This is a genomic window from Mesorhizobium sp. B4-1-3, from assembly GCF_006439355.1.
In the GTDB taxonomy this organism is placed as follows: domain Bacteria; phylum Pseudomonadota; class Alphaproteobacteria; order Rhizobiales; family Rhizobiaceae; genus Mesorhizobium.
Map to the genome: position 1 here is coordinate 55225 of NZ_VFTG01000011.1, position 54382 is coordinate 109606.

Sequence of the window (54382 nt, forward strand, 5' to 3'; positions counted from 1 at the left end):
AAGACGCTACCTAGCGGTTGGGCGGATCGTGACGATTCATCTGCGGAGAAGCACAATGACATTGCGAAAGACACTCCTGGCGTCCCTCGCCATTCTGGCTTTGGCGTCGGCCCCGGCGCTCGCGGGCGCTGGCGGCAATGGTGGCGGCCACGGCCATGGCGGCGGCAATGGTAATGGCGGCAACGGCGGTAACGGAAACGGCAGCGCCGGCGGTAACGGCAACGGCAACAGCGGTGCTTCGCACGGTAAGTCGGCTTCCGCGCCGGGCCATAACAAGGGCACCGACAGCGCCTCGGACGACAGCGCGTCTGACGACAGCTTGACCGACAACACGACCACGGCCGCCACGCCCAAGGAAACGAACATCCACGCCAAGCTCGGCCGGCTGAACTCACTGAAGCGCAATCTGAGCGCCTACGAGCATTCCAAGAGCAAGAAATTCGCCGGTGTCCAAGCTTACGTGACGCAGGCCGCGGCAGCCAAGAACGCTCAGGCCAAGCTCGACGCGGCAAACGCCCAACTGGCCGCCGACCAGAGCAAGCTCACCGGCCTCACTCAGCAACTCGCCGACCTCAACGCGACCGTCACGACCGGCTTCACGGCCGAACAACAAGCGGCTCTCGATGCGCAGATCGCCGATGTTCAGGCGCAAATCGACGCCCAGAACACGGCAATCACCGCCGATAACCAGTCGGTCACCGATGCCCAGGCCGCAGTTGGCAACGCACCGCCTCCCACCGATGCATCCTTGGACGCCGCCCTTTCCGGCATGGCCAACAAGTCGGTCGACGCGGACGTGACGGCTGCGGCGAAGGCTATGTTGGCGAGCAAGATCGACGCGCAGGCCGCCGCCACGGCGGCGACAACGACCACGACCCCATAAGGCCGGGCGAACCGGACCAGAGGGCGAACGAAAGCCGCCGGGTCTTGCCCGGCGGCTTTTGATATGCCGGCGGTTGCGCATTGGCGATCTCAGAAAGAAAAATGGCTCGCCTCTTTCGAGGCGAGCCAAAGCGGGAGCCGCATTGTTGGGTGTCGGTTCCCGCTACAGGTTGCCACCTGTTTTGACGAATGGCCGGTGCTTTCTTGAACGATGAATACGCCGGCTTGGCGGCGCAAATTCGGGTGTCGCTGACGTCTTTCCGAAAAAATATCGTATTCCGACATACTTATCGTTGGCGTGACAGGCCGGCAACAGCTTTTGATGTTCGAGCCGGCAACCAGCGCGATTGCCTCAAGCCGTCTCGGGGCGTCCTGACCCTCGACGGGTCGGTGCCGGCCTAATGCGTTGGCGCGTCGGATCTCAGTCACCTTGTACTCGGTGAAGCACAACGCCAGTGTACCCGTGCGCTCCCTGTTCTTGCCCACCATGGTGCATGGCTTAGACTCCGCCGCCCCCCGGCGAGCCGAGCCCAGAGATGGGGAGCTGAGAAGACGACAGTCGATTCCTCGGGGATGTAGCTGTGCCGTCATCGAGCCCGCCACTGGTTCAGGCACCAGTAGGCGGGCCTTTGATGATCGGCCTAATCGGCGTGATCGAGGAGGCGGGTGGCGTCGGTGCGGCCCGCGTTGTGCTTGGCCCCGGCGTGATCGATGCCTTCGACGGTGATGGCGAACGTTCCGTTCTCGGTTCTGCCGATGAAGCCCTTCGCCTTGAGGTACCACAAATGGAATTCGAGGTGCTCGCGAGGGCAGCCCGACAGGCGCTCGAGCTCTTCGTCACCGATGCCCGGATTGTTAACGTCTCGCCGGCGCCTCACATAGAGAAGCGACAGCAGATTGGCCTGGATGACGCTGTCCCTCTCCATGCCGCCGCCATCGCGCGCTCCTTCCGCGAGTTCGTGGCGAAGGCCCAGATGCTCGCGATAAAGGATATCGTACTGTGCCCGTTTGGCCGGATCGCGAAGCGTATTGTGGGCTTCCACGATCTCGCTGAAACGCGATTCATTGCCGGTTTCCCGATTATCGGGATGGTAGCGCATGGCAAAGTAGCGGAAGATCCGCTCGATGGTCTCGGAATTGGCGTTCGGGCTTATTTCTAGAAGTTCGTAGTAGTCGATGAACATGTAATCGTGCTTCCGAAATTACGGAAACCACTCCCCAATTCCAAACATTGCTCAAATGCCGCGCGCTTGCAAGGCGCCGCCGGGCCGGTCCCGAACCGCTGCGGCCGACGCAAATGCCCGCCGCAATTGCTCTGACTTTCAAGCCGGATTCGGGATGTTGAAGGGCATGCGTTCACCCGCCTGCCGGAAGGGAAGGAGACGACTTGGTCGGCGCGCTGGTTCGCGGGCGTCCGATCGGCGAAACGCTCGCTCTCTACGCGCGGAATTGGAGAGCCTGCCGGACCGATCCGCGATCGCGGTGGAATAAATCCCGCACTCTGCTACGTTAGCCATGTTTGAAATTCAGGTGGCAACCTGGATGGGAGCCGACCTCAAGCCCGGCTCCCTTTTGGCTCGCCTCGAAAGAGGCGAGCCTTTTTGGCGGAACCCGGCGATCCACCTCAGCTTCGCCCGAAAGCGGCACCGACTTAGGTGCGCCATGGCTAATATGGCTTGCAAGGTGTAGACTTCGCAGAGTCGGGTTTTACAGAGGCATTGGGAGGACAGCAAATGCCACGGGTTTCGGAGCTCTTCTTCAAGACGGCCATCGTTTTTCTCATCCTGGGCATCGCCGCTGGGTTGCAGATGGCGATTTCGGGCGATCACGGCGCCTTCCCGGCGCATGCTCACATCAACCTTCTTGGCTGGGTCACCAGCGCCATCTTCGGCGGCTATTATGCGCTCAACCCGGCCAAGGCGGAACGTCGCATCGCCCTGATCCATTACGGCCTCTATACGGTCGGCCTCGTCGTCATGCTGCCTGCACTTTACTGGATGCTGGCGGCAGGCCATCCGGAGATCGAACCGGTCGTGGCGATAGGCTCGCTGATCGTTGCCGCTGCAGTGCTGGTCTTTGGCTTCGTCGTCTTTTCGTCGCCGGAGACGGTGCGCTCGGCCTCACCGGCCACCGCGCGCTAGGACAATTCCAGGAAAGTGTGAGCGGTTTCCGTCCGGATTGCGTAAAAACAATGGGATAGGGCATTTCGCCGTTTCCGTGAAACGGTGGAATGCGCTGGCTTGGCGAGCCGAGCAGGGCTCGGCTCCGATCAAGGAAGCCCTGCAAGCCGGCGTTGATCGCGCCGCAGTGAAGGCGCCCCGCCGGCGACGTTGCAAATGGATGGCGCCCGGAGCCCTGACGCCGAGGCGCAGCCCGCCTCCCGCGTTCAAGCAGAGAATGCGGCGTGCCAGGCTTGTTGCAGCGCGGCCGCCTCTCTCGCCTGCGAAATGCCACGCAAAGCGATCAGGGAAGCAATTTAGGGAACAGCCGCAAGATGAGGGCGTGGACGATGCCGTCGCGTTCGAACGGGCCGGGCATCTTCGCAGGCGCCGGGCTTGCATCCGCCTTGCCTTCGTCGGTCACGCGGGTCTCGCCGTGCACGAGCCAGACCACGGCCACGAAATAGCCGGCCTGCAGAACGACGGCCGCCAGAAACGTCCAGCCGATCGCCATCCAGGCGGATCCCGTGGACATGAAGGTCCAGCCGAGGATGACCAGAAGCGTCGCCACCATTCCCACAAGAAACTGCGGAAAATACATTTGCCCAACCGAGCGCCGCGACCACGTTCGGCCATCGACGATCTCGCCCATGTCTCTACCCATCTCGACCCATGCACCTTTTCCAGGTGGACCGCAAGCTTGAACGACTTGCCGGCTGGCCCATCGCCCTTTCGTCCGGTCCTGATAGGGACGACGGACGCAGGACTTCCGTTGCGACAACCGGGAATCGCGCCGGATCGTTCCCTGGGCACCAGCATTTAATGTGCATGTGCAGGCGGATACCGGCGTGTTCGGATGTCTTCCCTCACGCAAAAAGGCCCGCCAGCCGGGCGGGCCCTTGTCAGCTATGCTGGCCGGATCAGCTCAGGACCACTACGATCTTGTAGGTGTCCGGGTCGACAATGACGATGCGTCCGTCGGCCAACACGAAATACTCATAATTCTCATAGGCCGGAACGATCTTGACGATACGGGCCGGCAGGCGATGCAGACGCACCTTGTGGCGCGGCACCTCAACGCCGACCGAGATGTCGAAGTTGACGTCGCGAACCGGCTCGACATGGGTCTCATGAATGACCTGCGTGATCTGTGTCTTCTGCTCCACCGTCACGTTGTTGATCGAGGCCGTCTTGTTCTGGTCTGTCCCGGCATTGGTGTTGCCCTGGGCGTTCTGCTCAGTCTGCATCTTGGTATTGCCCTGGGCGTTCTGCTCGGTAGTAGTGCCGGTCTTACCCTGCGCGTTCTGCTGGGTCTGCATCTTGGTGTTGCCGCCCTGAGCATTCTGCTCAGTGGTCGTGCCGGTCTTGCCCTGAGCCTGCTGATCGGTCTGGGTCTTGGTCTTGTTCTGGGCATTCTGCTCGGTCGTGCCGGTCTTGCCCTGGGCGTTCTGCTCAGTCTGCATCTTGGTGTTGCCCTGAGCGTTCTGCTCCGTGGTGCCGGTCTTGCCCTGTGCCTGCTTCTTCTTCAGCTGTGTATTGTCCTGCGCGCTCTGGTCGGTATTGGCGCCGGCCTGACCCTGGGCCTGCTCGTCGGTCTTCATCTTGGTCTTGCCCTGGGCCTGCTCTTCGGTATTGGCGCCGGTCTTGCCCTGGGCGTTCATCTCGGTCTTCGATTTCATCTCGCCCTGCGCCTGCCCGCCGGCCTTGCCGCCCTTCTGGCAATCGGCCGTGCCGGCCGCGCAATTATCGCCACCGCTCGGCTGCGCGGATTCGGTTTGCGCCATCGCGGCGCCGCAACCGACGCCGAGCGCGATCATGCTCGTGATCAGCAGATGTTTCATTGGATTTCTCCTCGGAAAGTCGGTCCCTTCGCATGGGTAACCCCGCCCGAAACGCATTGTTCCGAAATTGTTGCGACGGCGAAGAGGATCATTTCGGCGAGAGTAATTTTGCCGGTGCCACCCAAAATTTGCAGGAACAACGCTGGTCGATTGGCGTTACGAGAATGCCGACCCGCTGTGGAAAATCGCAGGCGCAGCATCAAGGCGATTTGATTCAATCCACATAGGAGAGACGAACAATGAAAATGCACTTCACCTCCGCCGCCGCCGGCTTGCTGCTTCTTGCCGGCATTGGCGCGGCTGCCGCGCAGGATGTCGTCATCGCGCCGGAGCAGGAAACGGTTATCAAGGAATATGTGCACAAGCAGCCGCTGGCTTCGGTCGAGGTTCCCGGCGTCAAGCTCAGCGTCGGCAGCACGCTTCCCGACACAGTCGAGTTGCATGAGGTTCCAAACGTGAAATACCGGTATGTTGTCGTCGACAACCAGACGGTCATCGTCGATCCCGGTACACGCAAGATCGTCAAGGTGCTCAATTAATCGATAACGCGCCGAATCGGATGGCCCGTCGCCGGTTTTTGGCGGCGGGCCATTAACCGATTATTATTTGTTACCATGTGCTAACGGAACCTTCCCTTTGCGCCTGAGTTAGCGGCTCTGGGTCCACGCTGTCTCACAGACAACACAAAGCAATGGCAGTGTGGGGATTCGGGCGGTGGCGAACAGATATGGGCGGGTCGAGGAGGAGTTTGACGAACATGTCGAAACGAGAAGTCGGAACATCCCGTTCCCTCGGGATACGCGTCGCCGATCTCAAAGCCAGGATGCGGGACGCCCGGATTACCGAGCATGAGATGAAGGCCTTCCAGAAGGTCGCGGCCATCATGGGGGGCGGCGAGGGCTCCTTACGCATCGAGGCCGATGATCTGATCGCCGCGTCCTTCGTCACCGAGGCGCTGGGCGAATCGACGTCGACCTGACAGCGGCCACCAGCCCCGAAATCCACTCACAGAAGCACTCGACCGCCACCCCGGCGAGGCGGCGGTCTGCAGGCGTATGGCTGCGGTGTGGCGCAACCGACGACGTCCAACACGTTTCACGTGTTCGATGGCCTCAAAGAAGGCCTTAGCCCACCTCGTTGAGCGAAGGTCTATCCAGACACGTGTCGGTTCTGCGCCCGGTTTTCGCGCGCTCGGTTGCGCCTGATCTTCGCTTCGCGTAGCATCACGACCGGATCGGCGCCGGTCCACTCGATGCCCGCTTTCTTCGCAAAGATCAGGAATGCCTGCCGCGCCTTGTCGAGATCGATCTCCCCGGTCCGCGCAGCCTCGCAGGAGCGCAGCGCCGCGACGTAACTCTCGTCCCGCGCGGCCGACGGCCACTCCTTGAGAAAGTTCTGCATCGCGGTCAGCGAGGTGATTTCGCGCTTGAAACCGGCGCCGACTGCGATCGCCACCGGGGATCGAAATTCGATGTCGCTTCTGATGGAACTTTTTCGCATGACGCCGCCGCCCTATGGATTTCAAAGTTTTGGGAAGTTTCAATGCCTTCCAATGCCCGGCCGATGCGAAGGTTCCGCCAAATCAATTAGCCGTCCCTGACGGAACAACACCTTGCCAGGGGCGTTTGCCCCGGGAGCTCCAACGTTCGACCTGCCTGTGTTTCCGCCCCGCGGAGCCCAGGCGGAGCTCGCCCACGCAACAGGAGAGAAACGATGAAAACCATCCTCATTCCAGCTGTCGCCGGCCTGGCACTGATGGCCGGTATCGGCATCGCGGCCGCGGACGAGGTGATTGTCACCCCTGAGCAGCAGACCGTGGTCAAGGAATATGTCCACAAGCATCCGGTCGCCTCGGTCAACGTGCTCGGCCTCGAGCTCGGCATAGGCTCCACCGTGCCCGACACCGTCGAGCTGCAGGAGGTTCCGGACGTCCAGTACCGCTATGCGGTCGTCAACGATCACACGGTGCTGATCGACCCCGGCACGCGCCGCGTCGTGCAGGTGATCCAGTAACGGGTGGTCCAAGAACACTTGGGCCCTGAAGAGCCCGATCCTTCCGCGGAAGGATCGGGCTCTTTTCGCATCCTCGCAAAAGGCCTAAAATACGCAGCGGTTTGGGAGGCAGCGAAGCGGAAGGAGTCGTTGCCATGCATCATCCACACGTCGAATCACCTGACATCGCGCGCCAAGTCGACAGGCTGCTGGCCGAGCGCGGCGATGGGCTGCTGTCGATCAGGAAGGCGGTCACGCTGCTGCGCGAGCGTACCGGAACCGAGCGTTCCGACGCCGATCTCACCGGGCTGATCGTCAAGAAAGCCGCGCATCTCGGTATCATGGTCCTCTCCGACGACTAACGAGCCATCACCTGAGCTTGCTTCAGCTGCGTCTGCGCACCGCGTCGACACCCAAGACGCCGCGCGAAAATTCGGCTAGTGTTCGCGCTGGGGAACCGTCCCAACTTTAGGAGGCGACAGTGACGGACGACAGGCACGAACGCATTCGCCAGCGGGCGCACGAGATCTGGGAGCAGGCCGGCCGGCCTGAGGGCGCGCATCTCGATCACTGGGACCGGGCGACCGCCGAGATCGATGCGGCGGGCAAGGCGAAGAGTCCGAAGAAGACCGCTGCCAAGGCCGAGAAGCCAAAAGCCAAGGCTCCCGCCAAGGCAAAGGCGGCCAAACCGAAAGCCAAGGCTTGATCGCCGGCGGCCGCGCCGCCGCCGGCTCATCCCGATAAACGACCGGACTTGGCTCCTCCGCTTCTCGGCGGTATGGAGATGCTTCAACCTCCGTTGGGGCGGGGCGCGCTCCCAGGCTGGGGGCAACCAATGTTCAGATATCTTCTTGCGCCGGCGACCTCGGCGCGGCACCGCTCTTCGCGGTGGCGCCATGCCAGGCGGCGGTCGATCTCGGCCGCGCTCGCCGCGCCCGATCTCGTGCAGGGCGAGCTTTCGGTGTACGCCTCAACTGGGGCAATGCCGGCTACGCCAATGCCTTCGGCATCACTGGCGCCGCGGTGCTCAGCGAAGGCTTCGCCGATGGCGGCCGGCTGACCGGCACGCTCGGCATCCCTTCGCCGGCAGCCAGATTGGCGACAGCGCGGGGCTGCAGTTCAGTGGTAGGGGAGGTTACCGCTTCCCTTGCTTTCCGGCGTATCGCGCGACCGCGCACAGGAAAGCCAGTGCGGCCGTATCGCAGGCGGCCCGCGACGGCGACGGGCCCTTGGCGAAAAGAACCGCGTCCGCGACGGGGATCGTCAGGCCGTGCTTGCGCGCGAATGAGATGACTTCGTAGGGCTGATCGTCGAGTTGTATGCCGATGTCGATGTGCTGGTTCATCAAAACGAATTCCTCCCTGGTGTGCGGCTTTACCCTCCTTCGCCTGAGAGGAATTAACCACCGGCCGTTCTTGCGCGTCCACCAATTGGCAATTGTGTGAAACGATGCATTTTTGGACGGGTGGCCTAAGGGTTGTAGCGGTGCGATTGTCTGGTCACCATGCGTCGCTCGACCGGGCGAACCTTACCCCCGCCGCGATCATCGCGCTTTCGCATTCGCTGATCAGCCTCAGATTGCGCGAATACCGCGCCACCGTCTCCGGCAGCCAAGCCGCGCAAGCCTCGACATAGGCGCGGCCATGCACCAGCGTGCCGGTCGAAAGCCGCTCGTCCTTCTCCGCGATCACCTTCAGATATTGCCGGATGAAGCGTATGTCGTCGGCGATATCCTGGCTGGCCATGCGCCATGCGCCGGCGAGACGTTCGCGCTCCGCGAGCGGCAGTGGCGACAGCAAGGGGCGGAGAGGTCGGCAAAAGCGGCATGGTTCGCGGTGTCCAAGCAAGTCCCCTCAAAAGAAGGGAGGTATCGTACTTTATGTACGAAATACAATCAAGCGCTATTCGTACAATTTGAACGATCCGGTGCCTGCGGTGTCTTCCCTCATGAAGGAAGATTGGGGCTCACATATCGATCATCGACCGCTTCACCCGCCCGATGATGGTGATCGCCCCCTCCAGCTCCGGCGGTGGGATGTCGAGATAGGAGGCCGGCTGGAATGGCGGATTGTCGTTCGGACGGTAGCGCTTGTAGGTGGCGCGTCCGGTCTCGTCGGCGATCACGTAGCAGCCATTGGTCACCAGCCGCTTGTCGCGCAAATTGACGAAGATGATCGAATCCGGCGGCGAGATCTTGTTCATCGACGGACCGTCGACGCGGAGCGCGATCCATTCGCCTTCCTCGAGGTCGGCGGTGGGGATGGTAGGATAGTCTGAGAGGTTGACGACGCTGTCCTGGCTGCCGAGCTCGCCGGCGCTGATCCAGGACACGATCGGCACGTCGACGGTGGCGGGCGAGGAGACGAGGCTGACCGGCGCCGCTTCCGCGCCATCGGCATTGAACAAGAGCCAGCCGGGGTCGACGCCGAACAGCCGGCCGTATTTCTCGGCAGCTTTCCGCGACAACGGCCTGTTGCCGTTCTCGTGGCTGATGAGGGTGTTCTTGTTAATTTCGCGCAGCGCCCGCGCGGCATCGCTTGGCGAAGCATAGCCGGCCTGGGCGCGCGCCTGCTGCAATCTGTGCCGGGAATCCATCATCGTACAAAATGCCTGAAAATAATCGTCCAAAGTGTACGATTTCGCTTGCGCGCCTTTCGTACATAACGTACGCTTAGCGCATGAATGAGCATCCCGCAAGCATTTCCGCACTGCCCGTGATTCCGGCGCTACCCATGAGCATCTCAGGACTTGCCGGCTCCTGGCAGGGCATCGGCGCTTTCGCCGCCACGCAAGGGGAGGCGACATGAACGCGCCCCTGTCCGTACAATTCGAACGGTCTTGCCTGTTCGAATCGCCTGTCGAATTCCAATCGTCCGGACCGTCCTCCTCCCCGGTCCGGGCGCGTTCCGGGGCACTTGCCCCGGATCCGGTCGAGCCGCCCGCACCCCGGTTCACCGGAAAGGCCGGAGCCGTTCCTCCCCCGGCTCCGGCCTCCAATTCGGGCACAAGCTGCATCCGCACCGAAGACGGCACCGTCATCTTGTTCGACCGGATGACGGGGCACGCGGTGTCCGGGCTAACCCGCGCCGCCGCCGAGGCCGCGCTCCTTCGCCTGGGCCCTCCAGGCGGCGCCTGACCTTCAACGCCTTCGCCGACCTGACCAAACGGCCTAACGGCCGAATCCTGGCGCTTGGCCGAAAGCCGGGCGCTTCGCCCCAGCGCTTCGCAATCAATGGAACGAGACATGGCCGCTGCCTACACCGAAAAGGAAATCGGCGAGATCGCCGCCTTGCTGAAGGAGGGGCTTTCGGCCTCGCGCATCGCCGGCCGCTTCAGCGCGCTGCGCGGCGCTCCGGTTTCGCGCAGCGCCATCATCGGCATAGTCCACCGCAACGCCGGTTTGAGCGCCATCGGCTTCGCCAATCCCAAAGGCGGTCGCGCCGGAGGCCGACCGAGGAAGCGTGCAAGGCCGGATCGCCCTGGGTGGGGCAGGGTGGCGGCTGGAAGCGTGACGCTCTCCGAGCCGGCCGCGCTTGCCAGATACGCCGAACTGGCGGAGGACGCCGACACCGCAACCGCCAATCTCCCCCCGAGTGGGGGAGATGTCCGGTCCACCCTCCGCAACTGCGGCCCAGTTGCTGCGGAGGACGGGCAGGACAGAGAGGGGTGCTGTCCCGCAGGCCTGTCCGTCGATGGAACCGTCACGCAAGCGAATCTCGTCACCGCCCGCACCCCCAAGGCCAAAAAGCCCAAGGCCCGCAAACCTGCCCGCACGCTGCCACCGGCATGGCTGACCCCCGGCGCTCGCGAGAAATCCGAGGCGCATCTCTATAAGCTCCCGGCCCCTCCGCCGCCCGTAAACCCCGGCCGCCAGCCGCACGTCGCCGCGATGCGCTTCCTCGACTGTCTGTTCGGCCGCTGCCGTGCGCCGCTCGATCTGGCGCTGCGCGAGGATGCCGAAGCCGATCCCGTCGGCGCGCGCCCGGGACCGGACATGCTCTGCTGCGGCCTGCCGACGTCGGCCACGCGCTCCTACTGCGCGCATCACCATGCAAGGTTCCACGGCCAGCGCGGGAGAGGGGTGTGAAAGGCGTCCCGGCAAGATCGAGGTTCCTCGCCTTACAAAGTAGGGAGAGGTGGCTCGGCAAAGCCGAGACGGAGAGGAGAGCGCCCTATGAGGGCCCCGCTCCGTCCGCTTCGCGGACACCTCTCCTCCGCCTTGGCGGGGGCGAGGAACCCAGTTCTGACACGTCCCACCCAACCCCGAGGACCGCACCATGCCCCGCAAGACCGCCAAGAAACCCCAACCGCCAAAGCTCCCCAAGGGCGAGGCCGAGCAGGTGCGCATCCGCCGCGAAATCGGCCACGACTTCGCGCTGAAGCACGACGCCTTCGGCCGCCAGCGGCTGACCGCCGGCACGGCCGAGGCGCGGCGCGTCTACGAAGTCTCGAACGGCGGCTACACCTCCACCGGCGGCGTCGTGCGCCTGCGCAATGTCGATCCGCTCACCGGCATCACCTCGCTGACGCGCCAGCAGCGCGAGGCCGGCCAGCGCTTTCGCGACGATTTCGAGCGCAGCCAGCGCGAGGGCCTGCAGCCGCAATCCTGGAGCGAGCGTGTCGATAGCGGACGCGTCGGCGGTGGCGTCCCAGATCGGGTGCTGTCAGCCGGCCGGGCGTATGCCCACGCCGTGGCCGCGCTCGCGCATTGGGAGGTGGCCGATGTGGTGCGCAAGATTTGCCTCGAAGGCCAGTCAGTGAAAGCTGTCGCTGAGCGTAGCGGTGAGGGGAGGGATGTTGTGGTGAAGCTGCTGAAGGTCGGGCTGGATCTGCTCGCGGTGCACTATGGGATGATGGGGAGGCGGGCGGGGTGAGGGGTAGCATGGACGTAGCCAAATCAAGGGCCTGGCAAAGCGAAGTGAATCACGATGTAAGGTGCTGGCGTGAACTTGCAGAGGCATGGTGCTGCCCCTCATCCGCCCTTAGGCATCTTCTCTTGGTAAACGGGGCGAAGGGAGGGGCGCGACGCCGGAGACAGCCCCTTTCACGATACGGAGAGAAATGACCGGCAGGGCAATGAGGGCGGCGCCGACCTTTAGTTTTTGCCGGTGCGGCCCTCAAGCGTCTTTCTTCAGCGGATTCGGCTCGCTCTCGGGCGCCTTCTCCCACCCAAACACACTCCGCCCGCCCAGCAAATGCGACTGGTCCATCTCGCCCGCCACAATCTCCTTCAGGCTCGGTCCCGTCACATAGCGTTCCATGCGCCGTGACTCGCCGTCGAGCCTTCTCAGCGCTTCCAATTCCTCGCCGCGTCCGAGCTTCGCCTTGCCTACCGCCGATTTCAGCACGGAAATCGTCTCGTCATAGACCTTCAGCGGCACGGGGAAGGGGTGGCGGTCCTTCCCGCCATGGGCGAGCGAGAAGCGGGCAGGATCGGAGAAGCGGCAGGGCGCGCCGTGCACCACTTCCGAGACCATGGCCAGTGCGCGCACCGTACGCGGGCCGACCCCGGGGACGAGCAGCAGCTCGGGGAAATCCTTCGGGCCGCTTTCGATCGCCGAGGCGATGTTGCCGTGCAGGCGGCGCATGACGATGTCGCTCTCGCGCACGTCGTGATGCGCGGGCATGACCAGGTTGGGCAGAAGCGGCTGTGCGGCGGGTTCGGGTTCGGGGCGAGCCTCCAGCACGGCCAACTCGGTCAGGATCTTTTCCGGGCTCATCGTCTTCAGAAGTTCGACCTGACCGCTGCGCGCTTTCTCCGCGCGACGGTCGGTCAGGTTTACGATTTCGCCCTGGGTCTCGCCCTCGATCGCCGCATGCGGCTGGTCGACGAAGCTCGTCAACCCTTCCGACAGCCAGTGGTAGCGGCGCGCCTGACGGGCGTCGCCGTTCATGCCCTGCTGCACCACCACCCAGCGCCCGTCATCGGCGACGATGAAGCCGTGCAGGTAGAGGTCGTAGCCATCCTGCACGGCGGCGCTGTCCACCTTGGCCACCAGCCGGCTGGCGGAGGCGAGAGCATCGCCATCGAGGCCGACGCGGTCGCCGATCGCCAGCAGCTCGCCCGGCGTTTTGCGCGAATGCGCGCCGCGTCCGCCGCAGACATGGATGCCGAGCTCGCTCGCCATCGGGTTCAGCCCGCGCTTCAGCGCGCCGATCACGGAAGTGGTGATGCCGGACGAATGCCAGTCCATGCCCATCACGGCGCCGAAGGACTGGAACCAGAAGGGATGCGCGAGCCGCCGCAACAGCTCGTCGCGGCCGTAATGGTGGATGATGGCTTCGCAGAGCACCGCGCCGAGCTTGGTCATGCGCTCGCCCAGCCATTTCGGGACCCGCCCGCCATGCAGCGGCAGGTCGGCGCTGCCGCTTCGCTGCGTCAAGGATGTCTCCGTGGATGCCGGAGAGTTAGATGGCATTTTGGCGAGAATTTGCAAGGCGCCGAAGCGATCTCCCCCACAAGGAGGGAGATCAGCCAGTCCGCCGGTCGCATCACCCGCTAATATCGGTAGTAATACCCGTGGTGATGCCTGTGGTGCCGGTAATGATGCCTGTGATGGTACCGGTGCGGATAGACGTAGTAATGTCTGTAATACCGATGGTACCGGTAATGCGGATAGCGGATCACGTAGCCGGGGTAATAATCATCATAGTAACGCGGGCCGTAATAGCGGCCTCCGTAATCGTAGAACGGGCCACCTCCGTAGAACGGGCCGCCGTAGAGCGGATACCCGCCAAACGGTCCGATACCGAGGCCGAAGAATCCTTGCGCATCTGCCGGCGCGACCGTGGCCACTGCCGATGCGACAGCAATTGCGGAGGCAAGTAGAAGCTTTTTCATGGCAACCTCCTCCTGAAGGTTCGGACTGATAACGCTTGAGGAGCCGAAAAGCTGCTTGACGGCCAAAGCCGGCGCGAAAATCGGCAGGATTTGAAGCCGCGCCTGGTTTCCGGGGGCGACTAGCCGCAGATGCGCACTTCCCGCGTGAACCTGTGGTCATGGCTGCGGATTCTCACCACTTCGGCCCGGCAATGGCGGCGCGCGTGCACGACATTCGGCGGGGCGACATAGCTGCTGCTATCATTGCCGTAGGCTGGGCCGTAGCCGGGCCCGTCGTCCAGATAGGAGCCGCCCCAATAGGAGCCGTAGACCGGAGCGGAGCCGTAACTGTCGTAAAAGTCGCCGAATGGGCCGTAGTCGAAATAGCTGCCGCCGAGGAATACGTTGCCTGCATCCGCTGGCGTGATGATGGCTGCTGTCGAGGCCAGGGCGAACATCGAGGCAAACAGAAACTTCTTCATGGCAACCTCCTCCTGAAGGTTCACCCATGATAACGTCCGGCAATTGCGCCACCATGCACAATCAGCAACATTTGAAGGCTTCGTGAGCGCTCGGTCCGCGCTCATGCCGGACGACAGCGCGGAGCGGGCGAAGCCGTTCCGCGCTATCCAACCCGGGCGATTTAGTAGCCGCCGTAGCCGTTACCGCACACCCGCACTTCCTCCACCACGCGATGGTGGTGGCGCCAGTGGGTTATCAGTTGGGTGCGGCAATGATGGCGGTGATGATAGCGCACCACGTAGCCGCCATTGTCGTAGTCGTCGTCGTTGTAGACATGGCGATAATAACGGTGCGGGTAGTATCCGCCATAATCGTTGTAATAGCCGTCGTCATAGCCCGGGCCGACGCCGATACCAAGTTGCACGCTGGCCGCGCTGGCCGGCGCGATCGCGAACGCCGAGGCGATGGCGATCATCGAAGCAAGCAGAAGCTTTTTCATCGCTGCCTCCTATGTTGGACGCCCCTTCGAGAGAATAAACGGCTTCGCGCGGCTGGTGTTCCCGACAACGCTTCGGTTAAGCCGACCCTGGAGACGGATGACAGCTACCCATGACAGGAGGTCTTTGCGTCAATTGTTAGAAGACGTGCAACTGTTGGACATTCTCGCGCGTTGCACACCGGCGAAATATTGCCGATCATCCGACCATCGTGGGACAAGCCGGAGCTCGAAGTGGCAGCCAATCGTCGTAACGGAGCAGCTGCATCGGAGCCGGCGCTGACGAACCTGGTTGCCGCTTCCCGGGGGCATCCGCGCACAGCTCTGCCGACAGTGGCGAGCGTGGTCATCACGGTCGCCGCGCTTTATTTCGGGCGCGAGGTGTTCCTGCCGATCGCGGTCGCGGTGCTTCTGACCTTTGCCATCGCCCCGGTCGTTTCATGGCTCAAACGCCTCGGCATTCCCCGCCTTGCCGCGGTCATTGCCAGCGTCGCCGGCGCCTTCGCCGCACTTTCGCTGTTCTCCTTCGTCGTCGCCACCCAGGTCAGCGACCTCGCGCAGAACATTCCTGTCTACCAGATCAACATCCTGACCAAGGTCCGCGCGCTAAAGGAGAACGGCCTCGGCGGCGGCATCGTCTCGCGCCTCAGCGGCGTCATCGAACGTGTCGGCCAGGAAATTGACCGCCAGGAGCCGCAACTGCCCTCTGCCGCGCAAACGCCGAAGCGCGAGCCGATCCCCGTCGAGGTCGTCTCGCACGAAAAACCGCTCGAGGTGCTGCAGAACCTGATCGAGCCACTGATCAGCCCGCTGGGCTCGGCCGGCCTCGTCATCATCGTCGTCATCTTCATGCTGATGGAACGGGAGGACCTGCGCGATCGCTTCATTAGGCTGGTGGGCTATGGCGATCTCCACCGCACCACACAGGCGCTCCAGGATGCTGGCAAGCGCGTCGGCCAGTATTTGCTGATGCAACTGGTGGTGAACACCATCTATGCCATGCCTATCACCGTGGGACTTTGGGTGCTGGGTATTCCTAACGCGTTGCTTTGGGGGCTGTTGGCGCTGGCGCTGCGCTTTGTCCCCTATATCGGCCCGATCATCGGCGCACTGCTGCCGTTGTTCCTGGCCTTGGCGGTGGCGCCGGGCTGGTCGCTGCTTTTATGGACCGCCGCGCTTTTCATCGTCGTGGAGCTCGTCACCGGCAACGTCATCGAGCCCTGGCTTTATGGCTCGCACACCGGGCTCTCGCCCTTGGCCATCATCGTGGCGGCGATCTTCTGGACCTGGCTGTGGGGACCGATCGGCCTGGTGCTGTCGACGCCGCTCACCGTCTGCCTGGTGGTGCTCGGCCGGCATGTGCCGCAGTTCGAGTTCCTTGACGTGCTGTTCGGCAACGAACCGGTGCTGGAGCCGCATGCCAGGCTCTATCAGCGGTTGCTGGCCGGCGATCCGGACGAGGCGACCGATCATGCCGAGGAGATGTTGGAGGACAAGTACCTATTCGAATTCTACGGCAAGGTGGCGATCCCGGCGCTGCTGCTCGGCGAGCAGGACCGGGAGCGCGGCGTCATGGATGACGAGCAGCGGCGGCAGGTCGCCGACAGCGCTATCACGCTGGTCGCCAATCTCGACGACAGCGCCCAGCAGGAGGCCGAGGAGGAAGAGAGCGAGCAGGCGGCCGCTGCCGATGAAAATGTAGCCGACGACAAGGCTGGCGAGAAAAACTCCGGCGAGGCCAAGTCTGCCGAGGGGGGCGCGGAGGAAGAGGAGGTCGATCTGCCCGACGGTTCGGGCATCGCGGTGCTCTGCGCCGGGGGGCGAGGCGAGCTCGACGACGCTGCCGCTGCTATGCTGGCGCAGGTGCTGGAGGTGCAGGGCGCTTCGGCATCTAAGACGAGCTTCACGGAACTCCAACCATTGGCGATCCGCCGCCTCGACCTCGAAACCATCGATGCCGTGGTGATCGGGTTCCTCAACCGCCAATCCACCCGGCACGCGCGCTTCATGGTTCGTCGGCTGAAGCGCATCAAGCCGAAACTTCGGGTGGGCATCGTGTTCTGGTCGGAAGTCGGAAATGGTGATGTCGAGGCTGCGGCAGAACTGGCCACCACGCTTAACGCCGACTTCGTGGCCTTCGGTATGGTTGATGCGGTGACCGGAGCGCTTTCCAAAAAGACGGCCGTCACGCTCAAGGCCGGCCACCGGCGCAGGCAGCCGGCGCGCAGGAAGCAGTTGCAGGCCGCGGAGTGAGAGCGGCGCGCCCGCCAGTCGGGATAGCGGTGGAGAAAGAAAACTCGCCGGGCCTGCCCCTTATGCCCAAAGCCCACAGGCCCGGCGAGATTCAAACCTGATCCCCCGATCAGGACCGGCGGGAGGACACCGGCAATTTCTTCATAGCAAGGCGGATGCCAGTCCCGAAATGGTACAGCGACGCTCAACACCGCAAGTTCTGCGGAACGTCTGTTAAGTGTTGCTAATGTGCTACAGCCTGCCGCCACACCAAACCCGTCGCCACCTCGCTTTCTGTTGTCGCATCGCCGCGTGCAACGCGTGTTGTCATCGGCTATGCCGTCGCAAGCCAATTCCGGCGAAACCAGGAGCATGCGATGACCAGACCCACCATCCTCAAATTCGGCACCGTCGAGCATGCCGATGGCGGCGACCTGCCGGGCTGGGTCGTTGTCGAGGGTAGGCCGACCATGCAGACCGCCGTTCAGCACACCACCGAGGACGGCAAGGTGATGTCGGGCACCTGGCGCGCGTCGCCCGGCACCTATCACGCCACCTACACCGACTATGAATTCGTCCACATGATCGCCGGCCGCATCATCATCACGCCCGACGGGGGCGAGCCGGTCGAGGTCGGCCCCGGCGATGCTTTCGTGGTCGAGGCCGATTTCAAGGGCACCTGGAAGATCATTGAGCCGGTGACCAAGCATTTTGTGGTTGTGGTGGGGTGAGGACGCCGGCGCTGAAGCTGCTGATCTCTCCCCCTCGTGGCGGAGGCAGCCTCAGCGCCCCACCTTCGAAATCACCCTTTTCTCCACCTCCGGCTCCAGCGATTCCGCGAAGGGCGTCGCCATATGGTGCTGGTCGCGGAAGGCGAGCTTGCCGTCGATGAAGACGTGGCACGTCGTGGCGCTGCAGAAGCGATCGGTGAGGTCGACATAGGAAGCGTTGGGGACGCTGTCGACGATGTCGCGCTCCACCGCAGCCATTCGGTCGTTGGCGGCATACGCCCGCGTCTGGTCGCAGCGCGAGGGCGCTTCGTTCCGCCATAGCGCCCGCGCCACGCAAGTGTCGACATTGGCGTTGTTGAACGGCACGTCGCGGATGAAGGCGACCTTGAGGCCGGCCTGGCTCAGGCTGGTGAGCGTCGAGCGAAGGCCGGCCCGCCAGTCGGCGTCCTGGCTATCCGTATCGCCTCCGCGGCCCGCCATCTTGCGTCCGCTGGTCAGCGCCAGCTCCGAGATGACCACCAGCGCCGGTCTTGCCCCGATGATTTCCCTGATTGCCTGCTCGCGCCAGCGGTCGCATTCGCTATAGGGCCGCTTCAGCTCGGACGACCAGACGCTGATGCGCGAGGCGCGGCAGGAATTCTTCAGCCAAGTGACCACCTGGTAGCCGTTCTTGCGGCCCGCCTCGATCAGCGGCGTCGACCAGTGGTCGGCATGGGAATCGCCGAAGAGAGCGATGACACGCTGTCCGTCGCCGAACACGCAAGGGGCCGGCGTCACGCTCTGGTAGTCCTGTACGCAGCCGGCCTTGGCCCGGGCCGTGGACGGTTCGGCGGCGCTGGCGGCGATGATGCGCTGCTCCGCATCGAGACCGTGCACGGCGAGCCGCGCATTGCCGTAGGCGGCTGCGACGCCGGTGCCGGTCAGGAGGAGGGCCGGCACCAGCGCCCGCGCCGCATTGGCCGTCAGCCAGCCGTTGCGACGGATCGGGTTCTCGATGAGGTGATAGCTGAGGGCAGACAGCGCCAGCGTCAGCGCAAGGCAGGAAAGCCGCTCGGCGGGCGTCATTTCCGGCGCCAGCATGCCGGCATAGACGATGACCGGCCAATGCCACAGATAGATCGAGTAGGAGAGCTTGCCGAGCCATTGCAATGGCGGCAGCGCCAGGGCGGCATTCACGCAGTTCCAATCGGAATTGCGCAAACGGCCGTCCCTGGCGCCGGCCGCTCCCGCCTTGAGCAGAAGGACCGTGCCGACCACAGGCAAAAGCGCCAGAAAGCCGGGGAAGGGAGCGTCCTTGCTGAAGGTGAGATAAGCGGCCCCGATCATCGTCAGCCCGGTCAGGCTTAACGCCCGCCCCAGCCGCGGGCGCTCCTGCAACAGCCGCGCCGGCGCCATCGATGCGAGGCCGCCGGCGGCAAATTCCCATGCGCGCAGCGGCGAAAAGTAGAACGCCCAGGGCTGCGAGACGCTCGTCAGCCAGGCGCAGAGGATGAAGGAAACGAGGCCGATAGCGGCGATCGCGGCCATGATGGCGCGCTTGCCCGGCTTCATCCACGCCGCCAGCATCAGCAGTGCCGGCCAGGCGAGATAGAATTGCTCCTCGACCGACAGCGACCAGTAGTGGATGAACGGATTGCTGGTGGCGTCATTGGTGAAGTAGTCGAACGACCAGCGGATCAGCCACAGATTGATCATATAGGCCGACGCGAACATCGCGCCCTTGGAATAGAGCGCCTGCTCCTCCGGCGACAGGATGACCGCGCCTGCGGCAAGCGTCGCGGCGATGACGAAAAGCGCCGCCGGCAACAGGCGCCGCGCGCGCCGGGCATAGAAACGCAACAGATCGAGTCGGCCGGTGTCGGAGATTTCGGCGGCGAGACGGCGGGTGATCAGGTAGCCCGAGATGACGAAGAAGATGTCGACCCCGGCAAAGCCGCCGGGCAGCGCGCTTAGGCCGAAATGGAAGGCGACCACGCCCGCCACGGCCAGCGCCCGTAACCCCTCTATGTCGGGTCGGAAGTCCTGCGCCGATGCTGACACGAATACGAACCTCGCAACGTTCGGTCGTATCCCGCCTGCGGCAAAGCCTCGTCCCTATGCTCCGATATCGCAATGCAACAATTCTAACGCAGTGCAACATAACGGGAGATCAGGCGCCCCTAATCATCACCTCGGCTTCGATCTCGACCGGGAAATTCAAGGGCAGGGCGGCGACGCCTATCGCCGTGCGGGCATGGTCCCGCCGGAATGGCTACCTTTTGTCTTACGCGGTTGCGGACCAAAACCGCCGAGCGCGGTTGCCGCAATTGCTCTAGAAATGAAGGTCGAGCGGCTGCGGATAGGCTTGGCCCGGGTCGGTTTCCTTCGACGTCAATCCGGCCGAGGGCAGGATACCGCCGGTGGCCGTCTGATCGAGCGGCGGCCGGCTCTTTTCGTGGCCGGTCCTTGTCTCGGTCAGCGGGATCTTTGTTTTGGCCTCGGCGGCTTGCGACAGCGCAAGCGCCATGACAAGCGCGGATACAACGAATTTCATGACAGCTCCCTATATTCATCCCGAATGTATTCATCCCGAGGCGACCCTAGCGCCGGTCGCCAAGCCGCAAAGACTATGCGGGTGGAACTCGGTGGAATTCTTTGTATTTCCTGCGACATTAGAAGTGGAAAATAGGCGTGCCGGCAATGCAGACTGTTGCCGGCGTGCTGAATGCAATCGTGGGCAATTCGTCAGATGCCGAAATGGGCTGGCGGCGAAAGACGTTGAGGGGTTTGTGGCATGGCGCAGCACATCGCGCAAAAATTGAGGCTGACTTCGGCCTTGCTGGGTGCGGTGACCCGCAAGGATCTCGCAGCGGCGTTCCGCGCCGTCAATCCCAGAACGGCATTCGATCTCGGCCGCGCCGACAAATGGCTGCAGGGTCGGGCTCATCCGCGCGAGCTCAGCGTCTATGAGGATTGGGCAAAGCTGCTGCAGCTGGAGCAGCCCGGCGTGTGGATCGCCGAAAGCGATCTGCCGAGCTTCACCGCCGCCGTCTGCGCCCGTCACGGCATGGACCGCGGCGCGCTCGAACGGCTCGCCGCGCAACAGTTCGAGGCAGCCTCCGCGCATGACGACCGCGCCCAGAGCATCGCGCTGATCGGAAGCTATGCTTGCTATTCGCGCGCCTGGTCGCCCTACTATCGCGGTCAGCTTATCAAGGGCAGCCTGTCGATTGAAGGGGGGCCGGGCGTGCACGGCCTCACCGCCCATTACCGCGAGGCCTTGCCGACCGGCCAGCTCGTTCTGGTTGGTCCCGTGACGCCGGCCAAGCGCGGCCTTTACGTCCATGTCAGGGAGGTCGGCGGCGATGCCCAGTTCTTCTTCAGCCTGTTCCCCCAGTCACAACCGGGCAGCGTGCTCGGCGGCTATATGTGCGGTACAGCCATCATTGGCCCGGAGGCGCAGCCCTCATTCACCAGGATCCTCATGGTGCGCCTGCGCGATCCGGTGCCCGGCGCCACCGCATGGGGAGGATATCTGCTTGCGCAGGGATCGATCGCCGCCGACCTTGCGGCGCTCGGCATAGCCGTCGAGCATCCGGAGGCTGTCGACCGGCTGGTCGGCCGCTTCCTGGGAGCCGACGGCGTGGGCGACATCGGACAGATACCGCCGGCCGAGTTCCGCGCCATCCTTGACGTGTTCGATCGCCACTGGCTGCGGCAGGCTGGCTAACCCGGGGCTGTCGCAAGATGTCGGAGAACGGCATCGGATGTTGCCGCCCAGCCATCACAGCCTGCACACTTTCGGTTGTAGTCGACCCTTCGGCGCACCTCGGTCACGGAAATGTTCTTTGACCGAAACCCGTTCGCGCCCCGTGTTGGGTCGTGAATTGGGCGAAGGGCGTTATCCACGAAGAAGGCTTGCGAGAAGCCGGTGCTGTCGAACCGCGAGAAGCTGTCGAGCGTCGCCGCTGTCGCCCTCCCTTCAAATATCAAGCTTTGATATCGGGTGACATATCACCGGCTGGCGCGCTCATCGGCTCGCGGCCGGTCGTTTGGCGGCAGTTGCAGGGCGGCCAAATTTGGCCCCGCTTGACGCGGCGGATGCGGGGCATAGTTGCTGTCCCGATCTCATCGTCGATCGGGTCAAGGCAGCCGATGAAAAAGCCATATTGCAAACCGACGCTAGCCAGACGTGACAGGCTTTCGGCGGCGACCGCAGCCACGCCGTCTTCCGGCTTCACGTTCTGAGATTTTTTCAGAACGCACATTTTTGGCTCGATTGGTTTAAAGCAAGCTGTTCTTAAGCTGGAAGTCTTGCCGGCCAGGAGCGGGCGGTACACTGCGCAGGTGCCCGCCCGTCCGGCGCCGCCGCCAAGCTGCTGAAACCCCGTCCGTCCCCAACAGCAACGGTCACGGCGTGACCAGTGGCTGCGGAGTGCCATTGGCGCGGGGCCCTGTCAACGCCGCCGACGAGCGGCCCGGGAGCGTCCTTTTAGCCGCCTTTTTTTGCGTGAAGCACGCTTTGGAGCCACGTCGGAACCAAGGCGAAGAGCCCGAAATGGCGGAATTCCAGGCTTTTCCGATGTCCGACAGGCCGCGCTGCACACATATGCTTATCCGCTTGAATAAGCTGATTTTTCGCCCGCCGGCATGTCTCTTCGACCCCGACTTTTTTTGGGTGCAATTCGGCAGTGCAGCATCGGCGCCGGCGACGGATTCCCCCGGAGAGAGCGGCATGGGAGGACATCTGTGAGCCGTTTCATGATCCGCTCATGAAAGACGTGATAGAGTGTCGCCAGCGAATGGGGGAAGTTGCGATGGCCAATCGGTTGTTCGACGTTCTTGCCAGACGGCGGTCATGGCTGGACCGGGTCGGATTGGGGCTGCTTGTCTTCCTGGCGACCTTGATCGCGGCGCTGATGGGCGGCGCCGGCGCCTAATGCATCTCACCCAAAAGTGCGCAGCGGTTTTGGGGAATGACATGCATCAAAACAAAGACTTAAAGTGCGCCGACTGAATCCGTTCAGCGCGACGCGCTTTAAGCACCACGGAGCAAAAGCGGTCGGCCTATTTCCTTCGTCCGATCGCCCTGAATTCGAAGACCGCGGGCCTGAGCCTCAACGGCCGTGGCCGCTCGGTGAAGTCGACGACGCGGACCCACCTGTCGGCGCCGGCGCGCAAGGTGACTTTCTGGCCAAGCGCTTTCTCAGCCGCCTCGAAAGGTGTGTTGGCTTCCGTCGAATGGACCGCGACGACGGCTTCGCCGTCCATTTCCTCGACGCGATAGGTTTTCATGCGCGTCTCCAGGGCGTCCGCCGTTCCCTACCTGCGCGAGCGTCTTTATATATTAGAGGTGTCGAATAAAAGGCAAGACGCGCGGGTCCAGCCATCGTCTGATCGAAGAAGCCCGAGTTAGTCCTGCTTATTGGCGGGCGCGCTGTAGCCGCGCAGGCCGGTTCCGCTGCAGGCCTGGCAGGAAACCCGTTGACCCCGGCAATTGTCGCGCAATGCGCCGGAGGGACAGCAAGCGCCGTTCGACGCTGCCTGCTTCTCGCATTCGAACACCTTGCCGGCGCCCAAGCACCGGGGGCAGGCGAACTTCCTGAATTCGCTCAAAGAGAGCCTCCGGCCGTTTCACAGGCGCCCCGCAACGCGCTGACCGTGCCGCGGGTTCCATGACAGACACGGTTTTCCTGCGTAGGATAAATACGTTAGTATCTGCTAATGTTACATCGATATCGCCTGCAACGCGCGGTTGGATCAATGACGTTGCGGCGGCGTATCAGGCCATGCCTTCTCGCCCCCGCCAAATGGGGGGGACACACCTCTTTCACCAGCCCGCGAGTCAGCGATGTGCCGGATCGCGTCGAGCCTTGGATGCCACAAAAGCGAGATTGTCAGCGCGGCGAGTTTCACCGGCAGCGCGAAGGTGGACAGGCCGATTGGAGGGGGCGCTGCAGCGCCTGATCTCCGGCGCCCCGGCCTGCGCCTTTCGTACAGGATTGCCGACGGGGACGTCGGAGAAAAGGAGGCTTTGAGCTGAGAAGTGTGGGCAGTGTCACTCAGGCCAATGCATGGATGGACTACAACGTCTCTACAGTCGGGGCGAGGCAGCGATTCCGCCGGACTGCCGAGTTGGCGTGGCGGGAGGTCGAAGCGATGCATGAAACATGGTGGCGGCGGCGGGAAGCTCAGCCCCTCATTCCGGAAAGTGAACTTCGTTTCATGATGAAGCTCGGGCGTCTGGAACGCGGCGAGGCAATGAGATTGCTGGGACGATGCCGCGGGGATCGCGAGGCGGTCTATGCCGAGTTGAGGACGCGCGATCTGCTCAGGGAACGCAGCGCGCGGCCTCACTGACCAGTTCACGCCGCCATTTGAACTTACAGTCCGAGCGTCCAGCCGGCCGCCGTTTCAGGTTTCCCGCCTGGCCGGAATGACGCAACGAAGATGGCCGGCCGATGTGTAGATTCGACGAAAGCGGCTGCGGCCATCTCGACGACGTCGGCGGAATGGTCGACCTTGTCGAGGCGCTTCACCACGCGGTCATGAAGCAGCCACAGCCTTGCGGCCCGGTGCAGATCGGCGCGCTTCTCGTGGTGCATATCGAGGGGTGCGAACATAACCATCTCCGCAAACGGCGATGCCGAGCGTTTGTTCCAATCGATCCGCGTGATAGCGATGCCTCCGGGCAGTTTCGAGAGTCAAAGATGCTTCCGCGATCGCGTAATTTCGCCGTCGCTGGTGAGATCTATCTTTGCCTGGCGGCGGTGCCCATTCCGCCCTTCAGCCGGAGCCTCGGCTACCCCAACGAACCTCCACCCACCGCGGCTCCGGCTTCGCTCATCGCGTCGCTGAGGCTTTCAGCTGCCGCAAGGCGCTCGGCCTCCATTTCCAGCTCCGTCAGCTTGGATTTGGTCTCACGCGGCTCCGCATGCTCGAGCCCGATCACATCGTTGCGCGTTTGGCGAAGCGCGATGACGATCTCGTCGAGCTTGGCGTGGATGGCCGCGGTGTCGCGGTAGCGCTGGATGAGGACCACGCCGGTGGTGATGATGGCCGCCACCGACAACGTATAGGTCACGACATTGGTCGGCCGAACGGCACCAGGAGCGTGCGGGCCACCATGGCGACGACCATAGTGTAGAAGCCGGGCGGGCGTGACAGGAAATCGGCGGCGCGAAAAAGATGACGGTTCATCGCCGCCTAACCAAGCAATAACCCGGCTATTAGCACGGTGAGCAGCATCGAGGCCGGCACGGCCAGAAGCCAGCGCGCCTCCAGAACACTGTTGCGGTCGTCGTTCATGTCGGTTGCTCCAATTGGCAGCCGCGAAGCTGCGGATTCGATGTCGGCAAACGAGCGCCGAACCTCCTTCGTTCCGCCGATCGGGCGACGGTCTGAAACCCATCGGACTGAGGTCGGACCGGCATGCGAAGAGGACCGAGCGGGGCAACCAAAGCCAGGACTCCGCATTGGCAAGCGCCAATTTTCTCGCGCCGCCGACAGGGAGCACTCATGAACCTCGATAGACCGACAGACGATGCCGAAGACCAGCCATACGAGCCGGCGTTCTTCGCCAGCAAATACGGCCTGCCGCCGCGACTAGCCAAGACGATGATCGAGGCAAATGGCGGCGGGCGCCGCGCCTGCGACGCCGCGGCCGCGACCTACCTGAGATATGTCGCGCTTCGGCGCCGGCGGGGCGGCTGAACTCGGTTGCCGGGCGCGTCGGCCCGGCCCGCATCGGTGCTGGGTCAGACGCATATCAGCCCGGAACCAAAGCGGTGAACAGCGGTTTATCCGGCGAAGGGATGCTTCAGGAATTAGGATTAGAGCAATGAAAACAGTACTTCTTGCTGCCTTGGCGCTCTGTGTCGCCGCACCCGCCGTCGCCTCGGCGGCCGAGGCCGATGTCGTCATCAGGACACATCACAGGCATTATTATCACCACCGGCCGGCAGTCGTTATCAATGACGAGGGCCACCGTTTGCATCACCGCCATCACGGCACCGTCGCCTTCTATGACAATGGCGAGCGCGGCTGGCGTCACCGCCATCACCGCCGTGACGACACGGTCGTCGCCACCGGTTCCATTCACCGGCATCATCATCGTCCGGTCGTCGTCGAGGGCGGCTCTGACTATTGAGATACCGTCTACCGTAGAAAATCCGGTCCTGCACATGGGCAATCACGCTCAAGCCGGACCGGATTTTTCATGCTGAATGGGAGACACCGGTAGTCTCTGTTTACACCGCGCTTTTGAGCACGCCCGCCTGAACCAGGGCGGCCGCCGGGTTGAGGCTGTCTACCAGGCCGGTCGGGAGCAGAATGGTGGCGCCGCGCTCCTTGGTCGTCTCGTAGATGATGTTCATAGCGCGCAGCTGAAGTGCGGCCGGATGGTCGGCATAGGTGGTGGCCGCCTCGACGAATTTGGCTGCGACTTCCGCCTCCGCCGAACCGAGGATGACACGCGCTTCCTTCTCGCGCTCGGCCTGCGCCTGGCGCGACATGGCGTCCTGCAGCGCGACGGGGATGGCGACGTCGCGGATCTCGACCGACATCACCGTGATGCCCCATTGCGCCGTCTTGGCGCCGATCACGTCGCGCAGATGCTCATCCGCCGCCCTGCGGTCGGACAGCAGCGAGGACAGCATCGAGGAGCCGATCATCTCGCGCAGCGAGGTCTGCGCCACGCGGTCGATTGCCTCGCGGTAATTGGTGATTTCCAGTGCCGCCTGGCCCGCGTCATGCACATGCCAAAAGATAACCGCATCGACATTGACGGGTACCGTATCCCTGGTCAGCGCCTCCTCGGCGTTGAAGGCCGTGGTCTGGATGCGCTGGTCGATGACGGCCACGACATTGTCGAGGACCGGGACGATCATGAATAGGCCGGGGCCGCGCACGCCAAGCAGGTTGCCGGCGCGCAGCACCACGAAGCGCTGCCAGGTGTTGGCCATCTTCAGCGAGGCGGCGATCAGTGCCGCGATAACAAAGAAGGGCGTGCCAGCCCACGTTCCGGCCAGCGCGCCGATACCGGCGCCGATCAGGACGAAGACGACGGTGAGGAAAAGGGTGATCGGATTCATCGGATAGCTCCTTGTCGCGGCCTCTGGTGGGTCGCGCGATGCCGCAACGGGCCTCGCGAGGAGCGCCGGCGGTCCGGGCTGGACCGCCTGGCCGGCATATCTGGGATCGATCACGCTTGTCGCGAGGACAATCATCGCCGGCAGGAATCATATGGTGCACGGCGACGGAGTTCGCCAATGGGCGCGCCTGATCTCCTCGCAAGGGGCGAGCTGCGCGCTCCGTCTCAGTCCGCCTCGCTGCCCGAACCCTTGCCGCACTCGGCCAGCACTTTGCCGATCGCAGCGCCGGAGCCTTTCAGCGGAAAGCTCGCCTCACCATATTTCGCGGCCGACACCGTCACGTCGCCCTTGCCACGCAACAGCGCCAGCAGCGGATCGGACGGGCCGGAGAGCTCGGTGGTGAAGTAGTTGTACATCGCCTCGAGCTCGAGCTTTTTCGTCAGGCTCTTGTCGCCGGCCTTGAAGGTGAAGGAGCCGCTGATGCCGGGCTCCAACTGCCCGCCCGCGGCACCGAGGTCATAGCTCAGCATCGGCTTGTCGAAGCAGGCCAGTATCAGATGCGCATCGCCCTTCGGTCCGCCGCAGACCGAAGCCGTCATCACGCTGCCGCCCTCGTCCTCCTCCATCTTGGCGGACCATTGGCAGGAGGCGGCATGGGCGGGGAGGGTGGCGAGCAGTGCCAGGATGAGTGTTGCAGACACGCCTTTCATAATCGTTCCCCCCGCCGTGGTAGCTCGATCATAACGAAGTTGGCAAAGGCGTGCGAGCGCGTGAGGCTCAACTGAAGCAGCGCGATCGGCAAGTCACAGCCGCCACGGCGGCTCCGGCGCGAAGCGCTTGCTGATCCAGTCGGCGAACGCGCGGGTCTTGGCGGCCTGACCCTTGGCCGAAGGCATGACGATATAAACCGCGCCCTCGTCGGCCAGGGTCCAGTCCTCCAGGATCGGCACGAGCCGGCCGTCGGCGAGCTCGCGGCCGACCAACCAGTCAGTGCTCATCATCAAGCCGACGCCCTGCACGGCGGCCTCGACCAGCACTTCAGCGTCGTCGCTAACCAGCGGTCCCGAAACCTCGACGCGCACGCGCCGGCCGCCGCGGTCAGTCATCTCCCAGGCTGGAAAGGTCTGGAAGCCGGTGAAGCCAAGGCAGGAATGTTCGAGCAACGCCTGCGGCGTTTCCGGCCTGCCTCTGAGGGCAAGGTAGGAGGGCGACGCGCAGAGCAGCCGGCGCCGCGTCGCTACCTTGCGCGCCACCAGGCGCGAGTCCTCCAGGCTGCCCAGCCGGACCGCGACGTCGAAATTCTCGGCGACGAGATCGGCGAAGCGGTTGGAGAACTCGGCCTCGATCTGGATCTCGGGGAACTCCGTGAGAAACTGCGGCAAGAGCGGTCCGATCCACATGCGCCCGAACGTCCCCGGCAGTGCTAGTTTGAGCAGGCCGCGCGGGCCTCCAGCCGCGTGTGCCGACGCGGCCGCCTCGGCCTCGTCCACCGAGGCCAGGATGGCGCGCACGCGAGAAAGGAATTCTACGCCGGCCTCGGTCAGCGACACGCTGCGCGTTGTGCGGTGAAGCAGCCGCACTCCCAGCCGGTCTTCCAGCGACTGCAGCCGACGCGACAGGACGGTGGCGTCGCGCCCGACCCGCGCAGCCGCCTTGGTAAAGGACCTCGCTTCCGCGACGGCCGCGAAGGCGGCCATTTCGGCCAGGGCGGAGGGTTCGTGAGATTGCTGCATGGTTTGCAATACTCAAATGCAAAGTCCGACAATTATCGAGAAATAGCGCAGCAGATAAGTTCGCTCAACCGTCAATCGAAACCCACGGAGCGAATCCATGAAAGCCATCGAACTCGGTCAGCCCAGGCTCGACGCCTTCCGCGCCGCCACCGTCGCTACGCCCGAACCGCAACGCGGCGAGGTGCTGATCCGCCAGCGCGCGGCGAGCCTGAACTTCGTTGACGTCGCTGTGGCGAGCGGCAACTATCCAGGACCTGTCTTCCCGCTCATTCCAGTTGCCGACGGCGCCGGCGAGATCGTCGCGCTCGGCGAAGGCGTGACGGGCTTCAGCACGGGCGACCGCGTTGTCGCCCACGCCAAGCCGCGCTGGATCGGCGGCCGGCCGCGTCCTTACGAGATGACGCAGATGCGCGGCATCTCGTTGCCCGGGTCGCTGGCCGAATATGTCGCGCTGCCGGCCAATTCCGTCGTGCTGATCCCGGCGCATCTTTCCTTCGAAGCGGCCTCGACCTTGCCCATTGCCGGCACCACCGCTTGGAACGCCATCCGCGCCGCAGCTGTCGGGCCAGGCTCGGTGGTCGTGCTGGTCGGAACTGGCGGCGTGTCCATCTTCACGCTGCAACTCGCCAAGGCGGCAGGAGCCACCGTGATCATCACTTCGTCTTCGGACGAGAAGCTGGAGCGGGCCAAGGCGCTCGGCGCCGATCATCTCATCAACTACCGCGCGGCGCCGAACTGGGACGGCAAGGTGCTGGAACTGACCGATGGTCTCGGCGCCGATCTTGTCGTCGAGACCGGCGGCACCGCCACCTTCGCGCGCGCCGTCAACGCCACCGCGCCCGGCGGCACGCTGTTCACCATCGGCTTCGTTACCGGCGCCGAGGCAACGGTCAACCTGCTGCCGATCATCATCAAGGCGCTGAAGGTGGTGGGCAACAACACCGGATCGGTCTCAGACCTTCGCGACGCCGCCAGCGCCATCGGCGCCGCCCGGATCGAGCCGGTCGTCGACAAGGTGTTTTCGCAGAACGAGGCGACCGAAGCCTACACTCACATGGCCGCCGGCGGCCTGCATTTCGGCAAGCTGGTGTTCGGATTGGATTGGTAGGAAGAGCTGACGCTGGAGATTGGTGAAGCGGCTGAGCGCCCAGCGAGGTCGAAGAACGCAATCTCCCGCGGCCTTTGGCGGGGAAGATTGGCTGTTTTGCGCCGTATCGAGCCTAGATCCGCTTTCCAATACGATCGACAGGGCACCGCCGATTCGATCTGACATTTTCGAGTATTTTGAAATTTTCCGACTGGCCAATGAAAATTCGGGTGAATTCTTGTCCAGAACAGCAATGAACTTGTCTTGGAATGCATAAATATTTTGCGGCCCTGGACAAGATGTGAGCTGGTCCAATACGGTGCCCGTCCAAGTGAAGACGCGTGCAAAAAGGCCCGGTCACCCTTGAAAAAGAATGTCTTCTCGTCGCTCGACCTGCCTGGGAATCTCGATGACCGCGCGCGCTTCGCGCTCTGGCAGGACATCCACGTCGCCGAAATATGGTCGGTCGAATATGCTATCTCGGCCAATCGGCCATTCGCGGCCGCGATCGAAGCCACGGCCATCGGGCCGGTGGTGCTGGGGCAGATGGCCGGAACCATCCAGCATGCCAGCCGCAAGGCCCGCAACATCGCCGAGGACAGCCGCGACGGGTACCTCCTCTTGATCAACCATGGCGATACCAAGCTGAGCGGCGTCCAGGTCGGCCGCGACTACAGCGTGGGCAACGGCGAGGCCGCGCTTGTCTCGGCCTCGGAGGCGCTGGAAATGAGTGGCGGCAACAGCAACGTCTGGGCCAATATCGTCGTCCCGCGCGAGATCCTGCAGGGGGCCTTCGCCCATGTCGAGGACCGGCTGGCGCTGACCGTGGCTGCCGACAATGAGGCGCTCTGCATGCTCACGCGCTATTGCAACTTCCTGGAAGCAGGCCCGGCTCTGGTGTCGCCGGATCTTGTCACCCATGCCACCGAGACAATCGTCGATCTGATCGGCCTGGCAACAGGCGCCAAGGGCGAGCCTGCCGAGCTAGCCGGCCTGCGCGGCCTGCGCGCGGCAAGGCTGCAGGCAATCCTCGACAAGATCAGAGACAATTTCGCCGATCCGGCCATCTCGGCCCAGCGCGTTGCCCAGCAGTTGCGGCTCTCCCCTCGCTATGTCCACGACCTCCTGCAGGAAACCGGGGTGAGCTTCGCCGAGCGTATTCTCGAATTGCGCTTGCAAAGGGCCCATCGCATGCTTTCCGACAGGCGCAACGACCGTATGCGCATCAGCGAGATCGCGCTGCTAAGCGGCTTCTCCGACGTCTCCTATTTTAACCGCTGCTTCCGTCGCCGTTTCGGCTCGACGCCGACCGGCGCCAGATAGTCTCGCCGGCCGCGAGATGTCCTATGGCCGGCGCCGCAGTGCAGATCTCCATTGTGCGGAGGGATATGAACCCTGCCGGTGGGTTTTTGTTCTGCCTTAACGCAAAAATGTCTGCTGGCGCGAGCCGGAAGGCCCCCGCGCTGCGGTCTGCACGCCTGGCGGCTGGTGCCGAATGGCCACACTGGCGGAACAAGTGCGGCGGCACTTTCCGAGACAATTCCAGTGCGGTCCAGCCCAAGACGTGGGCTGCAAACAATGCAACATCGGGGCTCTCGACGTTAACTGGATCCCCGCTGAGCATTTTGGCAGCAGGGATAGCGCAACACCCTGGGGCAGCAAACAACAATGAAAACGATTCTTCTGGCTACGGCCTTTATTCTCGCGTCTGTCGGCATGGCGCCTGCAGCGGACATCAATGAAACCTTGCCCATTGCCGCCGACTACGATTGGTCCGGGCTCTATGCTGGCGTTCACTTCGGTTACGCCGCCGGAAAATCCAATCTCTTCATCTCCGGAGGTGGTATTGGGGGCACCGATGTTAACGCTCCTGTCGATCCGGACGGTTTCATTGGCGGCATCCATATCGGCTTCAATCAGGAGATGGCGAACCGCTTTGTGCTCGGTGTTGAGGCGGACATTGCGTACAGTAACATCGAAGGACTTACGGCCCTTGCCAATGGCGGCAGCACTATCCTTAAGAGCGAGCTCCAGTGGTCGGGGTCGGCGCGGCTGCGCGCCGGCTATGCGTTCGATCAGACGTTGCCTTACATCACCGCGGGCGTGGCCGCGGCCAAGTATGAAATTATCGGCATCACCGGCACCTCCGATGGTGACATACCGCTTCACGAAGACACCCACGTTGGCTGGACGGTTGGAGCCGGTGCTGAGCACGCCTTCACCGATAAATGGATCGCTCGGGTCGAATACCGCTACTCCGATTTCGGCAGCAAGGCTCTCTCGATCGCATCTGGTCTTCCCACGGCGACGAGTGTCGATCTCAAGACGCACGATCTGCGGGTCGGTCTCAGCTACAAGTTCTGATCCGACAGACCGAACAAAACCCTGGCCTCGTGCCGGGGTGGCCTGTGGCGGGGGAAAGGCGACAGGAACGAGCAGGCCGGTCGGCTGGTGGCCGAAAGGCCACACTGGCACGACAAGAGTCGCAGCGCTTTCCAGGACAATTCCACTGCGGTCCAGCCCAAGACGTGGGCTGCGAACAATGCAAGACTAGGCCCGGCGTTCGTCCGGACCGCAGGACGCATATTCGAAATCGGGGGCTCTTAATGCATCGCTGTTCAATCGTCGCCGCGTCGCTGGTCGCCACGACGACCGCTTACGCCGCCGACGCACTGCAGCCGCTGGCCGGGGGTACGGTGGTGACGCCGCATATTTCCGGCTACGGCGAGATCTACCTGGGCGGGCTTCGCTTTACCAACATCGGCGACACTGTGCACGCGGCAGGGGGCGCCGCCCGCGTCAACATTCCGTTCGCCCAGCGCTGGAACCTCCAGGGCGACCTCACCTATGACCGGATCTGGGACGACGATTTCGCTCATTGGGGCGGCGTCGGCGGTGCGATCCACGGATATTACCGGGACCCCGACAAATTTGCCGCCGGTGTGTTCGCGACCTATACGTCGGTCGACTTTGGCGATTTCGACGGGAAGGCTAGTTCCTGGGCGGTCGGTCCGGAAGCCCAGATTTACTTTGGCAATCTAACCTTTTACGGGCAAGCGGCCTTTGGCCGGGCAAACGAGGATTCCCTCGACTCCGGCCAATGGAACGTCCGCGCCGTCGCACGCTACTTCGTCCAGGATAACCTTCGCCTGGATGCAGAACTCAGCTTCATCAGGACGGACCAGGGGGTGAACCTGGACGTATCCGGCGGCGCTCTCCAGGCCATGTACCGGTTCAGCGACACACCGTGGTCAGTGTTCGCGCGCTATCAATTGGAGCAGATGAAGATCGGTTCAACCGACCTCGGCGAGACCCACAAATACCTGTTGGGCCTGCGCGCCTCCTTCGGCAGCAAGTCGCTGTTGGACGAGGATCGCAACGGCGCGACCATGGATAGCTACCGGCCCAACGAGGTGAAGAATTTGAGCGTGAAATGATCGGTGGCCGCCGAAGTCGCTTGGATTGGGGCCGATGTTCCGCTGTCATCCGGCGACAGGCACTTCTCACCAAGCCGGCTGAACACTCCACCGTCGAACGCATCGACCAGGAAGATCGGCGACCCCCGCCTGCAATCGGTCAATCTCCGCCGCAAGGTCCTCGACGGTCAGATGAATGCGGTTCCAGCCTCCAGGGCCCGGCCGCTCACCGTCGGACATTGGCCCGCCCGCAGCACCGGCCGGCTTATCGCCAGGCTGGCTCATTTTTCTGCTCATAGTCCCTGAATGCCTTGATCAGCCCGCCCAGGACTTCCGCCGACGTTTCGAACATTGCCTTCAGCTGGGGTTCATTGACCTTTGTGATATCTTCGCGGAGATGGTCTTGAATCTCCTGGAATGCTTTCTGCATTTTCTGCGTGTGGTGCCGCGGATCGCGGTCGGCTGCGCTTGCCATTGTCGATCTCCATTCTTGGAGTGCTCGACGGCAAACGCAGGGGATCTAGGACGGGTTCCGGCACCGTCGCAGGAACTGCCAATCTTCCCACGAGAAGGAAAATCACGCGCTCCGACGGCGGCGCCACCCCTCAGATCAATTTCTCTAAGGTAATCGGCAAATCCCTTACCCGCTTGCCCGTCGCGTGGAATACCGCGTTGGCGATCGCCGGCGCCACCCCGACGATGCCGAGCTCGCCCACGCCCTTGCCCCCAAGGGCGGAGGAGTGCGGGTCGGGGATGCCGACCGAGATCGTCTGGATATCCGGGATGTCGGCATTGGTCGGCAGCATGTAGTCGGCGAAATTGCCGTTGACGATGCGGCCGTGGCGGCGGTCGACGATGCCTTCCTCGAGCAGCGCCTGGCCGATGCCCATGATGATGCCGCCCTTCCACTGGCTCTCTGCCAGCTTGGGGTTGTAGAGCCTGCCGGAATCCAGCGCCGACACCACGCGCGACACCCGCACAGTGCCGAAATCCTCATCCACCCGCACCTCGACGAAATGCGCGCACCAGGAATGGCGCGAATAGTCGCCCTCGGTGTGTGGGATCGACTTGGCGATAGTCGTGTAGTTCGCGTAGCGCTCCTCCGGCGTCGTGCTGGCCGGCAGCGTGTCGCCCTTGGCTTCGATCCGCTCGCGGCCGACGGCGCTCATGAGTTCGGCGATCGACAGCTCCGGCCCTTCGCCGCGTGGCGATGCAATGCGGCCGTTCCGCACTTGCAGCGTGTTCGCTTGCAGTCCATGGAAGGGCGAGCGCGGATCGGAAAGCCCCAGTCCGATCAGCTCGTCGAGCGCCTGGCCCGTCGCCTTGTGGACGGCTCCGGTCATGACGCCGGCCAGCCGCGAGCCGCCGGTGACGCCGGCGCGGGCAAAATGCGAGTCACCGAGCTTCACTAAGACATTCTCCACCGGCACGCCGAGTGTCTCGGCGGCGGTCTGCGCCAGGATCGTGTAGGTGCCCTGGCCCATGTCGATAGAGGAGCTTTCGACCTCGACCGAGCCGTTGGCCATGATCTTCACCACCGCCTCGCCATAGGCGCGCCGCACCGGATACGTGCCGGCTGCGACGCCCCAGCCGATGAGCTGGCGGCCTTCGCGCATTGATCGCGGCTGAGGCGAACGTTTGGCCCAGCCGAAGGCTTCAGCGCCGGCGGCAAAGGCTTCGCGCAACTGGCGCGTCGACCACGCTTTCTTCGCATGCGGATCCTGTTCGGCGTAGTTGATCAGCCGCATCTCCAGCGGATCCAGCCCAAGCTCATAAGCGAGCTCGTCGATGGCGCATTCGATGCCGAAGGCACTCGGGTTCTCGCCCGGCGCGCGTTTTGCCCCCGGCACCACGGTGTTGACCCGCACCACATTCTGCTTCGAGGAGAAATTGGGCGTGGCATACATGATCGAGGTGACAGAGCCGAGCGGCTCGACCCACATGCCGTCGACGGCCGTCTCGTTGACGCCGCGATGGACGATCGACTGGATCCTGCCGTTCCTGTCGGCACCGATGGCAACGGTCTGCCGTGTCGCGGCACGGCCGCCATAGGAGGTGAAATTCTGTGGGCGGCTGAGCACCAGCTTCACCGGCCGCTCGAGCATCCTGGCTGCGGCCGCCGCCACCGCGCTGTGTGCGAGCGCCAGCGCCTTGGAGCCGAAGCCGCCGCCGATATAGGGCGAGATCAGCCGCACGTTCTCGAACGGAATGTCGAACCATTCGGCATAAGTGCGCGCCATGCCGTCCAGCCATTGGCTGGGCTCCCAGACGGTCAGCTCGTCGCCTTGCCAGCGCGCGATCAGCCCGTGCGGCTCCATCGCCGCCTGGAATTCGCGCGGCGTGTTGTAGGCCGCGCAGATGCGCACCGGCGCCGCGGCGAAGGCGGATTGAGCGTCGCCCCATTCCTTGGTCATGGCGTCGATCGGCATGCCGTCGCCGGCCTTGCCGTCGCTGAGATCGACGATGGCCGGCATCTCGTCATACCAAACCTTGACGAGCGCGGCCGCGGCCACCGCCTGCTCGAAGGTCTCGGCCACCACCGCCGCGACATGCTGGCCGGAGAAGGTGACTTCGCGCACGAGCGGTGAATAGGGACCGTCGGACGGCCGATTTCCGAACCAGTCGGAAGCGGTCTTCAGCTCCATGATGGTCTCGGGCGTCAGCACGGCGAGCACGCCGGGCGCGGTCTCTGCCGCGCGGGTGTCGATTGCCGTCACCTTGCCTGCGGCGATGGTTGCGCCGACCAGCACGGCATGCGTCAGCCCTTCGAGCTGCTGCTCGAACGCGTAGTGCGCCGCGCCGGTGATCTTGGCGGGACCGTCGACGCGCGACAGCCGTCCGCCCACCGCTTCGAGGCGCGCGCTATCCGACGCTGCGTGTTTCATGTCATGAACGGTCATGCCGTCTCTCCCAATTTGAGGATGGCGCGCGCGATCACGCGCGGCGCCAAGGCGATCTTATAGTGGTTGGCGCCATGGTCTACGGCGCCCTGCATGGCGAGCTCGCTCGCCTCGCGGATCGTCGCTTCGTCGAGCGCTTTGCCCTTCAGCGCGTCCTCGACGGCGCGCGCCCGCCACGGCTTCGTCGCGACGCCGCCCAGCGCGACGCGGATGTCGCGTACGGTGCGGCCGTCGCCCTCGAGCTCCAGCCCGACCGCGGCGCTTGCGGCCGCGAATTCATAGGACTGGCGGTCGCGCACCTTGATGTAGGTCGAGCGCCGCGCCGCGGCCGAACCAGGAATCTCGATGGCCGTGATCACCTCGCCGGGGCGGATGTCGTGCTCCTGCTCGGCGGTAGCTCCAGGGGCGAGGAAGAAGTCCTCGACCTTGAGCTTGCGCTCGCCGAGATCGACCTCGGCGTCCAAGGCGACGAGCGCCACGGCGAGATCCCCGGGATAGGTGGCGATACACGCCTCGCTCACGCCGAGCACCGCATGGCCGCGTGTTACGCCGCCGATCGCCGAGCAGCCGCTGCCCGGCGCGCGCTTGTTGCAGGCCGGGAAATTGCCGGGATCGCGGAAGTAGGGACAGCGCGTGCGCTGCATCAGGTTGCCGCCGATGGTCGCCATGTTGCGCAATTGCGCCGACGCTGCCTGCCAAAGCGCTTCCGAGACTGCCGGAAACAAGCTCTTCACTTCGGCATGGTCGGCGACATGGCTCATCTTCGCCAGCGCGCCGATCAAAGCGCCGTCGGCGGTGACATCGATGGCGTTGAGCCCTTCGATATGGCTGATGTCGATGACGGTGGCGGGTTCCGCAACGCCGCATTTTGCGAGATCGATCAGCGTCGTGCCGCCGGCGAGCAGCATGGCGCCGGGAAGGGCGGCGGCGTTGCGCGCAGCCTCGATGCTATCGGCGCGAAGGTAGGAAAAATCTCTCATGAGCGCAGCTCCTGTGCGGCCTGGCGGACGGCGGCGACAATGTTCGGATAGGCGCCGCAGCGGCAGAGATTGCCGGCCATGTATTCGCGGATTTCCTCGTCGGAGCCGGCATGGCCTTCGCGGATGCAGGCCACCGCCGACATGATCTGTCCCGGCGTGCAATAGCCGCACTGGAAGGCGTCCTGCTCAAGGAAAGCCGCCTGCACGGCGTTGAGCGTGCCGTCCTCGTTGGCGAGCCCCTCGATGGTCGTGATCGAGCGGCCCTCGACCTGCGCGGCCAGCGTCAGGCAGGCCAGCACGCGCTCGCCGTCGACATGCACGGTGCAGGCGCCGCACTGGCCCTGGTCGCAGCCTTTCTTGGTGCCGGTGAGGTGCAGCCGCTCGCGCAAAGCGTCGAGCAGCGTCACGCGCGGCTCGACATCGAGTGCATGGTCGCGGCCGTTGATGGTGAGATGGAGGGAGAGCGTGGTGGGGCTGGGGGTCGAGCCGTTGGTGGCGAGGCCATTCCTGAAATGGCCGTCTTCGGGAGGATCGATGATGGTCTGAATTTGGCTGGTCATGGCGTCGGGCTCCGATTGCTGGACGCTAGGCGGATGGAAATGGGGCTTGGGAAGGTAGGGGCAAGAGCCGAGGGAGAGCGCTGGCGGCGAAGCGACTAATCTCCCCCGCAAAGGGGGAGATTGGCAGCTCCGCCGCCCCAACCTCACTCCAGCGGCCAGGGAGAGCGCTTCGTCCTTCTCTACGTGACATACCGCTTCCCCTGGTTATATGATGAAAGCACTCCACTAAAACGGAGGTGCCTCCGTTTATTTAACTGGGGTCTGGCCAGCCGTGGTTCAACCCCCCATATTGCGCTGGTGGAGAAAAAAGTGCCCAAGCAGGAAATGACCGCCGAAGCGACGCGCGACGCGCCCGCGCAAAAGCGGTTGCGCGCCGATGCGCGGCGCAACCGAGACAAGCTGGTCGAAGTGGCGGCGCAAATGTTCGCGAGCGACGGCGTCGACGCCTCGTTGGAGGAGATCGCCAGGCGGGCAGGGGTCGGCATCGGCACGCTCTACCGCCATTTCCCGACGCGTGAGCATCTGGTCGAGGTGGTCTACCGCCGCGAGGTGGAAGGCCTCTGCCACGCGGCCGAGGAACTCGCGCGAGACCACCCCGCAGATGCTGCGCTGGAGCTCTGGATGCAGCGCTTCGTCGATTACATCGCCACCAAGCGCGGCCTCGCCACCAGCCTGCGGCTGCTGCTCACCACCAATTCCACGCTGTTCTCTGACACATCGGGGCGCGTCTCCGGCGCCATGCGAAGCCTGGTCCAAGCCGCCGCCGCCGCGGGAAAAATCCGCGCCGACGTCGACGCCTCCGATGTGATGCATGCGCTGGGGGGCATCTACTCGGCGCCGAACACGCCCGACTGGCGAGAGCGCTCAGGACGGCTGGTGAAGCTGCTGATGGATGGGTTGCGGTTCGGAGCGAGAGGTTGAGGCGTTGAAGCTGCCAATCTCCCCCTTGCGGACCCACAAGGGGGAGATGGCTGGCAGGCCAGAGGGGGGTGCTGTCCCGCCAGCATTTCCACGACTGGCATTCCCTGACCCCCGGCCTACATAGTCGGCACCATCCTACCTCCCAAAAGGAACCTCCCATGCCCGAACAGCTCAAACTCAACGACGGCTCGACCATCCCGCAGATCGGGCTAGGCGTGTGGCAGGTCGATCCGGACATCACCGCAAAGGTCGTGCGCTGGGGAATCGAGGCCGGCTATCGCCTCATTGACACCGCCGAGGGATACCGCAACGAGGAAGGCGTCGGCGAGGCGATCCGCGCGGCGGGCGTGCCGAGGAACGAACTCTTCATCACCTCCAAGCTGCGCAACGGTGCGCATCAGCGCGACGCGGCATTGCGCGCCTTCGACGACACGATGCAAAAGCTCGGCATCGACCGGATCGATCTTTTCCTCATCCACTGGCCAGTGCCCAGCCAGAACAAATATGTCGAGGCCTGGAAGACGCTGCTCGAGCTCCAGAAGGCTGGCCGGATAAAATCGGTCGGCGCCTCCAACTTCAACCAGGATCATCTGGAACGCATCATCGGCGAAACCGGTGTCACCCCCGTCGTCAACCAGATCGAACTGCATCCGCGTTTCCAGCAGCGCGACAAGCGCGAGTTCCACAAGAAGCACAACATCCATATCGAGAGCTGGAGCCCGCTGGGCAGCGGCCGGCTGCTTTCCGACCCGACGCTGGAGACGCTGGCGAAGAAGCACGGCAAGTCGGTGGCGCAGGTGATCATCCGCTGGCATTTGCAGGAAGGGCTGATCGTCATCCCGAAGTCCATCCACCAGGAGCGCATCGCCGGCAATTTCAATGTCTTCGGCTTCGAGCTCGACGCGAACGATATGCAGACCATCCGTGGCCTGGATTCCACCGATGGCCGCACCGGGCCTGATCCGGCCACGGCTGCGTTTTTGTTCTGACGACTGGCTCCTTTCCCACGGGGGAGAAGCGAGGGGCGCGCCGCTAAATCCCTTCGCCGTCAACCAGCGGCACGTCATCGCCTTCCCAGGGGCTCGGCATCGAACCGCGCCCCGCGGTCGGCAGCGGCATCCAGCATCTGAGCTCCGGCTCGGCATATTCGACGATGCGGCCAGGCGAGGAGTCCGACGCCCGCCAACCTTCCTCGCCGAACTGGTCGGCACGCGACCAGTAGGCCATGTCGACCTCGGCCGGTCCCTGCTCGGAGGAGCGCACCGTCACCAGGATGCGGCTGCCGTCCCGCGGCGCGCTCGCCATGTTGCGCCACTGTTCGGTCTCGTCCATGCGATCTCCTTCTGCTGAACCAATTCCAGAAAAAACCGGCTGTCGCAATAGTCGCCGCCCGCCGGGAAGGGGTCAACCCGAACTTGGAGCGCTACAGTCGTTTCGTGAACAGCTAATATGTCATTGGCCGCAATCGGACAGACGACGATGGATGAAGGATTGCTGTCTCCACTGACCCGTCTCGGGCCGGTCCATCTCAGGGTGACCGATGTACCGGCGGCCTTGAATGTCTGGCGCGACGCCCTTGGGTTGGCGCTGCTTGGCGAGAATGCCGTCATGGCGGGACTTGGCGCCGGCGGGCGAACGCTGATCGTGCTTCATGCCGGGGCCGAGGTCGCTCTGCCGCAGAAGTCGCGCGATCTCTTCCATGTCGCCATCCACGTCACAAAGCGCCGCGAGCTCGCGCATGCAGCCGCCCGCTTCAAGGCATCGGGGTTGCGATACGGCGCCCAGGATCACCTGGTTTCGGAATCGCTCTATGTCTCCGACGGCAACGGCATCGAGATATGCTTCGACACGCCGGAGCGCTGGCTGCGCCGCGAAGTCTCGCCTGACTGCCGCGTGTCGCTGATCTCTGTCGACGGCAGCGGGCATTCCGGGCTGGAGCCGCTGGACATGTCGGGCCCGCTGCGCGACCTCGGCAATTCCGGCCATGTCGAGGCGAAGATGGCGCAGGATGCCTTCGTCGGCCACATCCATTTGCGCGCCCGCGCGCCCGAGATGCTGATGGAATCCTACCTCGGCGTGCTCGGCTTCCGGCCGCATATCCAGTCCCGGACCTTCGGCATGTTCGACTGCGGCACCGAGCGCCGCGCCCATATGGTGGCCTTCAACGTCTGGGCGCGCGACGAGTTGCGCGAGCCGCCGCCGGGTGCGGCCGGCTCGACCATTTCACCGTCGAGCTCGGCTCGGTGCAAGAGCTCGGCGCCGTGGAGCGCAGGCTCGAAGCGGCCGACATACAAGCGAAAAGGGACGGACGCGTTATCTCGACCGCGGATCCGGAGGGCAACCGCCTGCGGCTCGTGGTCCAGGGAGGTTGAGCGCAACCGCTTGAAGGTGGGAAAGAGTGGAGGAGGGGAGAATGTCGCTGATGGTCATTGGGACCGGCTTCGGCCGGACCGGCACGGATTCGATGCGCGAGGCGCTGACCATGCTCGGCTTCGGTCCGTGCCACCATATGTCGGAGGTCATGGCGCATGCGAAGCAGAAGCGGCTCTGGCGGGCGCTGGCCAGGGGCGAGGCGCCCGACTGGGCCCAGCTCTTCGCGGGATACAGATCTTGCGTCGACTGGCCCTCGGCACATTACTGGCGCGAACTGATCGGCGTCTATCCCCAAGCGCGCGTCATCCTCACCTGGCGCTCGCCCGAGAGCTGGTGGGAGAGTTTCGAAAAGACGATCTTGCCCACCATCGCCGGCAGCACGGATCAGGAATCGCTGGGCATCGCGCTTGTCTCCAAGCAGGTCTTTGGCGGGCGGCCGCAGGATCGCGGCCATGCGATCGCCGTCTACCAGGCCAATATCGAAGCGGTGCTGGAAACCGTGCCTGCCGAGCGTCTGCTGGTCCACAAGCTCGGCGACGGCTGGGCGCCGCTCTGTGCCCATCTCGGCGTCCCCGTGCCGGACGAACCCTATCCCGCCCGCAACACCACGAAGGAGTTCCGCACGGCGCTGTCGTTGCGGTGAAGGCAGCAGTGAACAGGGCAGTAAGGCAATATGGCAGAAGGGAATAGGGAAGATGCGGCGCCCACGCTGTCCGATTTGCTGCCCTACTGCCTTACTGCCCTGTTCCCCTCAAACATGCACATCGCCGAAGGACAGCTCCCCGTCATCGGCGCGGACCAGGAAAGCGGCCGCAAGCAGCGCGAGGTAGCAGGCGGCCACACCGCACACCACGACGACGCCCGGGATAGGCCCAAGCGTCGCCACCCGGAAGGTGTCGATGAGCGATGCTCCGAAGCCCATGGGCGAGCCTTCGCGCGACAGGCTCGGCGTGGTGATCTTGAGGATCCAGGCAAGCAGCAGGATCGTGTACATGAAGATGTAGTTGCGGCGCAGCCGGCGGATCAGCGCGGCGCGCTGGGTGATCAGGAACCGGGGCGAGCGCAGGCCCTCGCCGAGAATGGCGAGCCAATTGGAGGCATAGTCCGGCTGCGGCGAAAAGACCTGGGCGAAGTAGTAGCGCTCGAACTGCCGCACGCGGGCGCGGTAAACGTCGAAAAAACGGTAGCGCCGCGCTTCGATCCACAACAACAGCGTGATCAGCAACATGGCGAACAAAAGCACGCCGTGATGCGCGCTGGGCGTCGACAGCGATACCGACAGCATCGCCGCCACCACGGTGATCGCCCAATTGCTGGTGCGGTCGAGCCGGTCGCGCCACCCGGCCATGCGGGCGATCTCGGCGCGGTGGAAATGCGACAGCGTCGTGGTGAATTCGGAGGAACTGAGCTTCAGCGCCAGAGTGTCGGACGCACGCGGCGGCGCTGCCTTCTCGATGGACCTTGCCGGCGCAGCTGCTTCTGGCGATTTTGCCACAGCCGCGCCGACGGATTTTGCGGCCCTCGTTTGGGACATTCTGCCACGCGCCTCCCACCGTCATGGCCGGCCTTCCTCGCCTTGACATCGACCGGCCACACCCCGGTTTTCATAACGTGTGGCCGGCCAGAATGTTCCCGCCTTTTCAGGCGGATAAGTCAGGATGCAAGCGGGGGAAGACCGCCATTCGCGCGTCGCCGAAAGGGCAGAACGTCGGCCACCGGCCTGGCGTGCTGGGCCGCCGCCACGGCCTCGATCACAAGGTCGAGCGCTGCAAGCGCCGCGCGGCTCGTTTCATCGTCGCCACGCAGATAGCGGCATGCGCGGTCGAGGTGGAGGTGGGCGGCGGCAAAGTCGCTTTTCATTAGCTTCTCCTTATTGCCCCGCCTCGTCGGCCAACATCGTCGAGTCGCTTTACCGGGAAGCAAAGATCGGCGGCAGCATTTGATTAGAATTGTAGGAAGCGTTTCCTCGCCCCCGCAAAGCGGGGGAGAGGTGTCCGCGAAGCGGACGGAGAGGGGGCTTCGTAGGGCGGAAGTCCTCCTCTTCGAAGTGCTTTTGCCGGTCGAACCGGCGGTCCCCTCTCCGTCTCGGCTTCGCCGAGCCACCTCCCCATTTCATGGGCGAGGAAATGGCTGCCGCCCCAGTGCAACCGATCCTTGCGCCAGACCGTTATGTCCGGCGACGAATGAGGGGTGCACAAATTGTCCAGCATGCTCAATCGGCTCCGGTCGCTGTCGGTTTGGATTGCGGTTGGTGCCGTGGCGCTCACCTTGATACCCGCCGTCGCCTTCGCCGCCGAAAAGACCGGCATGTCCTCGGAAGGAATTTTCGTCGCCGAGCTGATCCTGCTCCTGGTCGTCGGCCGCGGCATCGGCGAAGTGCTGGAGACGCTCGGCCAGCCGGCGGTGATGGGGCAGTTGATCGGCGGCATCTTGCTCGGGCCTTCGCTGCTCGGCTGGGTTTGGCCGGCGGCCGAACGGCTGATCTTCGCCGGCGACCCGTCGCAGAAATCCATGATCAATGCCATCGCCCAGCTTGGCGTCCTGATGCTGCTGTTGCTCACCGGCATGGAGACCGATTTGCGGCTCGTGCGCCGTGTGGGCCGCGCCTGTTTTTCTATTTCGGCCGCGGGCGTGGCGGTGCCTTTCGCGCTCGGCTTCATCGCCGCACAGTTCATGCCCGATACGCTGCTTGCCGCGGGCAGCGAGCGCATCGTCGCCGGGCTGTTCCTCGGTACAGCGCTCTCCATCTCCTCGGTCAAGATCGTCGCCATGGTGGTGCGCGACATGAACTTCATGCGCCGCGACCTCGGCCAGGTCATCGTCTCCTCGGCGATCATCGAGGACACGATCGGCTGGGTTATCATCGCCATCACCATCGGCATCGCCACAAAGGGGCGGATCGAGATCGGCAGCCTGGCTTTCACCATCGCCGGCGTCGCCCTCTTCATGGCGTTCTCCTTCACGCTCGGGCGCCGCATCGTCTTCGACGCCATCCGCTGGACCAACGACACCTTCCGCTCCGAATATGCGGTGGTCACCGTCATCCTCGCCATCATGGGCGTGATGGCCTTGATCACCGATCTGATCGGCGTGCACACGGTGCTCGGCGCCTTCGTCGCCGGCATATTGGTGGGCGAGTCGCCGATCCTGTCGCGCCATATCGAAGGGCAATTGCGGGGCATCATCACGGCTCTGTTCATGCCGGTGTTCTTCGGCGTCGCCGGCCTGTCGGCCGACCTCACCGTGCTTGCCGATCCGCAGCTTGCATTGCTCACGGTTGCGCTGGTGGTGATCGCCTCGATCGGCAAGTTCGGCGGCGCCTTCATCGGCGCCGAGGTCGCCGGCATGAGCCGCGCCGAAGGCATTGCCGTGGGCTGCGGCATGAATGCGCGGGGCTCGACCGAGGTGATCGTCGCCTCGATCGGCCTGTCGATGGGCGTGCTGTCGCATAACCTCTTCACCATGATCGTCACCATGGCCGTCATCACCACCTTGGCCATGCCGCCGACATTGCGCTGGGCGCTGGGCCGGCTGCCGATCGGCGAGGCCGAGAAGAAGCGCCTGGAGCGCGAGGAGATCGACCAGCGGGGCTTCGTCGCCAATCTGGAGCGGCTGCTGGTGGTGGTGGACGAAGGTGTGGTCGGCCGCTTCGCCGCCTATCTCGCCGGCGTCATCGGAGCCGGCAAGCCGACGACCGTGCTGCATTCCAGCGGCGAGATCGATGCCGAGCCGACGGAAGGCTTGCATCTGGAAGAAATGGAGAAAGGTGCGGAGGACAGCCGCGAGGCGGCCAAGAAATCCGACGAGACGCCGGCGCGCGAAGCGCCGGTCACGCGCCGCCAGCATGAAGTGCTTTCGGCCGAGGCTGTCGCCAAGGAGGCGCGCAAGGGCTACGGCATGCTCCTCGTCGGCCTCGGCCGCGCGGTCACTCCCAAGGGCGCTTTCTCGCATCGGCTGAACGAGGTGACGGGCTCCTTCGACGGTCCGCTTTGTCTTGTCCTGAAGCCGGCGACGGCAGGCCGCCACATCCCGCGGCTCGGCCCGGATTCGGGCAAGATACTGGTGCCGGTCAACGGCACGGCGGTTGCCCGCCGAGGCGCCGAACTGGCCCTGGCCATCGCCGCCGTCACCGGCGCGCCGGTCAAGATGCTCTATGTCGCGCGCGCGGGTCGCGAGGAGCCGCGCGACACCGTCTCGCATCGCCGCAGGGAGGCTGTGCTGAAGGATATCGTTGCGCTCGCAGACCGCTATGGCGTCGAGATCGAGACGGCGATCCGCTCGAGGGCCGCCGCCGCCGATGCCATTGCCCGCCAGGCCGGCCGCAACGCGGCGCTGATCGTCATGGGCGTGTCGCGGCGCCAGGGCGAGGAGCTGATCTTCGGCGAGACGACGACGGGCGTCCTGCGGCGCAGCCCATGCCCGGTGGTGCTGATTTCCGACGAGCGGGTGAAGCGCGACGAGAGCGACCGTGAGGCCGTGCGCACGGGCACGGGCACTGGGTGAGCGGCTAATCGGTTCCTCTCTCCGCCAGAGGCGGGGGGAGGTGGCCGCGAAGCGCCGGAGGGGGGCTTCGTAGGGTGAAAAGCCCTCATCTACGAGGCGGCTTTGCCAATCGATCCAGCGCTCCCTCCCGTTCTCGGCGTCGCCGGGGCGAAGAACGGATTCCTCATGCCATCTGCAGCTTCTGCCGGCTTGGCTGCGGCGGGAAGGCGATGGCGATGCCGGCCGCGCCCAGTCCGATCAGCGCCGAGCCGATGAACAACCAGTGATAGCTGGCAGTGGCGTCGTAGATCATGCCGCCGGCGAGCGGCCCGAGCGACATGCCCAGGCTTGAGAGCATCGTGGCCGCGCCAAGCACCGTGCCGATGATGCGCAGGCCGAAATATTCGCGCGCCAGCACCGCGTAAAGCGGCATCACGCCGCCATAGGTGGCGCCGAAGATGACGGCCAGGAGATAGAACTGCTCGAGCTGGCCGACGGTGAGGTAGGCAGCGATCACCAGCCCCTGGATGGCGAGCCCGGCAACCAGCACCGGCTTGACGCCCAGCCTGTCGCCCAGCACGCCATAGAGCACGCGCCCGCCAAGGCCGGCCAACCCCTCGACGCTGTAGATCGACACGGCCGCCATCGGCGCGACGCCGCAGGATATGGCATAGCTTACCATGTGGAAGATCGGGCCCGAATGCGCCGCACAGCAGGCAAAGAAAGTGAGCCCCAGCACGATGAATTGCGGCGAGCGCAGCGCCTGGCCGACGCTCATGCCGGGATCGTCGGTGACGGGCACCGGCGCGCCGTCGCTGGCCGCGACCGCCGCCGGCGGTTGTCGCACCAGGAAGACGGCGGGCAGCAGCAGCACCCAGGCCATCACACCGATATCGAACATGGCGGTGCGCCAGTCATAGGCGGTGATCAGCCAACGCGCGAAGGGCGAGATCGTCATCGGCGCCACACCCATGCCGGCCGAGACCAGCGAGACGGCGAGGCTTCGGTTGGTGTCGAACCAGGCGGTGGTGAGCGCGATCATCGGCGCAAAGAAGGCGCTGGCAGCCAGGCCCACGATGACGCCGTAGCTCAGCTGGAAGACGACGAGCGAGGTGGCCCGGCTCGCCACCACCAGCGACAGGCCGAGCAGCACCGCGCCCGCAAGCACGACCGGTCGCGCCCCGACCCGGTCATAGATCGCTCCCCAGGCGAAGCCGCCGAGACCCATCACCAGGAAGTTCAAGGTCATGGCGCTGGAAATGCCGGTGCGCGACCAGTTGGTGTCGAGCGACATCGGCTCCAGGAAGATCGCCAGCGAAAACATGGCGCCGAGCGCCACGCAGGTCATCAGCGCGCCGGCCGCGACAATGACCCAACGATAGGAATGGTTCATGGTTCTGCTCCCATGCCGTAAGGCATCCTGTTTGATGCGGCACGGTTTTTCCAGTCCACCGGTCCGCTTGCGTCCAAAGGACGCTAGGGCGGCGGCCGATCCTACAAATCCGGTTGCATTTTTATCCGGATTTTTGGGCCAGCGACCGCCGATCCTTTAGTGGGCGCTGACTCGCCGACTCTTAAATTGTCAGCAGCCTTCCGCACCCACATTGACCGGACTGTGGGCCCTTCTAGATTGAGCCGCAGCATTCAAAAGAAGGCGTCACCCATGGAACTCTATCGCGGCCGGCTCATCGACCACATCCAGCTCGTGGTGCGCGACCTTGCGGCCAGCCGGCGTTTCTATGGCGCCCTGTTCGAGGTGCTGGGCATTCCGATCGGTGGCGAGGCGCGGGATTATTTCTGGGCCGACGAACTGTTCATCTCCAGCGCCGACAGCCGTGCGGCCCTCGGCGTGCTCACAGGCCGCCACCATCTCGCCTTCCAGGCTAGGGATCGCGCCATGGTCGATGCCTTCTATCAGGCGGGGCTTGCCGCCGGCGGCCAGGACAATGGCGCGCCGGGCGAGCGCCGCTACCACCCGGGCTACTACGCCTGCTTCCTGCTCGACCCCGACGGCAACAACATCGAGGCGGTCTTCCACGGCGAGGCGAAGCGAAGTGCTGAGGCGGTGGAGATCAGTTTCTAGGCAGAGCGCCCAGAAACGCCGCGATCAGCTTCAGCATGTTGCCGTCCTGCCCGAATTCTTTCGTGTCGAAGTCGCGGCTGCCCTGGCGCTGCGCCTTGGAGAGCTGGTCGAGATAGGCCGTCAGCTCGGCCCTGACCTTGTTGCAGCCGGGATCGTTCTCGGCGGTAAGGCCGGTGCTGAAGGCGACGATCTTGTCCACCATATCGACGATGCCGGCGCCGTGCACCTTCTCATGCGCGATCAGCCCGGCGGCGAACGTGTCCCAGCGCGCTTGCAGGGCGGGCGGAAGTTTTCCTGCCGGCTTGGGCAGCGTGTAGGTGATGATCAGCTTCGGCCGCGCCGTCTTCAGCACGCAGGCGTTGCCTTGCGGCTGGTAGTCGCGCTGCCAGGTCAGCTTGAAGAATGTATGCGCGATGGCCCGCCGAGCGTTGCCTGCCGGGCCGACCAGCGGGCCTTTCTCGCCGATAGACAAATAGAGCTGTTCCGCGGTCTGACCTGAGACGGCATAGGTCTCGATTTTTTCAATGGGCTTCCAGTCGGCAAGCGCCGGCGTGGGCAGGAGCAGGGCAGCAAGGAGGAGGGCTGGCTTCATGGGCCAGCCATAGCATTGGGCCTCGTTTGGAAGAAGCCGGCAAGCAGTTTATCGGAACCCGCTCCACCCGCCGGTCGTTTCCTTGGGCAATCATCCCGACCTATGGGGGAGGACAAGATGACCCGCAGCGAGATCATTTCCGTGCTTGGACCAGTAGACGAAGCCGTCATTGCCGACATCGCGCTCACCGGCGCCAGCCTTGAGGAACTGCGCGAGGCCTTCGCCTGGATCGGCGCCGACGAGGCGCTGGTCAATGAAGGCCACGCCATGCCCGGCGCCCGCGTGGCGCAGCTGATCGAGATACTCGAACCGCCCGAGGACGAGCCCGGGACGCCCGGTGCGATGGAATAGGTGCTTCTCCCTACTTGTCGCCCACCCCCCCCGTCATAGCTTTTGTTGCTTGGGCGGGAGGAGAGGTCTTTGGACACCAATGTCGTCATCGTTGGCGCCGGCCCTGCCGGGCTCGCGGTCGCCGCCTGCCTGAAACAGGCGGGGCAGGATTTCATCATCCTTGAAAAGGCCGATGAGGTTGCGCCCTCCTGGCGCCGGCATTATAGGCGACTGCACCTGCACACGGTGAAGTCCTTCTCGTCGCTGCCTTTCGTGCCGTTCCCGAAGAGCCACCCGCGCTATGTGCCGCGCGAAAAAGTGGTCGATTATCTGGACGCGTATGCCAAGCGTTTCGGCCTCGAGCCGCGCTTCGGCGTCACCGTGAAATCCATCCGCCGTGAGGGCGGAAAGCTCGTGGTCGAGACCGATGCCGGCCCTTTCAATGCCCGCAAGGTGATCGTCGCCACGGGCAACAATGCCGAGCCCATCACACCACGCTTACCGGGTGTCGAGGCTTTCAGGGGCAAGCTGCTGCACAGTGCCACCTACACCGAGGCGGCACCCTATGTCGGCAAGGACGTGCTGGTCGTAGGCATGGGCAATACGGGCGCGGAGATCGCGCTCGATCTGGCCGAAAGCGGCGCTCGTCCGACCATCTCGGTGCGCAAGGGCGTCCACATCGTGCCGCGCCAGCTGTTCGGCGTGCCGATCCAGATGGTCGGTATTGCCAGCCGGCCGATGCCGCGGGCGCTGAACGACTGGATGTTTCCCAAGATCCTCGACCTGGCGCTGGGCCGGCTGGAGAAGTACGGCATCGTGCGGCCGAAGCAGGGCATCCTGCAAGGGATCGATGCCGGCCGCATCCCGGTGATCGATGTCGGCACGGTGGCGGCGATCAAGCAGGGACGGATCGGCATAGCCCCGGATATTGCGAGCTTCACCGGGGGCGGCGTGAAATTCTCCGACGGGGCCGAAAAGAAATTCGACGCGGCGATTTTCGCCACTGGCTACCGTCCGGGTTACGATGCCTTCCTGCCGGCGGAGCTTAGCCCCAAGAAAAGCGGAGTGAACGCCCGCGCGACGGAGCTCGGCGTCTATCTCGTCGGCTTCTACAACCCGGTAACCGGCCTGCTGCGCGAGATCGGGATCGAGGCGAAGGCGGTGGCGAAGGATATCGCAGGGCGGTGAGGGCGAAGCGTCGAAGCTGCTGGTCTGCCTGCTCGAGGTTGAGATGAGGCGCCTGAACCGGGTGGCTCTCACATCGCCCTCTATGCGAAGCCATCCCATCACACCGAGGACCGCCCAATGCTCACGCTCTACGACTATCTCCCCTCGCAAAATGCCTGGAAGGTTCGCGTCCTGCTCGGCCTTCTCGGCATCGCCTACGAAACCTGTATCCTCTCGATCTTCGAGGGTGAGAGCCGAACTGAAGCCTTCCACAAGCTCAACCCGGCGGGCGCCGTTCCGGTGCTCGCCGTGGAGAATGGCCAGGCGATAGCCGAGTCCAACGCGATCCTCGTCCTCGTTGCGGAAGGCACGTCCTATCTTCCGGTAGACCGGCTTGCCCGCGCCAAGGTGATGCAGTGGCTGTTCTTCGAGCAGTATTATGTCGAGCCGGTCATCGGCTCGCTGCGTTTCTGGACGCTGACCGGCCGCCTGGAGCGCAACCAGGCGCTGGTTGCCGGCAAGCGCGAAGCGGGCGCGCGGGCACTTGGCGCGCTGGAGCGCAGCTTGGTCGACACACCTTTCCTGGTCGGCGACGCGCTCACCATTGCCGACATTGCTGTCTACGCCTACGCCCACCGCGCAGAAGATTGCGGTTTTGAGCTTGCCGATTATCCGGCGGTCGGTGCCTGGATGGGGCGCGTCAGCGAGGCGATCGGGCCAGACTGTCCGGTGCATCCCTACAGGATCGATCCGCATTCGCACGCCTGAGCCACCGGAACACAGCGGCGGGACAGGGCGTTCTCCAAAGGCAGCGTGTCGAGCGTTGCCTCGCCGGCACCGCCTGCTTCGCGTCCCAGCCATGGAGATTCGCAATGGTTCGCACCATCGCCGTCGCAATCCTCGCCACTGGCATGATCAGCCTGCCTGCCAAGGCGGCCGAGCAATACTGGGTGGCCCGAGACGCGGTCTCGAAGCAGTGCGAGATCGTGCCGAAGAAGCCCGACGGCACGCTTGTCGTCGATCTCGGCAAGAAGAAATACGCCAGCGAGGGCGAGGCCCGGAAGGCAATGGAGGGGATGACGGATTGCAAGAAGAAGTAGGCGCTGGATAACGCCTAACGGTCCACCAGCGACATCGTCCGTTCGTTATATCGCTGCCCCGACACCTTGTCGGGCGTCAGCGCCATGTCGAGCCCCAGCATCTCGGTGGCGTCGAGCGTGATGTCGGCCGCCGCGACATTCTCTTCCAGATAAGTGCGCCGTTTGGTGCCGGGGATCGGCACGATATCGATGCCGAAATCCGGGCCCTTGGCGAGCAGCCAGGCGAGCGCGATCTGACCCGGCTTGACGCCCTTGGCGTCGGCGATGTCGCGCACCGTGGCCGCTGCCGCGACATTCAGGTCGAAATTCTCGCCCTGGTAGCGCGGGTCGCCGCGCCGGAAATCGCCCTCCGGATAGTCTTCCGCGCGCTTGACGTCGCCGGCGAGGAAACCGCGGCCGAGTGGCGCGAACGGCACCAGGCCGATGCCGAGTTCTTTCAGCGCCGGGATGATCTCGGGCTCGAGGTTGCGCTCCCACAGCGAATATTCGCTCTGCAGCGCCGAGACGGGGTGCACGGCATGCGCGCGGCGGATGTTGGCAATGCCCGCTTCCGACAGGCCGAAGAAGCGCACCTTGCCTTCCGCCACCAGTTCGCCGACCGTGCCCGCGACATCCTCCATCGGCACGGCGGGATCGACACGGTGCTGGTAGAGAAGGTCGATGCGGTCCGTGGCAAGCCGCTTCAGCGAAGCCTCCACCACCTCGCGAATATGCTCGGGCCGGCTGTCGGTGCCGGACTGCTTGCCGTCGATGATGCGGAAGCCGAATTTCGTCGCGATCGTGACCTGGTCGCGCCGGCCTTTTAGCGCGCGCCCAAGCAGCTCTTCATTGACGAAAGGCCCATAGACCTCGGCCGTGTCGAGAAAAGTGCAACCGAGTTCGATCGCCCGGTGGATCGTCGCGATCGACTCCGCTTCGTCGGCCGGACCATAGGCCTGGCTCATGCCCATGCAGCCGAGGCCGATCGCCGAGACTTCGAGCCCCTGGCTGCCCAGCTTGTGTCTGCCGAGGCTCATATGTCCTTGTCTCCCGCGAAAAATCAGCGCTCGCGAAATTATAGGGCGGGGACAGGGCACGTCCAGCGCAGAAGCCGATAGGTGTCGCCTCAAGCGTGCAGGAGCATCGGAAGCACCACCATGTAAGGGGATGTCCGGCAATTTAGGCCATCGGCAGCATGCGGCGCATGATTAGCGAGGCGTGGCCGCCGACGCCGTGTGCCGCTTCCCGGCGCTCGACCACCTCGAAGCCGTGCTTGCGGTAGAAGGCGATTGCGCGCTCATTGCCTTCGATCACCTCCAGCGCGATGCTGGGGACGCCGGCATGCGCGGCAAGCACCGCATGCAGAAGGTCGACCGCGAGGCCGCTGCCGAACGCCTGCGGCTCGATGTGGAGCCGCTCCAGCGTCACGTCGCCCTTCTCGTCCATCGCTGCCATGGCATAGCCGGCGATCGAGCCGTCGGCGCGCTCGGCGACGAAGGACATCTTGTCTTCGTCGTCGAGCTCGGCCGCGAGCCTTTCCGGCGCGTGCCTTTCGTCAGAGAGCCTGGCCACGGTCTCGTCGCCCATGATCGGCGCATAGGTCCGCCGCCAGGATTGCCCGAGCAGCCGCGACACATCGGCTAGGTCGTTCCTCGTCATTGCCCGGATGCGGACCATGATCGTCGTCCTCGTCCTCGTTGGAGTCTGAAGATAGGGCGAAGCGATGGGTACAGCCAATCTCCCCTTGCGGGGGTTGAGGAGCGGTTTGCGAAGCGAACGGGGATCCAACTGCTTGGCTTTCGAGCGACGAAAGCCCGGCAGGGCGGAGAGGGTGCTGTCCAACCAGCCTGTCCGCGCTTGGGATCTCCGCTTTACGCCGCGCTCGGGGCCGGCAGCTCTTTGCGGCGCCTTATCTTGCGGCCAAGGATCATCAGCTGACGCGCCGTGTTGTTGCGCAGGCGGCGCAGCCGCCATTCGAGCCGGGTCTCTGTGGTGATCCGCTTGGCGTAGATGCTGGAGCGCATGCCGGCTTGGTCGGTGGTGACCTTCACGGCATCGTCGTAGAAGGCGCAGATCTTGTCTACGTCCATGCCGGGCGTTTCAAGCCAGGCTGGAATATAGGTCGAAGCGAGCCGGTCGACATCAGTCATCGCGCGATTGATGCCGACACCGGGCGTCGGGCATGTCGTCCAGAACGCATCGCCGATGGCCACGACGCCGGCGCGGCGATGCGCCCTGGTCGTTGTCAGGCTGATCTGCCTCACCTCGACGGGACTGGCAACGGCGAAATTTCCGCATTGCGCCGCCACCTCCGGCATCACCTCGCAAAGCACGGTTTGCGGATTTTCGCGGAAGGCTCGCGTCCATTCCTCCGCCACGGTGCGGTAGAGGAACAGGTTTGCCCGCGTGCGGTTGCGGATCGGGAAGACGCTGAGATAAGCGATCCGGTCGGCCGGCCGCCGAGGATAACAGATGATCGCCGGATAGGCGCATTCCCGCGGCGTGATCGCCAAGTCGAACCCGATCGACATCGAATGCGCCTTCGATTCCTCGATACGCTCCATGCCAATGGCGCGTCGCACAGCCTCGCTGTTGCCGGTGGCCACCACCAGAAGGCGGGATTCGATGACGGCACCGTCGGCGAGAACCAGGCGCTGCCGGTCCGGCCCGGTCGAGACCTCGACAATCTTGCCCACAGTCAGTGGAACTTCTGCCGGCAAGGCCTGCCGCATCCCATTGACCAGCGCACCGTAGGAGAAACCGAACTCCCATTTCTGTTCGCGCTCGAAAAATTGGCCGAGGCGGAAGACATGGGTGCCGGTCACCGGCGTGACCAAAGGCCTGATGGCAGGTCCGAGCCCAAGCTTCTCGAACGCCTGCATTTGCTTCATGCCGATCTTCTCGGCTCGGAACTCGTCGTGATGGACCAGATGGGGGTCGATCAGCGCGACCTTGCGGCCGGCCTTGCCCAGCACCGCGGCCAAGCTCGTGCCCGCCAGCCCGGCGCCAATGATCGCCACGTCGACTTGGGCCGAACCAGCCTGGACGGCAGGTGTTTCGTGGCCTTGCAGGGTGTTCATGTTTTGCGCTCCACAGCTCACGCCGTGAATATCTTGGGTAGTATGAGCAATCTCAAGCAACCCAAGCGCGAGCCAGGTAGCAACGAAAAATTAGGTTAATCCGCTTAGTGCGAGCGCCGCTCGATAGCCCGCTGCCGAAACGATAGAGGCGGCAGCGGGCCGTTCGTGCGACGGGAGTGCTGTCCCGCCGAGCAGGAGACACTGCTCATCGTGAAAATTAACAGCTTCGCCGGGAAGCGCGACTTACGGATTCGTAAGCTCGCTCACGGTTATGTTCCCAAGCGCGGTCCCGCAGGCAGTTCCTGACTTGCCTCGTCAGAGTGGTCGAAAGCAACCCCTGTTACGCCAAGTCTGGCGTCGCTCGGTTTTCCCGCTTCCCGAAACCGGCGGGCGAAAATCATCAGGCGCCGCGCGGTGTTGTTGCGCAGGCGGCGCAGCCGCCATTCCAGCCCGATTTCGGTGGTGACCCGCCTGGCATATATGCTGGCGCGCAGGGCTTTTTCGTCGGCGGCGACCTTGACCGGATCGTCGTAGAACGCGTCGATCTTGTCGGCTGCCATGCCAGGCGTTTCGAGCCAGGTTGGGATATGCGTCGAGGCGAGACAGTCGATATCTGTGAGCACCCGGTGAATGCCGTCGCCTTGCGCCGGGCAGGTCGTGGCGAACGCATCGCCGATGAAGACGACGCCATCGCGGCGGTGCCCCCGCGTCGTCGTCAGGCTGACCTGCCTCACTTCCACCTCGCTGGCGATCGCGAAGTTGCCGCATCGCGCGGCAATCTCCGGCATCAGCTCGAGCAGGATCTTTTGCGGGTTTTCGCGGAACGCCCGCACCCACGGGTCGGCGACGGTCCGGTAGACGAACATGTTGGCCCGCATCCGCTCGCCGATCCGGAAGATGGTAAGAAAGGCAA

General features: G+C 64.1%; 60 protein-coding genes and 3 pseudogenes (1 of these 63 cut by a window edge). 29 read left to right on the top strand and 34 right to left on the bottom strand.

All coding sequences use genetic code 11. The features are described 5' to 3' along the window. The first annotated feature begins 55 nt into the window (after window positions 1-55). A complete protein-coding gene (locus FJW06_RS16110; RefSeq protein WP_140753227.1) occupies window positions 56-883 on the top strand; it encodes a hypothetical protein in 828 nt (275 codons plus the stop codon). A gap of 640 nt (window positions 884-1523) precedes the next feature. On the opposite strand, the gene FJW06_RS16115 is transcribed toward FJW06_RS16110, so the two are convergent. Then, window positions 1524-2066: a DnaJ domain-containing protein gene (locus FJW06_RS16115; RefSeq protein WP_140753228.1), complete on the bottom strand. Its 543-nt coding sequence runs from the start codon at window positions 2064-2066 to the stop codon at window positions 1524-1526. A 549-nt stretch (window positions 2067-2615) separates the two neighbouring features. Here FJW06_RS16115 and FJW06_RS16120 point away from each other — a divergent pair. Next, on the top strand, window positions 2616-3023 hold the full coding sequence (locus FJW06_RS16120; protein ID WP_140753229.1) for a hypothetical protein: 408 nt from the start codon (window positions 2616-2618) through the stop codon (window positions 3021-3023). Between the two features lie 322 nt (window positions 3024-3345). Here FJW06_RS16120 and FJW06_RS16125 read toward each other — a convergent pair whose 3' ends face one another. Together FJW06_RS16125 and FJW06_RS16130 are read right to left on the bottom strand one after the other, a co-directional pair. Further along, the gene (locus FJW06_RS16125) at window positions 3346-3693 is read right to left on the bottom strand and encodes a hypothetical protein (protein ID WP_246674640.1); all 348 of its coding nucleotides are present in this window, start codon (window positions 3691-3693) and stop codon (window positions 3346-3348) included. 268 nt (window positions 3694-3961) lie between these two features. After that, the gene (locus tag FJW06_RS16130; protein WP_140753230.1) at window positions 3962-4882 is read right to left on the bottom strand and encodes a DUF1236 domain-containing protein; all 921 of its coding nucleotides are present in this window, start codon (window positions 4880-4882) and stop codon (window positions 3962-3964) included. Between the two features lie 239 nt (window positions 4883-5121). Here FJW06_RS16130 and FJW06_RS16135 point away from each other — a divergent pair, with 239 nt between their 5' ends. After that, window positions 5122-5421 (top strand): DUF1236 domain-containing protein, encoded by a 300-nt coding sequence (locus FJW06_RS16135; protein WP_140753231.1) that lies wholly within the window; start codon window positions 5122-5124, stop codon window positions 5419-5421. A 218-nt stretch (window positions 5422-5639) separates the two neighbouring features. Then, window positions 5640-5861 carry a hypothetical protein gene (locus FJW06_RS16140; RefSeq protein ID WP_140753232.1) on the top strand — a complete coding sequence of 74 codons (222 nt, stop codon included), beginning with the start codon at window positions 5640-5642 and terminating at the stop codon, window positions 5859-5861. 170 nt (window positions 5862-6031) lie between these two features. Here FJW06_RS16140 and FJW06_RS16145 read toward each other — a convergent pair whose 3' ends face one another. Continuing rightward, window positions 6032-6337, bottom strand: coding sequence for a DUF982 domain-containing protein (locus FJW06_RS16145; protein ID WP_246674641.1), 306 nt, complete (start codon window positions 6335-6337; stop codon window positions 6032-6034). A 258-nt stretch (window positions 6338-6595) separates the two neighbouring features. On the opposite strand from FJW06_RS16145, the gene FJW06_RS16150 reads away from it, so the two are divergent. From FJW06_RS16150 to FJW06_RS16160, 3 genes are all read left to right on the top strand, one after another. After that, on the top strand, window positions 6596-6895 hold the full coding sequence (locus FJW06_RS16150) for a DUF1236 domain-containing protein (RefSeq protein ID WP_140753234.1): 300 nt from the start codon (window positions 6596-6598) through the stop codon (window positions 6893-6895). A 134-nt stretch (window positions 6896-7029) separates the two neighbouring features. Next, on the top strand, window positions 7030-7236 hold the full coding sequence (locus tag FJW06_RS16155) for a hypothetical protein (RefSeq protein ID WP_073987464.1): 207 nt from the start codon (window positions 7030-7032) through the stop codon (window positions 7234-7236). A 119-nt stretch (window positions 7237-7355) separates the two neighbouring features. Beyond that, window positions 7356-7580, top strand: coding sequence for a DUF2934 domain-containing protein (locus FJW06_RS16160; protein ID WP_140753235.1), 225 nt, complete (start codon window positions 7356-7358; stop codon window positions 7578-7580). Window positions 7581-8009: 429 nt separating this feature from the next. Here FJW06_RS16160 and FJW06_RS16165 read toward each other — a convergent pair whose 3' ends face one another. The 3 genes from FJW06_RS16165 to FJW06_RS16175 form a co-directional block, all read right to left on the bottom strand. After that, window positions 8010-8219 (bottom strand): hypothetical protein, encoded by a 210-nt coding sequence (locus FJW06_RS16165; protein ID WP_140753236.1) that lies wholly within the window; start codon window positions 8217-8219, stop codon window positions 8010-8012. 154 nt (window positions 8220-8373) lie between these two features. Continuing rightward, the gene (locus FJW06_RS16170) at window positions 8374-8619 is read right to left on the bottom strand and encodes a hypothetical protein (RefSeq protein WP_140753237.1); all 246 of its coding nucleotides are present in this window, start codon (window positions 8617-8619) and stop codon (window positions 8374-8376) included. Window positions 8620-8839: 220 nt separating this feature from the next. Further along, on the bottom strand, window positions 8840-9472 hold the full coding sequence (locus FJW06_RS16175; protein WP_140753238.1) for an XRE family transcriptional regulator: 633 nt from the start codon (window positions 9470-9472) through the stop codon (window positions 8840-8842). Between the two features lie 646 nt (window positions 9473-10118). On the opposite strand from FJW06_RS16175, the gene FJW06_RS16185 reads away from it, so the two are divergent. Continuing rightward, window positions 10119-10961 (top strand): GcrA cell cycle regulator, encoded by an 843-nt coding sequence (locus FJW06_RS16185; RefSeq protein WP_246674642.1) that lies wholly within the window; start codon window positions 10119-10121, stop codon window positions 10959-10961. A 190-nt stretch (window positions 10962-11151) separates the two neighbouring features. Further along, entirely contained in the window at window positions 11152-11748 is a 597-nt protein-coding gene (locus FJW06_RS16190; RefSeq protein WP_140753241.1) for a DUF6456 domain-containing protein, read from the top strand. Window positions 11749-11991: 243 nt separating this feature from the next. Here the strand turns inward: FJW06_RS16190 and FJW06_RS16195 are convergent, their stop codons facing one another. The 4 genes from FJW06_RS16195 to FJW06_RS16210 all read right to left on the bottom strand — a co-directional run bounded on the left by FJW06_RS16195 (window position 11992) and on the right by FJW06_RS16210 (window position 14655). After that, complete coding sequence (locus FJW06_RS16195; protein WP_140753242.1) at window positions 11992-13257, bottom strand: DUF763 domain-containing protein; 1266 nt, start codon at window positions 13255-13257, stop codon at window positions 11992-11994. Window positions 13258-13373: 116 nt separating this feature from the next. Next, entirely contained in the window at window positions 13374-13715 is a 342-nt protein-coding gene (locus FJW06_RS16200; RefSeq protein WP_140753243.1) for a hypothetical protein, read from the bottom strand. A gap of 119 nt (window positions 13716-13834) precedes the next feature. Beyond that, window positions 13835-14176, bottom strand: coding sequence for a hypothetical protein (locus FJW06_RS16205; RefSeq protein ID WP_140753244.1), 342 nt, complete (start codon window positions 14174-14176; stop codon window positions 13835-13837). A 161-nt stretch (window positions 14177-14337) separates the two neighbouring features. Next, entirely contained in the window at window positions 14338-14655 is a 318-nt protein-coding gene (locus FJW06_RS16210) for a hypothetical protein (RefSeq protein WP_140753245.1), read from the bottom strand. Window positions 14656-14886: 231 nt separating this feature from the next. Here FJW06_RS16210 and FJW06_RS16215 point away from each other — a divergent pair, with 231 nt between their 5' ends. Beyond that, on the top strand, window positions 14887-16905 hold the full coding sequence (locus FJW06_RS16215; protein ID WP_140753246.1) for an AI-2E family transporter: 2019 nt from the start codon (window positions 14887-14889) through the stop codon (window positions 16903-16905). A 356-nt stretch (window positions 16906-17261) separates the two neighbouring features. Next, window positions 17262-17615 (top strand): cupin domain-containing protein, encoded by a 354-nt coding sequence (locus FJW06_RS16220; RefSeq protein ID WP_140753247.1) that lies wholly within the window; start codon window positions 17262-17264, stop codon window positions 17613-17615. Window positions 17616-17666: 51 nt separating this feature from the next. Here the strand turns inward: FJW06_RS16220 and FJW06_RS16225 are convergent, their stop codons facing one another. Both FJW06_RS16225 and FJW06_RS16235 read right to left on the bottom strand, forming a co-directional pair. Then, complete coding sequence (locus tag FJW06_RS16225; protein WP_140753248.1) at window positions 17667-19655, bottom strand: acyltransferase family protein; 1989 nt, start codon at window positions 19653-19655, stop codon at window positions 17667-17669. A gap of 271 nt (window positions 19656-19926) precedes the next feature. Then, window positions 19927-20148, bottom strand: a complete 222-nt coding sequence (locus FJW06_RS16235) for a hypothetical protein (RefSeq protein ID WP_140753249.1) — start codon at window positions 20146-20148, stop codon at window positions 19927-19929. A 240-nt stretch (window positions 20149-20388) separates the two neighbouring features. Between FJW06_RS16235 and FJW06_RS16240 the strand changes: the two genes are divergently transcribed. After that, window positions 20389-21324, top strand: a complete 936-nt coding sequence (locus tag FJW06_RS16240; protein WP_140753250.1) for a hypothetical protein — start codon at window positions 20389-20391, stop codon at window positions 21322-21324. A 259-nt stretch (window positions 21325-21583) separates the two neighbouring features. Here FJW06_RS16240 and FJW06_RS16245 read toward each other — a convergent pair whose 3' ends face one another. Then, window positions 21584-21862, bottom strand: coding sequence for a hypothetical protein (locus FJW06_RS16245; RefSeq protein WP_140753251.1), 279 nt, complete (start codon window positions 21860-21862; stop codon window positions 21584-21586). Between the two features lie 549 nt (window positions 21863-22411). Between FJW06_RS16245 and FJW06_RS30830 the strand changes: the two genes are divergently transcribed. Next, entirely contained in the window at window positions 22412-22534 is a 123-nt protein-coding gene (locus FJW06_RS30830; protein WP_281404885.1) for a hypothetical protein, read from the top strand. A gap of 127 nt (window positions 22535-22661) precedes the next feature. Here the strand turns inward: FJW06_RS30830 and FJW06_RS16250 are convergent, their stop codons facing one another. From FJW06_RS16250 to FJW06_RS16260, 3 genes and pseudogenes are all read right to left on the bottom strand, one after another. Continuing rightward, a complete protein-coding gene (locus FJW06_RS16250) occupies window positions 22662-22889 on the bottom strand; it encodes a hypothetical protein (RefSeq protein WP_140753252.1) in 228 nt (75 codons plus the stop codon). A 1088-nt stretch (window positions 22890-23977) separates the two neighbouring features. Then, window positions 23978-24217: a hypothetical protein gene (locus tag FJW06_RS16255; protein ID WP_140753253.1), complete on the bottom strand. Its 240-nt coding sequence runs from the start codon at window positions 24215-24217 to the stop codon at window positions 23978-23980. A gap of 179 nt (window positions 24218-24396) precedes the next feature. Further along, a pseudogene (locus tag FJW06_RS16260) lies at window positions 24397-24794 on the bottom strand (low affinity iron permease family protein). Window positions 24795-25112: 318 nt separating this feature from the next. Here FJW06_RS16260 and FJW06_RS16265 point away from each other — a divergent pair. After that, window positions 25113-25307: a hypothetical protein gene (locus FJW06_RS16265; protein ID WP_140753254.1), complete on the top strand. Its 195-nt coding sequence runs from the start codon at window positions 25113-25115 to the stop codon at window positions 25305-25307. A 127-nt stretch (window positions 25308-25434) separates the two neighbouring features. Beyond that, window positions 25435-25743, top strand: a complete 309-nt coding sequence (locus tag FJW06_RS16270; RefSeq protein ID WP_140753255.1) for a hypothetical protein — start codon at window positions 25435-25437, stop codon at window positions 25741-25743. A 100-nt stretch (window positions 25744-25843) separates the two neighbouring features. On the opposite strand, the gene FJW06_RS16275 is transcribed toward FJW06_RS16270, so the two are convergent. The 3 genes from FJW06_RS16275 to FJW06_RS16285 all read right to left on the bottom strand — a co-directional run bounded on the left by FJW06_RS16275 (window position 25844) and on the right by FJW06_RS16285 (window position 28419). Then, on the bottom strand, window positions 25844-26686 hold the full coding sequence (locus FJW06_RS16275) for a slipin family protein (protein ID WP_140753256.1): 843 nt from the start codon (window positions 26684-26686) through the stop codon (window positions 25844-25846). 224 nt (window positions 26687-26910) lie between these two features. Further along, entirely contained in the window at window positions 26911-27396 is a 486-nt protein-coding gene (locus FJW06_RS16280; protein ID WP_246674643.1) for a hypothetical protein, read from the bottom strand. 93 nt (window positions 27397-27489) lie between these two features. Further along, entirely contained in the window at window positions 27490-28419 is a 930-nt protein-coding gene (locus FJW06_RS16285) for a LysR family transcriptional regulator (RefSeq protein WP_140753257.1), read from the bottom strand. A gap of 97 nt (window positions 28420-28516) precedes the next feature. Between FJW06_RS16285 and FJW06_RS16290 the strand changes: the two genes are divergently transcribed. The 4 genes from FJW06_RS16290 to FJW06_RS16305 all read left to right on the top strand — a co-directional run bounded on the left by FJW06_RS16290 (window position 28517) and on the right by FJW06_RS16305 (window position 32943). After that, window positions 28517-29527: an NAD(P)-dependent alcohol dehydrogenase gene (locus FJW06_RS16290; RefSeq protein WP_140753258.1), complete on the top strand. Its 1011-nt coding sequence runs from the start codon at window positions 28517-28519 to the stop codon at window positions 29525-29527. Between the two features lie 342 nt (window positions 29528-29869). Continuing rightward, entirely contained in the window at window positions 29870-30829 is a 960-nt protein-coding gene (locus FJW06_RS16295) for an AraC family transcriptional regulator (protein ID WP_140753259.1), read from the top strand. A 345-nt stretch (window positions 30830-31174) separates the two neighbouring features. Next, complete coding sequence (locus tag FJW06_RS16300; RefSeq protein WP_140753260.1) at window positions 31175-31870, top strand: outer membrane protein; 696 nt, start codon at window positions 31175-31177, stop codon at window positions 31868-31870. Window positions 31871-32112: 242 nt separating this feature from the next. Continuing rightward, window positions 32113-32943 carry a hypothetical protein gene (locus FJW06_RS16305; protein ID WP_140753261.1) on the top strand — a complete coding sequence of 277 codons (831 nt, stop codon included), beginning with the start codon at window positions 32113-32115 and terminating at the stop codon, window positions 32941-32943. Between the two features lie 126 nt (window positions 32944-33069). Here FJW06_RS16305 and FJW06_RS30570 read toward each other — a convergent pair. From FJW06_RS30570 to FJW06_RS16330, 5 genes and pseudogenes are all read right to left on the bottom strand, one after another. After that, a pseudogene (locus tag FJW06_RS30570) lies at window positions 33070-33177 on the bottom strand (VOC family protein); the annotation flags it as partial. A 10-nt stretch (window positions 33178-33187) separates the two neighbouring features. Then, entirely contained in the window at window positions 33188-33397 is a 210-nt protein-coding gene (locus tag FJW06_RS16315) for a hypothetical protein (RefSeq protein WP_140753263.1), read from the bottom strand. A gap of 130 nt (window positions 33398-33527) precedes the next feature. Next, on the bottom strand, window positions 33528-35822 hold the full coding sequence (locus FJW06_RS16320) for a xanthine dehydrogenase family protein molybdopterin-binding subunit (RefSeq protein WP_140753264.1): 2295 nt from the start codon (window positions 35820-35822) through the stop codon (window positions 33528-33530). Further along, entirely contained in the window at window positions 35819-36802 is a 984-nt protein-coding gene (locus tag FJW06_RS16325; protein ID WP_140753265.1) for a xanthine dehydrogenase family protein subunit M, read from the bottom strand. The genes FJW06_RS16320 and FJW06_RS16325 overlap by 4 nt, the downstream gene beginning before the upstream one ends. Then, complete coding sequence (locus FJW06_RS16330; protein WP_140753266.1) at window positions 36799-37362, bottom strand: (2Fe-2S)-binding protein; 564 nt, start codon at window positions 37360-37362, stop codon at window positions 36799-36801. The genes FJW06_RS16325 and FJW06_RS16330 overlap by 4 nt, the downstream gene beginning before the upstream one ends. Before the next feature lie 324 nt (window positions 37363-37686). On the opposite strand from FJW06_RS16330, the gene FJW06_RS16335 reads away from it, so the two are divergent. Both FJW06_RS16335 and FJW06_RS16340 read left to right on the top strand, forming a co-directional pair. Then, on the top strand, window positions 37687-38283 hold the full coding sequence (locus FJW06_RS16335; RefSeq protein ID WP_140753331.1) for a TetR/AcrR family transcriptional regulator: 597 nt from the start codon (window positions 37687-37689) through the stop codon (window positions 38281-38283). Window positions 38284-38441: 158 nt separating this feature from the next. Continuing rightward, entirely contained in the window at window positions 38442-39272 is an 831-nt protein-coding gene (locus FJW06_RS16340; RefSeq protein WP_140753267.1) for an aldo/keto reductase, read from the top strand. Window positions 39273-39315: 43 nt separating this feature from the next. On the opposite strand, the gene FJW06_RS16345 is transcribed toward FJW06_RS16340, so the two are convergent. Beyond that, entirely contained in the window at window positions 39316-39615 is a 300-nt protein-coding gene (locus FJW06_RS16345; protein WP_140753268.1) for a hypothetical protein, read from the bottom strand. A 147-nt stretch (window positions 39616-39762) separates the two neighbouring features. Between FJW06_RS16345 and FJW06_RS30575 the strand changes: the two are divergent. Together FJW06_RS30575 and FJW06_RS16355 are read left to right on the top strand one after the other, a co-directional pair. After that, a pseudogene (locus tag FJW06_RS30575) lies at window positions 39763-40068 on the top strand (VOC family protein); the annotation flags it as partial. A 628-nt stretch (window positions 40069-40696) separates the two neighbouring features. After that, window positions 40697-41299: a sulfotransferase family protein gene (locus tag FJW06_RS16355; protein ID WP_140753269.1), complete on the top strand. Its 603-nt coding sequence runs from the start codon at window positions 40697-40699 to the stop codon at window positions 41297-41299. A gap of 108 nt (window positions 41300-41407) precedes the next feature. On the opposite strand, the gene FJW06_RS16360 is transcribed toward FJW06_RS16355, so the two are convergent. Further along, window positions 41408-42190 carry a DUF2270 domain-containing protein gene (locus FJW06_RS16360; protein ID WP_140753270.1) on the bottom strand — a complete coding sequence of 261 codons (783 nt, stop codon included), beginning with the start codon at window positions 42188-42190 and terminating at the stop codon, window positions 41408-41410. Between the two features lie 119 nt (window positions 42191-42309). Continuing rightward, window positions 42310-42516, bottom strand: a complete 207-nt coding sequence (locus FJW06_RS16365) for a hypothetical protein (RefSeq protein ID WP_140753271.1) — start codon at window positions 42514-42516, stop codon at window positions 42310-42312. Between the two features lie 447 nt (window positions 42517-42963). Here FJW06_RS16365 and FJW06_RS16370 point away from each other — a divergent pair, with 447 nt between their 5' ends. Beyond that, entirely contained in the window at window positions 42964-45159 is a 2196-nt protein-coding gene (locus FJW06_RS16370; protein WP_246674649.1) for a cation:proton antiporter, read from the top strand. Between the two features lie 163 nt (window positions 45160-45322). On the opposite strand, the gene FJW06_RS16375 is transcribed toward FJW06_RS16370, so the two are convergent. Next, complete coding sequence (locus tag FJW06_RS16375; RefSeq protein WP_140753273.1) at window positions 45323-46531, bottom strand: MFS transporter; 1209 nt, start codon at window positions 46529-46531, stop codon at window positions 45323-45325. Window positions 46532-46801: 270 nt separating this feature from the next. On the opposite strand from FJW06_RS16375, the gene FJW06_RS16380 reads away from it, so the two are divergent. Then, complete coding sequence (locus tag FJW06_RS16380; RefSeq protein ID WP_140753274.1) at window positions 46802-47221, top strand: VOC family protein; 420 nt, start codon at window positions 46802-46804, stop codon at window positions 47219-47221. Here FJW06_RS16380 and FJW06_RS16385 read toward each other — a convergent pair. Then, window positions 47211-47813 (bottom strand): DUF922 domain-containing protein, encoded by a 603-nt coding sequence (locus FJW06_RS16385; RefSeq protein WP_140753275.1) that lies wholly within the window; start codon window positions 47811-47813, stop codon window positions 47211-47213. The genes FJW06_RS16380 and FJW06_RS16385 overlap by 11 nt on opposite strands. A gap of 117 nt (window positions 47814-47930) precedes the next feature. Between FJW06_RS16385 and FJW06_RS16390 the strand changes: the two genes are divergently transcribed. From FJW06_RS16390 to FJW06_RS16405, 4 genes are all read left to right on the top strand, one after another. Then, window positions 47931-48164, top strand: coding sequence for a hypothetical protein (locus FJW06_RS16390; RefSeq protein WP_140753276.1), 234 nt, complete (start codon window positions 47931-47933; stop codon window positions 48162-48164). 69 nt (window positions 48165-48233) lie between these two features. Further along, on the top strand, window positions 48234-49331 hold the full coding sequence (locus FJW06_RS16395; protein WP_140753277.1) for an NAD(P)/FAD-dependent oxidoreductase: 1098 nt from the start codon (window positions 48234-48236) through the stop codon (window positions 49329-49331). 117 nt (window positions 49332-49448) lie between these two features. Continuing rightward, a complete protein-coding gene (locus FJW06_RS16400) occupies window positions 49449-50078 on the top strand; it encodes a glutathione S-transferase family protein (protein WP_140753278.1) in 630 nt (209 codons plus the stop codon). A 104-nt stretch (window positions 50079-50182) separates the two neighbouring features. Beyond that, the gene (locus tag FJW06_RS16405) at window positions 50183-50410 is read left to right on the top strand and encodes a hypothetical protein (RefSeq protein WP_246674644.1); all 228 of its coding nucleotides are present in this window, start codon (window positions 50183-50185) and stop codon (window positions 50408-50410) included. Between the two features lie 14 nt (window positions 50411-50424). Here the strand turns inward: FJW06_RS16405 and FJW06_RS16410 are convergent, their stop codons facing one another. The 4 genes from FJW06_RS16410 to FJW06_RS16425 all read right to left on the bottom strand — a co-directional run. Continuing rightward, window positions 50425-51426 carry an aldo/keto reductase gene (locus tag FJW06_RS16410; RefSeq protein ID WP_140753279.1) on the bottom strand — a complete coding sequence of 334 codons (1002 nt, stop codon included), beginning with the start codon at window positions 51424-51426 and terminating at the stop codon, window positions 50425-50427. A gap of 142 nt (window positions 51427-51568) precedes the next feature. Beyond that, window positions 51569-52066: an N-acetyltransferase gene (locus FJW06_RS16415; RefSeq protein ID WP_140753280.1), complete on the bottom strand. Its 498-nt coding sequence runs from the start codon at window positions 52064-52066 to the stop codon at window positions 51569-51571. Between the two features lie 194 nt (window positions 52067-52260). Then, window positions 52261-53469 (bottom strand): NAD(P)/FAD-dependent oxidoreductase, encoded by a 1209-nt coding sequence (locus FJW06_RS16420; protein WP_140753281.1) that lies wholly within the window; start codon window positions 53467-53469, stop codon window positions 52261-52263. A gap of 269 nt (window positions 53470-53738) precedes the next feature. Beyond that, window positions 53739-54382 carry the 3' portion of an NAD(P)/FAD-dependent oxidoreductase gene (locus FJW06_RS16425; RefSeq protein ID WP_140753282.1) on the bottom strand. The gene runs 637 nt beyond the window's last position, so 644 of the gene's 1281 nt are visible here — the last part of the coding sequence; its start codon lies beyond the right edge, outside the window; the stop codon is at window positions 53739-53741.

Bases quoted from the DNA above. Each gene is read 5' to 3' on its own strand.
- FJW06_RS16315 (WP_140753263.1), bottom strand. From the start codon at position 33,397: ATGGCAAGCGCAGCCGACCGCGATCCGCGGCACCACACGCAGAAAATG.
- FJW06_RS16110 (WP_140753227.1), top strand. From the start codon at position 56: ATGACATTGCGAAAGACACTCCTGGCGTCCCTCGCCATTCTGGCTTTG.
- FJW06_RS16130 (WP_140753230.1), bottom strand. From the start codon at position 4,882: ATGAAACATCTGCTGATCACGAGCATGATCGCGCTCGGCGTCGGTTGC.
- FJW06_RS16140 (WP_140753232.1), top strand. From the start codon at position 5,640: ATGTCGAAACGAGAAGTCGGAACATCCCGTTCCCTCGGGATACGCGTC.
- FJW06_RS16360 (WP_140753270.1), bottom strand. From the start codon at position 42,190: ATGTCCCAAACGAGGGCCGCAAAATCCGTCGGCGCGGCTGTGGCAAAA.
- FJW06_RS16370 (WP_246674649.1), top strand. From the start codon at position 42,964: ATGTCCTCGGAAGGAATTTTCGTCGCCGAGCTGATCCTGCTCCTGGTC.
- FJW06_RS16135 (WP_140753231.1), top strand. From the start codon at position 5,122: ATGAAAATGCACTTCACCTCCGCCGCCGCCGGCTTGCTGCTTCTTGCC.
- FJW06_RS30830 (WP_281404885.1), top strand. From the start codon at position 22,412: ATGGCCAATCGGTTGTTCGACGTTCTTGCCAGACGGCGGTCATGGCTG.
- FJW06_RS16235 (WP_140753249.1), bottom strand. From the start codon at position 20,148: ATGAAATTCGTTGTATCCGCGCTTGTCATGGCGCTTGCGCTGTCGCAA.
- FJW06_RS16300 (WP_140753260.1), top strand. From the start codon at position 31,175: ATGAAAACGATTCTTCTGGCTACGGCCTTTATTCTCGCGTCTGTCGGC.
- FJW06_RS16390 (WP_140753276.1), top strand. From the start codon at position 47,931: ATGACCCGCAGCGAGATCATTTCCGTGCTTGGACCAGTAGACGAAGCC.
- FJW06_RS16175 (WP_140753238.1), bottom strand. From the start codon at position 9,472: ATGATGGATTCCCGGCACAGATTGCAGCAGGCGCGCGCCCAGGCCGGC.
- FJW06_RS16255 (WP_140753253.1), bottom strand. From the start codon at position 24,217: ATGTTCGCACCCCTCGATATGCACCACGAGAAGCGCGCCGATCTGCAC.
- FJW06_RS16185 (WP_246674642.1), top strand. From the start codon at position 10,119: ATGGCCGCTGCCTACACCGAAAAGGAAATCGGCGAGATCGCCGCCTTG.
- FJW06_RS16170 (WP_140753237.1), bottom strand. From the start codon at position 8,619: ATGGCCAGCCAGGATATCGCCGACGACATACGCTTCATCCGGCAATAT.
- FJW06_RS16165 (WP_140753236.1), bottom strand. From the start codon at position 8,219: ATGAACCAGCACATCGACATCGGCATACAACTCGACGATCAGCCCTAC.
- FJW06_RS16410 (WP_140753279.1), bottom strand. From the start codon at position 51,426: ATGAGCCTCGGCAGACACAAGCTGGGCAGCCAGGGGCTCGAAGTCTCG.
- FJW06_RS16120 (WP_140753229.1), top strand. From the start codon at position 2,616: ATGCCACGGGTTTCGGAGCTCTTCTTCAAGACGGCCATCGTTTTTCTC.
- FJW06_RS16290 (WP_140753258.1), top strand. From the start codon at position 28,517: ATGAAAGCCATCGAACTCGGTCAGCCCAGGCTCGACGCCTTCCGCGCC.
- FJW06_RS16250 (WP_140753252.1), bottom strand. From the start codon at position 22,889: ATGAAAACCTATCGCGTCGAGGAAATGGACGGCGAAGCCGTCGTCGCG.
- FJW06_RS16275 (WP_140753256.1), bottom strand. From the start codon at position 26,686: ATGAATCCGATCACCCTTTTCCTCACCGTCGTCTTCGTCCTGATCGGC.
- FJW06_RS16210 (WP_140753245.1), bottom strand. From the start codon at position 14,655: ATGAAAAAGCTTCTGCTTGCTTCGATGATCGCCATCGCCTCGGCGTTC.
- FJW06_RS16400 (WP_140753278.1), top strand. From the start codon at position 49,449: ATGCTCACGCTCTACGACTATCTCCCCTCGCAAAATGCCTGGAAGGTT.
- FJW06_RS16200 (WP_140753243.1), bottom strand. From the start codon at position 13,715: ATGAAAAAGCTTCTACTTGCCTCCGCAATTGCTGTCGCATCGGCAGTG.
- FJW06_RS16335 (WP_140753331.1), top strand. From the start codon at position 37,687: ATGACCGCCGAAGCGACGCGCGACGCGCCCGCGCAAAAGCGGTTGCGC.
- FJW06_RS16345 (WP_140753268.1), bottom strand. From the start codon at position 39,615: ATGGACGAGACCGAACAGTGGCGCAACATGGCGAGCGCGCCGCGGGAC.
- FJW06_RS16270 (WP_140753255.1), top strand. From the start codon at position 25,435: ATGAAAACAGTACTTCTTGCTGCCTTGGCGCTCTGTGTCGCCGCACCC.
- FJW06_RS16115 (WP_140753228.1), bottom strand. From the start codon at position 2,066: ATGTTCATCGACTACTACGAACTTCTAGAAATAAGCCCGAACGCCAAT.
- FJW06_RS16320 (WP_140753264.1), bottom strand. From the start codon at position 35,822: ATGACCGTTCATGACATGAAACACGCAGCGTCGGATAGCGCGCGCCTC.
- FJW06_RS16155 (WP_073987464.1), top strand. From the start codon at position 7,030: ATGCATCATCCACACGTCGAATCACCTGACATCGCGCGCCAAGTCGAC.
- FJW06_RS16380 (WP_140753274.1), top strand. From the start codon at position 46,802: ATGGAACTCTATCGCGGCCGGCTCATCGACCACATCCAGCTCGTGGTG.
- FJW06_RS16415 (WP_140753280.1), bottom strand. From the start codon at position 52,066: ATGGTCCGCATCCGGGCAATGACGAGGAACGACCTAGCCGATGTGTCG.
- FJW06_RS16385 (WP_140753275.1), bottom strand. From the start codon at position 47,813: ATGAAGCCAGCCCTCCTCCTTGCTGCCCTGCTCCTGCCCACGCCGGCG.
- FJW06_RS16205 (WP_140753244.1), bottom strand. From the start codon at position 14,176: ATGAAGAAGTTTCTGTTTGCCTCGATGTTCGCCCTGGCCTCGACAGCA.
- FJW06_RS16285 (WP_140753257.1), bottom strand. From the start codon at position 28,419: ATGCAGCAATCTCACGAACCCTCCGCCCTGGCCGAAATGGCCGCCTTC.
- FJW06_RS16375 (WP_140753273.1), bottom strand. From the start codon at position 46,531: ATGAACCATTCCTATCGTTGGGTCATTGTCGCGGCCGGCGCGCTGATG.
- FJW06_RS16305 (WP_140753261.1), top strand. From the start codon at position 32,113: ATGCATCGCTGTTCAATCGTCGCCGCGTCGCTGGTCGCCACGACGACC.
- FJW06_RS16150 (WP_140753234.1), top strand. From the start codon at position 6,596: ATGAAAACCATCCTCATTCCAGCTGTCGCCGGCCTGGCACTGATGGCC.
- FJW06_RS16220 (WP_140753247.1), top strand. From the start codon at position 17,262: ATGACCAGACCCACCATCCTCAAATTCGGCACCGTCGAGCATGCCGAT.
- FJW06_RS16365 (WP_140753271.1), bottom strand. From the start codon at position 42,516: ATGAAAAGCGACTTTGCCGCCGCCCACCTCCACCTCGACCGCGCATGC.
- FJW06_RS16405 (WP_246674644.1), top strand. From the start codon at position 50,183: ATGGTTCGCACCATCGCCGTCGCAATCCTCGCCACTGGCATGATCAGC.
- FJW06_RS16265 (WP_140753254.1), top strand. From the start codon at position 25,113: ATGAACCTCGATAGACCGACAGACGATGCCGAAGACCAGCCATACGAG.
- FJW06_RS16125 (WP_246674640.1), bottom strand. From the start codon at position 3,693: ATGGGCGAGATCGTCGATGGCCGAACGTGGTCGCGGCGCTCGGTTGGG.
- FJW06_RS16245 (WP_140753251.1), bottom strand. From the start codon at position 21,862: ATGTGCGTTCTGAAAAAATCTCAGAACGTGAAGCCGGAAGACGGCGTG.
- FJW06_RS16420 (WP_140753281.1), bottom strand. From the start codon at position 53,469: ATGAACACCCTGCAAGGCCACGAAACACCTGCCGTCCAGGCTGGTTCG.
- FJW06_RS16190 (WP_140753241.1), top strand. From the start codon at position 11,152: ATGCCCCGCAAGACCGCCAAGAAACCCCAACCGCCAAAGCTCCCCAAG.
- FJW06_RS16355 (WP_140753269.1), top strand. From the start codon at position 40,697: ATGTCGCTGATGGTCATTGGGACCGGCTTCGGCCGGACCGGCACGGAT.
- FJW06_RS16340 (WP_140753267.1), top strand. From the start codon at position 38,442: ATGCCCGAACAGCTCAAACTCAACGACGGCTCGACCATCCCGCAGATC.
- FJW06_RS16240 (WP_140753250.1), top strand. From the start codon at position 20,389: ATGGCGCAGCACATCGCGCAAAAATTGAGGCTGACTTCGGCCTTGCTG.
- FJW06_RS16325 (WP_140753265.1), bottom strand. From the start codon at position 36,802: ATGAGAGATTTTTCCTACCTTCGCGCCGATAGCATCGAGGCTGCGCGC.
- FJW06_RS16280 (WP_246674643.1), bottom strand. From the start codon at position 27,396: ATGAAAGGCGTGTCTGCAACACTCATCCTGGCACTGCTCGCCACCCTC.
- FJW06_RS16330 (WP_140753266.1), bottom strand. From the start codon at position 37,362: ATGACCAGCCAAATTCAGACCATCATCGATCCTCCCGAAGACGGCCAT.